51 protein-coding genes (1 of these 51 running past the window's edge) are annotated in these 56,768 nt (G+C 68.6%); 29 read left to right on the top strand and 22 right to left on the bottom strand.

Annotation, left to right across the window (positions count from 1 at the left end; all coding sequences use genetic code 11):
* The 9 genes in view from AZOLI_RS33605 to AZOLI_RS10600 are tightly spaced (at most 53 nt apart) and all read left to right on the top strand, a layout consistent with a single transcriptional unit that may run on beyond the window.
* Positions 1-160, top strand: partial view of a methyl-accepting chemotaxis protein gene (locus AZOLI_RS33605; protein ID WP_014248620.1) — the 3' portion only. Its footprint begins 2,450 nt before the window's first position; only the last 160 of its 2,610 coding nucleotides appear in the window; its start codon lies off the left edge, out of view; the stop codon is at positions 158-160.
* A 19-nt stretch (positions 161-179) separates the two neighbouring features.
* The gene (locus tag AZOLI_RS10565; RefSeq protein ID WP_014248621.1) at positions 180-1,091 is read left to right on the top strand and encodes a CheR family methyltransferase; all 912 of its coding nucleotides are present in this window, start codon (positions 180-182) and stop codon (positions 1,089-1,091) included.
* A 3-nt stretch (positions 1,092-1,094) separates the two neighbouring features.
* Positions 1,095-1,757: a chemotaxis protein gene (locus AZOLI_RS10570; protein ID WP_014248622.1), complete on the top strand. Its 663-nt coding sequence runs from the start codon at positions 1,095-1,097 to the stop codon at positions 1,755-1,757.
* A gap of 3 nt (positions 1,758-1,760) precedes the next feature.
* Positions 1,761-2,822, top strand: a complete 1,062-nt coding sequence (locus AZOLI_RS10575) for a protein-glutamate methylesterase/protein-glutamine glutaminase (RefSeq protein ID WP_014248623.1) — start codon at positions 1,761-1,763, stop codon at positions 2,820-2,822.
* Between the two features lie 41 nt (positions 2,823-2,863).
* Positions 2,864-4,027: a methyl-accepting chemotaxis protein gene (locus AZOLI_RS10580; RefSeq protein ID WP_014248624.1), complete on the top strand. Its 1,164-nt coding sequence runs from the start codon at positions 2,864-2,866 to the stop codon at positions 4,025-4,027.
* A gap of 53 nt (positions 4,028-4,080) precedes the next feature.
* Complete coding sequence (locus AZOLI_RS10585; RefSeq protein WP_014248625.1) at positions 4,081-4,386, top strand: STAS domain-containing protein; 306 nt, start codon at positions 4,081-4,083, stop codon at positions 4,384-4,386.
* A gap of 5 nt (positions 4,387-4,391) precedes the next feature.
* Positions 4,392-5,171, top strand: a complete 780-nt coding sequence (locus tag AZOLI_RS10590) for an ATP-binding protein (RefSeq protein WP_014248626.1) — start codon at positions 4,392-4,394, stop codon at positions 5,169-5,171.
* 2 nt (positions 5,172-5,173) lie between these two features.
* On the top strand, positions 5,174-6,427 hold the full coding sequence (locus tag AZOLI_RS33610; RefSeq protein WP_014248627.1) for a fused response regulator/phosphatase: 1,254 nt from the start codon (positions 5,174-5,176) through the stop codon (positions 6,425-6,427).
* Positions 6,424-7,656: a PP2C family protein-serine/threonine phosphatase gene (locus AZOLI_RS10600; RefSeq protein WP_244442470.1), complete on the top strand. Its 1,233-nt coding sequence runs from the start codon at positions 6,424-6,426 to the stop codon at positions 7,654-7,656. Before AZOLI_RS33610 ends, AZOLI_RS10600 begins: the two co-directional genes overlap by 4 nt.
* Positions 7,657-7,760: 104 nt before the next feature.
* Here the strand turns inward: AZOLI_RS10600 and rpsD are convergent, their stop codons facing one another.
* On the bottom strand, positions 7,761-8,375 hold the full coding sequence (gene rpsD / locus AZOLI_RS10605) for a 30S ribosomal protein S4 (protein WP_014248629.1): 615 nt from the start codon (positions 8,373-8,375) through the stop codon (positions 7,761-7,763).
* 236 nt (positions 8,376-8,611) lie between these two features.
* Between rpsD and AZOLI_RS10610 the strand changes: the two genes are divergently transcribed.
* The 4 genes from AZOLI_RS10610 (at position 8,612) to AZOLI_RS10625 (ending at position 12,011) form a co-directional block, all read left to right on the top strand.
* Entirely contained in the window at positions 8,612-9,772 is a 1,161-nt protein-coding gene (locus AZOLI_RS10610; protein ID WP_014248630.1) for an NAD(P)/FAD-dependent oxidoreductase, read from the top strand.
* 125 nt (positions 9,773-9,897) lie between these two features.
* The gene (locus AZOLI_RS10615; RefSeq protein ID WP_014248631.1) at positions 9,898-10,374 is read left to right on the top strand and encodes an Hsp20 family protein; all 477 of its coding nucleotides are present in this window, start codon (positions 9,898-9,900) and stop codon (positions 10,372-10,374) included.
* 89 nt (positions 10,375-10,463) lie between these two features.
* The gene (locus tag AZOLI_RS10620; RefSeq protein WP_014248632.1) at positions 10,464-10,685 is read left to right on the top strand and encodes a DUF1150 family protein; all 222 of its coding nucleotides are present in this window, start codon (positions 10,464-10,466) and stop codon (positions 10,683-10,685) included.
* A 276-nt stretch (positions 10,686-10,961) separates the two neighbouring features.
* A complete protein-coding gene (locus AZOLI_RS10625) occupies positions 10,962-12,011 on the top strand; it encodes a hypothetical protein (RefSeq protein ID WP_044550034.1) in 1,050 nt (349 codons plus the stop codon).
* Positions 12,012-12,038: 27 nt separating this feature from the next.
* Here AZOLI_RS10625 and AZOLI_RS10630 read toward each other — a convergent pair whose 3' ends face one another.
* The 4 genes from AZOLI_RS10630 to rmuC form a co-directional block, all read right to left on the bottom strand.
* Positions 12,039-12,290 (bottom strand): hypothetical protein, encoded by a 252-nt coding sequence (locus AZOLI_RS10630; protein ID WP_014248634.1) that lies wholly within the window; start codon positions 12,288-12,290, stop codon positions 12,039-12,041.
* 80 nt (positions 12,291-12,370) lie between these two features.
* Entirely contained in the window at positions 12,371-14,395 is a 2,025-nt protein-coding gene (locus AZOLI_RS10635) for a methyl-accepting chemotaxis protein (protein WP_244442471.1), read from the bottom strand.
* 173 nt (positions 14,396-14,568) lie between these two features.
* Positions 14,569-14,757, bottom strand: a complete 189-nt coding sequence (locus AZOLI_RS10640) for a hypothetical protein (protein WP_014248636.1) — start codon at positions 14,755-14,757, stop codon at positions 14,569-14,571.
* A 135-nt stretch (positions 14,758-14,892) separates the two neighbouring features.
* The gene (gene rmuC, locus AZOLI_RS10645) at positions 14,893-16,347 is read right to left on the bottom strand and encodes a DNA recombination protein RmuC (RefSeq protein ID WP_014248637.1); all 1,455 of its coding nucleotides are present in this window, start codon (positions 16,345-16,347) and stop codon (positions 14,893-14,895) included.
* 170 nt (positions 16,348-16,517) lie between these two features.
* On the opposite strand from rmuC, the gene AZOLI_RS10650 reads away from it, so the two are divergent.
* Complete coding sequence (locus tag AZOLI_RS10650) at positions 16,518-17,126, top strand: NUDIX hydrolase (RefSeq protein WP_014248638.1); 609 nt, start codon at positions 16,518-16,520, stop codon at positions 17,124-17,126.
* Between the two features lie 8 nt (positions 17,127-17,134).
* Here AZOLI_RS10650 and AZOLI_RS10655 read toward each other — a convergent pair whose 3' ends face one another.
* A complete protein-coding gene (locus tag AZOLI_RS10655) occupies positions 17,135-18,328 on the bottom strand; it encodes a ChaN family lipoprotein (protein WP_014248639.1) in 1,194 nt (397 codons plus the stop codon).
* Between the two features lie 266 nt (positions 18,329-18,594).
* On the opposite strand from AZOLI_RS10655, the gene AZOLI_RS10660 reads away from it, so the two are divergent.
* On the top strand, positions 18,595-19,332 hold the full coding sequence (locus AZOLI_RS10660; protein ID WP_044550037.1) for an SDR family NAD(P)-dependent oxidoreductase: 738 nt from the start codon (positions 18,595-18,597) through the stop codon (positions 19,330-19,332).
* A gap of 195 nt (positions 19,333-19,527) precedes the next feature.
* On the opposite strand, the gene AZOLI_RS10665 is transcribed toward AZOLI_RS10660, so the two are convergent.
* Both AZOLI_RS10665 and AZOLI_RS10670 read right to left on the bottom strand, forming a co-directional pair.
* Positions 19,528-20,691, bottom strand: coding sequence for a pyridoxal phosphate-dependent aminotransferase (locus AZOLI_RS10665; RefSeq protein ID WP_014248642.1), 1,164 nt, complete (start codon positions 20,689-20,691; stop codon positions 19,528-19,530).
* Between the two features lie 48 nt (positions 20,692-20,739).
* The gene (locus tag AZOLI_RS10670) at positions 20,740-22,059 is read right to left on the bottom strand and encodes a gamma-glutamyltransferase (RefSeq protein WP_244442472.1); all 1,320 of its coding nucleotides are present in this window, start codon (positions 22,057-22,059) and stop codon (positions 20,740-20,742) included.
* Between the two features lie 73 nt (positions 22,060-22,132).
* Here AZOLI_RS10670 and AZOLI_RS10675 point away from each other — a divergent pair, with 73 nt between their 5' ends.
* From AZOLI_RS10675 to AZOLI_RS10690, 4 genes are all read left to right on the top strand, one after another.
* Entirely contained in the window at positions 22,133-23,503 is a 1,371-nt protein-coding gene (locus tag AZOLI_RS10675; protein ID WP_014248644.1) for a M48 family metalloprotease, read from the top strand.
* Between the two features lie 159 nt (positions 23,504-23,662).
* Complete coding sequence (locus AZOLI_RS10680; protein ID WP_014248645.1) at positions 23,663-25,081, top strand: esterase-like activity of phytase family protein; 1,419 nt, start codon at positions 23,663-23,665, stop codon at positions 25,079-25,081.
* A gap of 124 nt (positions 25,082-25,205) precedes the next feature.
* Complete coding sequence (locus tag AZOLI_RS10685; protein WP_014248646.1) at positions 25,206-25,973, top strand: DsbA family protein; 768 nt, start codon at positions 25,206-25,208, stop codon at positions 25,971-25,973.
* Positions 25,974-25,986: 13 nt separating this feature from the next.
* Positions 25,987-26,616, top strand: coding sequence for an HAD family hydrolase (locus AZOLI_RS10690; protein ID WP_014248647.1), 630 nt, complete (start codon positions 25,987-25,989; stop codon positions 26,614-26,616).
* Between the two features lie 138 nt (positions 26,617-26,754).
* Here AZOLI_RS10690 and AZOLI_RS10695 read toward each other — a convergent pair whose 3' ends face one another.
* The 5 genes from AZOLI_RS10695 to AZOLI_RS10715 all read right to left on the bottom strand — a co-directional run bounded on the left by AZOLI_RS10695 (position 26,755) and on the right by AZOLI_RS10715 (position 31,224).
* Positions 26,755-27,423: an MT-A70 family methyltransferase gene (locus AZOLI_RS10695; RefSeq protein WP_014248648.1), complete on the bottom strand. Its 669-nt coding sequence runs from the start codon at positions 27,421-27,423 to the stop codon at positions 26,755-26,757.
* Between the two features lie 127 nt (positions 27,424-27,550).
* Positions 27,551-28,258, bottom strand: a complete 708-nt coding sequence (locus AZOLI_RS10700) for a Crp/Fnr family transcriptional regulator (RefSeq protein WP_044550040.1) — start codon at positions 28,256-28,258, stop codon at positions 27,551-27,553.
* Complete coding sequence (locus tag AZOLI_RS30340; RefSeq protein WP_014248650.1) at positions 28,255-28,908, bottom strand: YgjV family protein; 654 nt, start codon at positions 28,906-28,908, stop codon at positions 28,255-28,257. Before AZOLI_RS30340 ends, AZOLI_RS10700 begins: the two co-directional genes overlap by 4 nt.
* A gap of 390 nt (positions 28,909-29,298) precedes the next feature.
* Complete coding sequence (locus AZOLI_RS33615) at positions 29,299-29,862, bottom strand: cold-shock protein (protein WP_014248651.1); 564 nt, start codon at positions 29,860-29,862, stop codon at positions 29,299-29,301.
* Between the two features lie 255 nt (positions 29,863-30,117).
* Positions 30,118-31,224, bottom strand: a complete 1,107-nt coding sequence (locus tag AZOLI_RS10715; protein ID WP_014248652.1) for an alkene reductase — start codon at positions 31,222-31,224, stop codon at positions 30,118-30,120.
* 191 nt (positions 31,225-31,415) lie between these two features.
* On the opposite strand from AZOLI_RS10715, the gene AZOLI_RS10720 reads away from it, so the two are divergent.
* Complete coding sequence (locus AZOLI_RS10720) at positions 31,416-32,180, top strand: histidine phosphatase family protein (RefSeq protein WP_014248653.1); 765 nt, start codon at positions 31,416-31,418, stop codon at positions 32,178-32,180.
* A 5-nt stretch (positions 32,181-32,185) separates the two neighbouring features.
* The gene (locus AZOLI_RS10725) at positions 32,186-33,148 is read left to right on the top strand and encodes an NAD(P)H-hydrate dehydratase (RefSeq protein WP_014248654.1); all 963 of its coding nucleotides are present in this window, start codon (positions 32,186-32,188) and stop codon (positions 33,146-33,148) included.
* 5 nt (positions 33,149-33,153) lie between these two features.
* Here AZOLI_RS10725 and AZOLI_RS10730 read toward each other — a convergent pair whose 3' ends face one another.
* Positions 33,154-33,900, bottom strand: coding sequence for a ribonuclease T2 family protein (locus AZOLI_RS10730; protein ID WP_014248655.1), 747 nt, complete (start codon positions 33,898-33,900; stop codon positions 33,154-33,156).
* 167 nt (positions 33,901-34,067) lie between these two features.
* Between AZOLI_RS10730 and aat the strand changes: the two genes are divergently transcribed.
* On the top strand, positions 34,068-34,712 hold the full coding sequence (aat, locus tag AZOLI_RS10735) for a leucyl/phenylalanyl-tRNA--protein transferase (protein ID WP_014248656.1): 645 nt from the start codon (positions 34,068-34,070) through the stop codon (positions 34,710-34,712).
* On the opposite strand, the gene AZOLI_RS10740 is transcribed toward aat, so the two are convergent.
* From AZOLI_RS10740 to AZOLI_RS10755, 4 genes are all read right to left on the bottom strand, one after another.
* Positions 34,709-35,830, bottom strand: coding sequence for an anhydro-N-acetylmuramic acid kinase (locus AZOLI_RS10740; RefSeq protein ID WP_014248657.1), 1,122 nt, complete (start codon positions 35,828-35,830; stop codon positions 34,709-34,711). The two genes, aat and AZOLI_RS10740, sit on opposite strands and share 4 nt — an antisense overlap.
* A gap of 41 nt (positions 35,831-35,871) precedes the next feature.
* Complete coding sequence (locus AZOLI_RS10745) at positions 35,872-36,735, bottom strand: hypothetical protein (protein WP_014248658.1); 864 nt, start codon at positions 36,733-36,735, stop codon at positions 35,872-35,874.
* A gap of 216 nt (positions 36,736-36,951) precedes the next feature.
* Positions 36,952-37,416, bottom strand: a complete 465-nt coding sequence (bcp, locus tag AZOLI_RS10750) for a thioredoxin-dependent thiol peroxidase (protein ID WP_014248660.1) — start codon at positions 37,414-37,416, stop codon at positions 36,952-36,954.
* A gap of 44 nt (positions 37,417-37,460) precedes the next feature.
* Positions 37,461-40,469, bottom strand: a complete 3,009-nt coding sequence (locus AZOLI_RS10755; RefSeq protein WP_014248661.1) for a bifunctional [glutamine synthetase] adenylyltransferase/[glutamine synthetase]-adenylyl-L-tyrosine phosphorylase — start codon at positions 40,467-40,469, stop codon at positions 37,461-37,463.
* A gap of 120 nt (positions 40,470-40,589) precedes the next feature.
* Here AZOLI_RS10755 and AZOLI_RS10760 point away from each other — a divergent pair, with 120 nt between their 5' ends.
* Positions 40,590-44,324: a DUF3971 domain-containing protein gene (locus AZOLI_RS10760; RefSeq protein WP_014248662.1), complete on the top strand. Its 3,735-nt coding sequence runs from the start codon at positions 40,590-40,592 to the stop codon at positions 44,322-44,324.
* Positions 44,325-44,531: 207 nt separating this feature from the next.
* Here the strand turns inward: AZOLI_RS10760 and tyrS are convergent, their stop codons facing one another.
* Positions 44,532-45,800: a tyrosine--tRNA ligase gene (gene tyrS / locus AZOLI_RS10765; RefSeq protein WP_014248663.1), complete on the bottom strand. Its 1,269-nt coding sequence runs from the start codon at positions 45,798-45,800 to the stop codon at positions 44,532-44,534.
* Between the two features lie 399 nt (positions 45,801-46,199).
* On the opposite strand from tyrS, the gene bfr (AZOLI_RS10770) reads away from it, so the two are divergent.
* Complete coding sequence (gene bfr, locus AZOLI_RS10770) at positions 46,200-46,682, top strand: bacterioferritin (protein ID WP_044550044.1); 483 nt, start codon at positions 46,200-46,202, stop codon at positions 46,680-46,682.
* A gap of 14 nt (positions 46,683-46,696) precedes the next feature.
* Positions 46,697-47,176 (top strand): bacterioferritin, encoded by a 480-nt coding sequence (gene bfr, locus AZOLI_RS10775; protein ID WP_014248665.1) that lies wholly within the window; start codon positions 46,697-46,699, stop codon positions 47,174-47,176.
* A gap of 164 nt (positions 47,177-47,340) precedes the next feature.
* On the opposite strand, the gene parA is transcribed toward bfr (AZOLI_RS10775), so the two are convergent.
* Positions 47,341-47,985, bottom strand: coding sequence for a ParA family partition ATPase (gene parA / locus AZOLI_RS10780; protein ID WP_014248666.1), 645 nt, complete (start codon positions 47,983-47,985; stop codon positions 47,341-47,343).
* Positions 47,986-48,099: 114 nt separating this feature from the next.
* Between parA and AZOLI_RS10785 the strand changes: the two genes are divergently transcribed.
* The 4 genes from AZOLI_RS10785 (at position 48,100) to leuC (ending at position 53,226) form a co-directional block, all read left to right on the top strand.
* A complete protein-coding gene (locus tag AZOLI_RS10785; protein WP_014248667.1) occupies positions 48,100-49,095 on the top strand; it encodes an L-threonylcarbamoyladenylate synthase in 996 nt (331 codons plus the stop codon).
* A 154-nt stretch (positions 49,096-49,249) separates the two neighbouring features.
* The gene (locus AZOLI_RS10790) at positions 49,250-50,197 is read left to right on the top strand and encodes a DMT family transporter (protein ID WP_167331732.1); all 948 of its coding nucleotides are present in this window, start codon (positions 49,250-49,252) and stop codon (positions 50,195-50,197) included.
* Positions 50,198-50,265: 68 nt separating this feature from the next.
* Positions 50,266-51,681: an FAD-binding oxidoreductase gene (locus AZOLI_RS10795; protein WP_014248669.1), complete on the top strand. Its 1,416-nt coding sequence runs from the start codon at positions 50,266-50,268 to the stop codon at positions 51,679-51,681.
* Positions 51,682-51,822: 141 nt separating this feature from the next.
* Complete coding sequence (gene leuC / locus AZOLI_RS10800) at positions 51,823-53,226, top strand: 3-isopropylmalate dehydratase large subunit (RefSeq protein WP_014248670.1); 1,404 nt, start codon at positions 51,823-51,825, stop codon at positions 53,224-53,226.
* Between the two features lie 104 nt (positions 53,227-53,330).
* Here leuC and AZOLI_RS10805 read toward each other — a convergent pair whose 3' ends face one another.
* Both AZOLI_RS10805 and AZOLI_RS10810 read right to left on the bottom strand, forming a co-directional pair.
* Positions 53,331-54,734: a lipase family protein gene (locus tag AZOLI_RS10805; protein WP_014248671.1), complete on the bottom strand. Its 1,404-nt coding sequence runs from the start codon at positions 54,732-54,734 to the stop codon at positions 53,331-53,333.
* Between the two features lie 555 nt (positions 54,735-55,289).
* Positions 55,290-56,600 carry a branched-chain amino acid ABC transporter permease gene (locus tag AZOLI_RS10810; protein ID WP_014248672.1) on the bottom strand — a complete coding sequence of 437 codons (1,311 nt, stop codon included), beginning with the start codon at positions 56,598-56,600 and terminating at the stop codon, positions 55,290-55,292.
* Positions 56,601-56,768 lie beyond the last annotated feature (168 nt).

The raw sequence follows: 56,768 nt of genomic DNA on the forward strand, positions 1-56,768 counted from the left end.
GGTGGAGGAAAGCACCGCCGCCGCCCGCTCTCTGGAGGATCAGGCCGACCAGCTGCGTCAGCAGATGACCTTCTTCACCCTGGACCGCCAGTCCCGCGGCTCCGCCTCCGCAGCCGCCGCTTCCACCGGAGAGATCCGGCGGCAGCAGGTGCCCGCCTGACGATGCTGCCGGTGCCGCGATGACCGACCGCTCCTCCGCCCTGACGATCGAATCCCCGGCGATACGCCGGGTGCCGGACGCGGTGTTCGGCGGCGCGCGCGAGTTCCATTTCGAACGGCATCACTTCGACCTGATCGCCGGACTGCTCTATCAGCTGGCCGGCATCGCGCTGGCTCCGCACAAGGCGGAGATGGTCTATGCCCGGCTGGCGCGCCGCCTGCGCGAACTCCGGCTGGCCGATTTCGACGCCTACTGCGCCCTGCTGCAGGGCGACGGCGGGGTGAACGAAATCGGCTTCCTGGTCAATGCGCTGACCACCAACCTGACCAGCTTCTACCGCGAATCGCATCATTTCGACTTCCTCGCCTCCTCCGTCCTGCCGGAGGTGCGGACACGCAATGCCAGCGCCTCCCGTCCGCGGCTGCGGCTGTGGTCGGCCGGCTGCTCCTCGGGGCCGGAGCCCTACACCATGGCGATGGTGCTGGTCTCGACCATGGGCGCGGACCTGCGCCGCTGGGACGCCCGCATCCTCGCCACCGACATCGACACCCACATGGTCGACACGGCCCGGCGCGGCGTCTATCCGCTGTCGGGCGCCACCGGCATTCCGCCCGCCATCCGCCAGCGCTTCACCCACGACACCCGGATGAACGGCGAGCCGGCGGTGGAGATGGGCGAGGATCTCAAGCGGCTCGTGACGGTCAAGCCTCTGAACCTGCTGGAACATTGGCCGATGTCCGGCCCGTTCGACGCGATCTTTTGCCGCAACGTCCTGATCTACTTCGACCGGCGCGGCCGCACGCAGGTGATAGAAAACTTCGGCCGGATGCTCCGCCCAGGCGGGTATCTGTTCCTCGGCCACTCGGAGAGCCTGTATGGCGTGTCGAACCTGTTCCGACAGGCCGGCCCAACGATCTACCGGAGGGAGTGAGCGATGAACGCCCCCACCCTCTCCCATGCGGGCCCCAGCCCGGCGGCACCGGCGCGGCGGCTGGGCAGCGGACGCTATTTCAACCAGGAATTCAAGGCGGAGACCATCAAGATCGCGCTGGGCCAGCAGGCGGTCAGCGACCGGGGCGACCTGATGATCGCGACCACGCTGGGCTCCTGCGTGGCTGCCTGCATCCACGATCCGGTTCGGGGGATCGGCGGCATGAACCATTTCATGCTGCCCGACCTGCCGGCCAGCGAGTTGGAGGGCGCCGGCGCCGCCGCGCGCTACGGATCGGTCGCGATGGAACGGCTGATCAACGCCCTGCTCGCCGCCGGGGCCGACCGCAGGCGCCTGCAGGTCAAGCTGTTCGGCGGCGCCAGCGTCATCGACTCGAGTTATGACATCGGCGGTCTGAACAGCCGCTTCGCACTGGATTATGTGCGGGCGGAGGGGCTGACGCTGGCCGGGCAGGATCTGGGCGGCTGCTCCGCCCGGCGCCTGCATTATTTCCCGCACAGCGGCCGCGCCCTGCGCCGCCTGCTGCGGCCGGAGGCGGCGGCCGACACCGTCACCCGCGAACGGTCCTTCATCACCCATCTCGCCCGTACCGCCGTGGAGGGCGAGGTGGAGCTGTTCGGACCCGCCGATGCGGGAGGGAACTGACTTATGCCCAGATCGATCCGCGTCGTCATCGTCGACGACAGCGCCCTGATGCGCGAGATGCTGAAGGACATCCTGACCCGCGAACCGGGGATGGAGGTCGCCGGCGTCGCCCGCGACGCCTTCGAGGCGCGCGACGTGATCAAGGCGACCAACCCCGACGTCATCACGCTGGACGTCGAGATGCCGAGGATGGACGGCCTGTCCTTCCTGGAAAAGATCATGACGCTGCGGCCGACGCCGGTGATCATGGTCTCCTCCCTCACGCGCGAGGGATCCGACGCCGCCATCCGCGCGCTGGAGCTGGGGGCCGTCGACTGCGTCGCCAAGCCCGGCGGCTCCGACGGGCTGGGGTTCGAGGCGACCGCGATGGAGCTGGTCTCCAAGATCCGGGTCGCCGCCACCGCCCGGCTGGCCATGCGCCGGCCGCCTGCCGTCCATGGCGTCCTGCCCACGCCGCGCCGCGCCGGATCGGGAAAGCGGCTGATCGCCGTCGGCGCCTCGACCGGTGGGGTGGAGCGCATCCGCGACCTTCTGGCCGCCATGCCGGCCGACTGCCCGCCCATCGTCATCACCCAGCATATGGGCCCCAGCTATGTGCCCAGCTTCGCCGCCCGGCTCGACCGGCTGTCGGCGCCCACGGTGCGGGTGGCCGTCCATGGCGACCGGCCGGCCCAGGGGCTGGTGCTGATCGCGCCCGGCGACCGCCACCTCGCCATCGCCCGCGACACCACCGGTTTCGTCTGCCACATCCAGGACACGCCGCCGGTCAGCGGCCATCGCCCGTCGGTGGACGTGCTGTTCGCCTCAGTCGCCAAGGCGGCCGGCGCCAACGCGGTCGGCGTCATCCTGTCCGGCATGGGCCGCGACGGCGCCATTGGCATGAAGGCCATGCTCGATGCCGGCGCCTTCACCATCGGCGAACAGGAATCGAGCTGCGTCGTCTACGGAATGCCGCGCGCCGCCAAGGAGGCCGGTGCGGTCGCGGTCGAACTTCCGCTCACCCAAATCCCCGCCGAAATGCTGCGCGCCTTCGACGCCGTCGGCGAGCGCCCCCGCACCGCCTGACCCGAGCGGGCATCCGGGCCGAGTTCCCAAGGAGCACCAGTATGTTCAACCCCGCCGCCGCCAGAGATGCCGCCCAGTTCGCCGCCCGAGATGCCGCTCCGGCGATGGCGGACCGCCCGGCACCGCCCCCTGCGGACGGAGAGGCCAAGGTCTCGGTCACGGCAGAGCTTCTGTCGACCTGGCTCGGCTTCGCCGACGTGCAGCGCCGCACGCTCGACATCGTCCAGAGCGAGCTGACGCGCACGTCGAACCATGTGGAGACCTCCACCCTCGACCTGTCGGAGCGCTTCCGCGAACTGGCCCAGAAGGCGCTGGAACAGTCGGAGCGGGTGGAGCAGATCGTCGCCATGGCGGGATCGGTGGACATCGACGGCGAACGGATGCCGCTCGATTCGCTGGTCGTCGGTATGCAGGACATGATCACCGACATGGTGACCAACATCGTCACCCTGTCGCGCCATGCCATGAGCATGGTCTATCTGCTGGACGACGTTCAGAAGGACGTGGCCGAGCTGGAGAAGTCGATCGGCGACATCGACGGCATCAACCGCCAGACCAATTTCCTGGCGCTGAACGCCACCATCGAGGCCAGCCGCGCCGGGGAGGCCGGGCGCACCTTCGCCGTGGTCGCGCAGGAGGTGCGGCACCTCTCGCGCACGACCGGCGAGCTGGCGGACCGCATGCGCAGCAAGGTGGGCGCGGTGGTCAAAGGCGTGCGCAACGGCCACGACATCCTGCGCCAGATCGCCAACACCGACATGTCGCCGCAGATGCTGGCGAAGGAACGCGTCGACAAGACGATGGACAGCCTGGTGGCCCAGACCACCCATTTCCAGGCGGTGCTGGAAACGGCGGCATCGGTGTCGACCGACATGTCGGCCACCATCGCCCATGTCATCACCGGCATGCAGTTCCAGGATCTGACCAAGCAGCGGATCGAGGCGATCAACGACAGCCTCGCCATCATGAGCGCCGGGCTGGGCGAACTGGAAACCCGCATCCGCGCCCAGGTGCCGCCGGGCATCGGCGCGCGGGAGCCGCAGGAATGGCTGAACCAGCTGATGGGCCGTTTCACGCTGAGCGAGATGCGCGAGCGTTTCGTGCGCAAACTGCTGCTGGAGGGCACCGCGCTGGACGAGAACGGCGTGCTCGACCTGGATGTCGGAGGGGACAATAGTTCCGGCGGCGACATTGAACTTTTCTAGCGCGCAACAGACGACGCTTGTACACTGAATCACCAATCCTGAAAGACGACACCATGGATTACGGTATCGAAGTGCGCGACCAGGAGGCGGTGGTCCGCCTGCGCGGCCGCCTGACCTTCAACGACCATGCAAAGCTGCGCACCCTGATCGGTGAGATGGGCCAGAACAAGCCCCGCCGCCAGGTGCTCGACCTGTCCTCGCTGGAATTCGTCGACTCCGCCGGCATCGGCATGCTGCTGATCGCGCGGGAAGAGATGGACCGCGCCGACAAGCAGTTCGTCCTGCGTGCCGCCGCCGGCCAGGTGAAGCGGGTGCTGACCGTGGCGCAGATCGCCAAGATCGTCCCGATCGAGGACTGATCCGCTTGACCGACGGGGCCACCCTTCCCAGCGGCGACGTTTCCGGGCTCCGCACGCGCTTCGCCGCATTCATCGCGCCAGGACTGCCGCCCGACCGCGGCGACCGGTTGGGACAGGCGCTGGGCCTGCATCCGGCAGTTGGGCCGGCCGGTTCCGGACCGCTGGCGCTGCTGGTGATGGACGGGACCACGGCGGACGCAGAATCGTTGTGGCTGCCCCCGGTCGCAGCCTGGGTCGAGCCGGTGGCCGGCGACGAGGATGGCGGCGGACTGGCCGAATTGCTGGCCGAGGCGTCCGGCACCGATCTCTATGTCAACCTGACCACCGCGACCGCACACGACCTGCAGCTGGGCGGTCGCCTGCTGGCCGCCATCGGCGCCCGCCATCCGCTTTCCGGGCACCGCCGCGACGATATCGAACTGGCCCTGCATGAGGCGGTCAGCAACGCGCTGGTGCATGGCAATCTCGGCGTCAGCGGCATGAAGGAGCTGAGCACCCAGGAACTGGAACGCTTCTCCCGCGATCTGGGCGACGGGTTGGCCGACCCGGTACTCGCCGCCCGCCGGATCGCCATCGCCGTGCGCATCGATCCGCCGCAAGACGCGTCGGAGAATGGCCGGGCAGTGGCGACGGTCGAGATCACCGACCAGGGCGCCGGCTTTGTCCCGCGCAGGCCGGAGCGCGCCGGTGCGTCGGGCCGCGGACTCGACCTGATCGCCAGCATCGCCGACGGGCTGGAGATCGAGGATGGCGGCCGGCGCATCCGCCTGAGGTTCCGGCTGTGACCATGACCGGGCAGGACATCTCCGGCTACGGCCGTCCGCAAAGCCTCGAAGGCCGGGATCCGGAACTCCGGAGCCCCGATTCACAGGTCGCCGACTCACTGGTCGCCGACTCGCAAATCCTGGATTGCCCGATCCTGGTGGTGGACGACACCGCCTTCAACCGCACCGTGATCGGCACCTTCCTGGCCGAAGCGGGGTTCCGCAGGATCTCCTTCGCCACCAATGGGATGGAAGCGCTGGCGATGATCGAGGCCGGCGTTCCCGACCTGCTGATCCTCGACATCATGATGCCGGGGATCGACGGATACGAGGTCTGTCGCCGCCTGCGCGCCATGCCGGAGGCGGCGGACCTGCCGATCCTGGTGCAGACTGCGCTGTCGTCGGGCGGGGACCGCAACAAGGCCTTCGCCGCCGGCACCACCGACCTCGTGGCGAAGCCGTTGGAGCGGACGGAGCTGCTGGCCCGCGTCCGCATCCACCTGGAAGACCGCGTGCTGATCCGCCGGCTGCAAAGCTACCGCGCGCGGGTGGAAGCCGAACTGTCCATCGCCCGTTCGATGCAGGAGCATCTGCTGCCGACGCCCGCGCAATGCACCGCGGTGGCCGCGACGGCCGGCTGCACGCTCCGCGCCCACAGCGCGATCTCGCCCCATCTCGGCGGCGATCTCTGGGGGCTCCTGCCGTTGCAGGGCCGGCGTTTCGGCGTCTATCTGCTGAACGTCGCCGGCCAGGGCGTCTCGGCTGCACTGAACGCCTTCCGCCTGCATACCCTTCTTCAGGAACTCGGCCCTGTCCACGGCGAGGATGCCGCCGCCCTGCTGAGCGCCCTGAACGACCGCGCCGCCGGCCTGCTGGCACCGGGAGAGACGGCAACCATGACCTACGGCGTGGTCGATGGCGAGCTCGGGCGCTTCACCCACGCCTCCGCCGAAGGGGCTCCGCCGATGATCCTGCGCGGCGACGGCGGGTCGGAATTCGGCGCCGCCACCGGGATGTCGATCGGCATCGCTCCCGGCACCCGCTATCGCGCCGAGGTGATGGACCTGCCGCCGGGTTCCGTGCTGGCGCTCTACTCCGTCGCGGTGCTGGAGGCGCTGGATGCCGGCGGGACCGGGATCGGGCTCGGCTGGATGATCGCCCGCGCGGTGGCGGAAGGCGACGGCTTCGACGCCGTCGTGCGCTCGCTCGGCTTTGCGCTGGGACAGGTCAGCGGCGACGACCACACGCTGCTGTGGATCGAGCGGAGGGCCAGGTGAATAGCGGAGACATGATGGCGGCCGGCCCGCTTGCCGGAGGAGAGGACTCCGCGGACGGATTGGCCGCCGCCCGCGTGCTGGTCGTCGACGACAACCGGATCAACCGCCATCTCCTGCTGGCCTTGCTGGAGCGCGGCGGGATCTCGCTGATCGAACAGGCGGAGGATGGGCAGGAGGCGCTGGCCCGGATGGAGCGCTTCAAACCCGACCTCGTCCTGCTCGACCTGATGATGCCGCGGATGGACGGGTTCGAGATGTGCCGGATCCTGCGCGCCGACCCGCGCTGGAAATCGCTTCCGGTGCTGGTGCAGTCCAGCTTGAACCGGGTGGAGGACCGCGCCCGCGCCTTCCGCGCCGGGGCGACCGATTACGTCACCAAGCCGATCAACGCGGTGGAGCTGCTGGCCCGCGTGCGCATCCAGCTTCGCAAGCGCGCCATGCTGCGCGACCTGGAGCGGTATCACAGCCGGACGGAGAGCGAGTTGGCGCTTGCCCGCGCCATGCAGGCCCGGCTGATGCCCGGTCCCGACCGGCTGGCGGAACTGGAGGAGGCCACCGGCATCGCCATCGACGCCCATTTCGCCCCCTCATCCGAACTGGGCGGCGATTTCTGGGGAATCGCCCGGCTGCCGGACGGCCGGGTCGCCGTCCATATGGTGGATTTCTCCGGCCATGGCGTGGGGGCGGCGCTGAACACCTTCCGGCTGGACGCCATCTGCCGCCAGATCGGCGGCACCGAGCTGACCCCTGCCGAGTTCCTGGCCGCGATGAACCGCCGGCTGTGCGGCCTGCTTCCCTGCGGCCAGTTCGCCACCATGCTGGCCGGCATGATCGACCCGGCGTCGGGCATGTTCGATTACGCCTCGGCCGGATCGACGGCGCCGATGATGTGGCTGCCCGGCGACGAGGCACCGCGGATGGGCGACGGCAGCGGCCTGCCGCTCGGCCTGCTGCCGTCCGCCACCTACGACAATCGGCAGCTGCCGATGCCGCCGGGCGCAAGGCTGTTCCTCTACTCCGACGCCGCGATCGAAATTCCGCTCTGCTCGGACGGTCATGATGTGCTGGACGAACCGGGCCTCGCCGTTCTGCTCTCCCGCCGCCTTCATGAGCCCGACGGCGCCCGCCTGCTCGACGGCCTGCTGGGCGACCTCCATGCCACGGGGCCCATCGACGACGATCTGACGGCGCTGCTGCTGACGCGCCGGGCGTGCGAAGTGGGAATGTGAAGGTCAGGCGTCGCATCCGAAGGCATCGGCCAGAAGCGTCGGCCAAAAGCAAAAAAGGCCGCTCCCAGGGGAGCGGCCTTTCGCGTTCGGCGGGAGCCGACCGATCAGCGCGAGTAGAACTCGATGACCAGGTTCGGTTCCATCTGGACCGGGTACGGGACGTCGGCCAGCAGCGGAGCGCGGACGAAGCGGCCCTTCAGCGCGCTGCTGTCGACTTCCAGATAGTCGGGGATGTCACGCTCGCCGGAAGCGGAGGCTTCCAGGATCAGCGCCATCTGCTTGGACTTGGCGCGCACCTCGACGGTGTCGTTGTCCTTGATGCGGGCGGACGCGATGTTCAGGCGACGGCCGTTGACCAGGATGTGGCCGTGGTTGATCAGCTGGCGCGCGGCGAACGGGGTCGGCGCGAACTTCATGCGGTAGACCACGGCGTCCAGACGGCGCTCCAGCAGGCCGACCAGGTTCTCGCCGGTGTCGCCCTTGCGGCGGACGGCCTCGGCATAGATGCGGCGGAACTGCTTCTCGCCGATGTTGCCGTAGTAGCCCTTCAGCTTCTGCTTGGCCATCAGCTGCAGACCGTAGTCCGACGGCTTCTTGCGGCGCTGGCCGTGCTGACCCGGGCCATACTCGCGCTTGTTCAGCGGGCTCTTGGCACGGCCCCACAGGTTGACGCCAAGGCGGCGGTCGATCTTGTACTTGGACTCTTGACGCTTGCTCATAACTCTCAGGCCTCGTTGGACACGAGTTGATGTTGTCCCGGTAGTTCCGACCGCCCTTTCAGGCGGCGGACGGGGCGCCAAAGTTTGCGCGCGCCCGCTTTCCCAGGAGGTGAAGGCGCGCACAATACCCATTGGCGTGCTGGAGTCAAGCCTGACGGCGCCGTCCCTCTTCCCCTTGCAATGCTCCGCCCTTTGCGCTCCCCTTCCGGTCACAGCGGCAAGGTGGGGCGAAGGCGATGGAACGGGTGGAGTGCGTGGTCGTCGGGGCCGGGGTGGTCGGTCTGGCGGTGGCGCGCCGGCTGGCACGGGCCGGGCGCGAGGTCATCGTACTGGAAGCGGCGGACGCCATCGGCACCGGCACCAGTTCGCGCAACTCCGAAGTCATCCATGCCGGCATCTATTATCCGACCGGCAGCCTGCGCGCCCGGCTGTGCGTGCCCGGCCGCGACGCTCTCTATGACTACTGCGCCGCCCATGGCGTGGCGCACAGCCGCATCGGCAAGCTGATCGTCGCGACGGAGGAAAGCCAACTGCCGAAGCTGGCGGCGATCCGTGCCCAGGCCGCCGCCAACGGCGTCACCGACCTGACGGAGGTCGACGCCGCCACGGCAATGCGGTGGGAACCGAACCTGCGCACCGTCGGCGCCCTGCTGTCGCCCTCCACCGGCATCATCGACAGCCATGGGTTGATGCTGGCCCTGCTGGGCGACGCCGAGGAGGCCGGAGCGATGCTGGCGATGCTGAGCCCGCTGCTGCGCTCCCACCGCACCGCCGGCGGTTTCGAGCTGGAGGTCGGCGGGGCGGAGCCGATGCGGCTGGCCTGCTCCACTCTGGTCAACGCCGCCGGGCTGGGCGCCTGGGCGGTCGCGCACGGGCTGGAGGGGCTGGATGCCGTGCATGTGCCGCCGCGGGTGCTGGCCAAGGGCAACTACTATGCGCTGGCCGCCGGCCGTTCCCCCTTCTCGCGGCTGGTCTATCCGGTGCCGGTGGAGGGCGGACTGGGCGTCCACCTGACACTGGACCTCGCCGGGCAGGCCCGCTTCGGCCCGGACGTGGAATGGCTGGGCGATATCGCCGATCCTATCGACTACGCCGTCGATCCGGTCCGGGCCGACTCCTTCTACGGTGCGGTGCGCGCCTATTGGCCGGGGCTGCCCGACCATGCGCTGGTGCCGGCCTATTCGGGCGTGCGGCCCAAGCTGAGCGGACCGGGGCAGCCCCAGGCCGATTTCCTGATCCAGGGGCCGGAGACCCATGGGGTGGATGGGCTGGTCAACCTGTTCGGCATCGAATCGCCGGGCCTGACCTCCTGCCTCGCCATCGCCGACGCGGTGGCGGCGGAGCTAGGCGAGGCTCCCGAGATCATGGGCGGCGCTTGGGGCTCACAGGGTTCTTGACCACGACCGCGGCTCTCCCAATCTATAGGCGTGGCGGCGCCGGCATGTGCTGGGCCGCCGATCCGCCGGGCGCCGGAAACGGGCCCAATTCCCGCAACTCGCTCCCGTCGTGAGGAGGATGCGTCGTGACGACTCGCCTTTCGCTCTTCAACAGCCCGCTGCTTCTCGGCTTCGATCAGTTCGAGCGGACGCTCGACCGCATCGCCAAGAATTCGGCCGAAGGCTATCCCCCCTACAACATCGAGCAGATCGGCGACGACGGCCTGCGGATCACCCTTGCCGTGGCCGGCTTCACCTCCGAAGACCTGTCGGTGCAGATCGAGGACAACCAGCTCGTCATCCGCGGCCGCCAGACCGACGACAAGTCGCGCGTCTACCTGCATCGCGGCATCGCCGCCCGGCAGTTCCAGCGCAGCTTCGTCCTGGCCGAAGGCATTGAGGTCGTGGGCTGTTCGCTCGACAACGGGCTGCTCAACATCGACCTGACCCGTCCGATGCCGGAACCGAAGGTCCGCACGATCAAGATCGAGCAGCCGAAGAAATCCGCCGGCGGTGCCATGCCGCACACCATCGACGTGTCCGCCGACGGCAAGGACGACTGACCCGGCCCCTGTTTTCTCCCACCTGTCCTCTTCCCGACACTCTGCACGCGCGGCCGCCCATGACGGGGAGCCGCCGGGAGACCACGATCATGATGAACGATACCCACAGCCAGCTGCGCCAGCTGTCGACCCAGGATTTCGCCAGCTTCGGCCTGGGCGACGTCGCCTATGTCCGCCCGGTGGAGCTTGAGGGCACCGCCGCCTTCGCGATCCACGCCGCCGATGGCACGCCGCTGAGCGTCGTCACCGACCGCGAGCTGGCCTTCGCCGCCATCGTGCAGAACGACATGGAGCCAGTCAGCGTCCACTGACCGCCCATCATCCTGCCGCGGAGCCCCGACAGCCGGGCTTTGCGGCGGAAGGGGTGCGATGGCGCGGGACGGCACCGGGCTCGACATACCCGGTTGCACCGGATCATCCGCAATCCTTGGTTACGTCATGTCGCTTTTCCGTTGCAGCGCGCGGCATCTCGATCCTTGTCAGCCCTAACTCCTGTTGTAAGGTGCGCTCTGCGATAATCACGGACGCAAGACGCGAGAAGGCATCGGGGGGGCGGACGGTTGGACGGCGGAGCAAGCGATACGGCGGTGGATGCGAAGACCGCTGCCGAGACGGCGCAGCGCAAGGCGTGGGACGACGAGGCCCGCGATTCCCTTCACATCCTGCCGCTGTCGTCGATTCCGCTGGAAACCCCTGGCCTGCAGCATGCCCGGCTGATCAAGAATGTCCGGCTGCAGACCGTGGTCGAGATGTTCCGCGACGCGCAGACCGGCAGCGGTCAGGTGACCGCCCGCCATCTGCCCGCCTATTTCGAATCCTACAAGGACGAGATCGAGCGCGATCTGGTGAAGCTGGAGAAGATCGGCGCCGCCTCCAGCTTCGACGTCTACTCCTCGCGCATCGAGCTGCGGCGGCTGAACATCGACGTCAACAACGTCGAATCGCTGACCCTGTCGGACCGCAAGAAGGCGGAGCTGACCAGCTACATGCGGGTCTTCACCCGGCCGCTGATGGAGTATGTCTATGGCACGGAAGAGGTACAGGTCGCCGACGTCACCGACATCATCCAGCTGTTCGCCAATCCCAACCGGGACGAGGCGCTGCGCAACCTGCGCATGATGGCCGACCGGCTGGACATCGGCCTGAACGAGATCCCGCAGTTCCTGGAGGAATACGGCGACATCTTCCTGTCGCTGGCCTATTTCCGCAAATGCCTGGACGAGATCGTGCCGGAGGTGCAGCGCTTCGTCACCTGGATGGGCGAAATCCGCAACTCCGCCGAGGTGAAGCGCGATTCGCGCCAGATCAGGCTGCTGGACGAGATCGCCCGCGATCTCACCGACATCTCCACCTCCATCACCGGCCGCTTCGAGAGCTTCGACAACCGGTCCAAGGACTTCTGGAGCGACATCAACGCCGAGACCTTCCGCACGATCCGCGAACTGATCTCGTCCCACCATGTCACCATCGGCGGGGTGCTGTGCGGTCTGGCGGTGAAGATGAACCTGTGGAAGCACCGCTTCGCCCGCGGCGGCGGCGGTCCGAACCGGCGCATGGAGTTCGTGAAGTCGGAGATCCTGCCCGGCCTGTCCCACATCAAGGCGCTGGAGCAGTCGGCGCGGACGGGGCATCTGTAAGCGGCTGGACCCGCCGGGTGGCTCCCGTCACTCCATCGAGAGAATCGTCGCCACCGCACGGTTGTCCAGCAGGATCGTCACGACCAGCGTCAGGATCGGCACCAGGAACAGCAGCCCGATCGCACAGCGCACGATCAGATCGGTGCGGCGGGCGGAGCGGCAGAGCGGACAGTCGTCGGGACCATGCCCGTAGTCGGAACCGCAATAGGGACAGGCGGTGGTGTTGACCATGGCGAACGGGCTTTCGGAACGGGCCGGCGGCCGTGGAGCTGCCGCCATTCTGGACCGGTCCGTCACCCGAACGTCATGAAATCACTGTCATCTTGCCATCTTCGCCAAGCCTGTGGCGGGCGGGACGCTCAAGCTGCCCTATCCATCGGCACCAGCCCGGCGACGATGCGGCGGAACTGACCGGCGAAGCGCTCACGGTCGACTGCGGCCAAGGTGAAGGTGACATGCAGGCGGCCCGCCGCGCTGTCGAACGCCCGGACCGTGGCGGGCACCGGATCCAGCCCCGGCAACGCGACGTTCAGGACCGTTCCCTGCCCCAGACCGGCCCAGGACTCCCGCGGCAGGCCGCTGATCTGTGCACCGCCTTCGGAGGCGTTGTCGACCGTCACCGATACCTCTCGCCCGCCGATGGTCAGCCGGCCGGGACGGTTCAGCGGATAGCGCGGGGCGGCGCGGCGGTTCACCTCCGGCGTGGCGGTGCGGATCGCCTCGATCAGAACGCGGCGCAGCTGGTCGATGCTGGAGGCGACGCGGGTGGACAGGGCATTGACCTCGGTGGCGCGATCTCCGGTGGCCGTCGCCTCCTGCGAGACGGCGGCGATGCGGGTCGCCACCTCCTGTGCCGCGTTGGAGGTCTGGACGACGTTGCGGGCGATTTCGCCGGTCGCCGCCTCCTGCTCCTCGATGGCGGCGGCGACGGTGGCGGACACCGTCTCCACCCCGCGCACCCGGTCGGCGATGGCGCGGACGGCGCTGACCGCCTCCGCGGTGGTGGCCTGGATGGCGGCGATCTGGCTTTCGATCTCGTCGGTCGCCCGCGCGGTCTGGCCGGCCAGCTGCTTCACCTCGCTGGCGACCACGGCGAAGCCCTTGCCGGCCTCCCCCGCCCGCGCCGCTTCGATGGTGGCGTTCAACGCCAGCAGGTTGGTCTGGCCGGCGACGTCGTTGATCAGGCCGGTCACCTCGCCGATGCGGGTCACCGCCTCGGCAAGGCGCTGGATGGTCTCCTCCGCCCGCAGCGACGCGCCGACCGCCTCGCCGGTCATGGCGGTGGCGGTGCCGATCTGGGTCGCGATCTCGCGGATGGAGGCGCTGAGCTGCTCCGATGCCGCCGCAACGGTCTGGGCGTTCGACAGCGCCTGTGTCGCGGCGGCGGCGACATTCTGGCTGTTGTCGCTGACCGCACGGGCCGATTCGGCCATGCGGGTGGCGTTGCCGGCCATCTGGCTGGTCTGGCTGGCGACCACATCGACGGCATTGGACGCCTCGGTCTCCACCGTCTCGGCCATGCGCAGCAAGGCGGCCTGCTTCTCCCGTTCGGAGCGCTCCCGCTCTTCCTCGCGCAGGCGGCGCAGCCGCTCGGCCTCCTCGGCATTCTCCTTGAAGACACGCAGGGCCCCGGCCATCGCGCCGATCTCGTCGCCGCGGTCGGAACCGGGAATGGCGACGCCGAGGTCGCCCTGGGCCAGACGGCGCATGGCGGCGGTCAGCTCGCCCACCGGCCGCACCACCCGGCGCCGGATGCCCAGCACACCCAGCACCACAACCGCCAGCACCAGTGCCGAGACGCCCCAGACCGCGCTCATGAACAGGCTTTCGCGGCCGGCAGCCTGGACCTCCGTCTCGCTGTTGTAGCGGGTGGTGTCCGCAACGATCCGGTCGACGACAGCGCGATGGGCCGCATAGGCATCGGCGATGACGGCGTAGGAGGCGCGGGCCGCCGCCTCGTCCTTGCGGGCGAGCGCCGGCAGGAACTTCGTTTCGACCTCGGTCCAGAAACGCATCACCGGCGCGTGGGACTTTCCGGTCAGCTGGTCGACCAGCGACGGTTCGAAGCGCTCCTTCAACCAATAGTCATGCCGGTCGTCGTAATCCTTGCGCAGCTGTGCCAGACGCGCCCGCCGCTGCTCCACCGACGCCGGGTCGTTCATCGCCAGCGTGGTTTCCAGATAGGCCTCGATCACATATTCCGGCGGCGGCAGGATGTCGGCGATCAGATCCTTGCCCAGCACGATGCGCTGGTAGATCGGCCCGCCCACCTTCAGCTCGCGGATCGCCAGCGCACCTGTCAGGACGACCGCCAGGAACCCGAGCGTGACCACCACGCCGAACAGGTTGGTGAGCGCGGCAATCCTGAGGTTCTTCAGCATCATGCGACCCCTGCGCAAAAGCGACGGCAGAGGGTTGCTTCTCAGATTGAACTATTCATGACAAGCAAAAAACTTGCTCGATTATCGGCCAGAAGAGAAATGATGTTTCATTGTGCGCTTTGCATGCGGATTGTGCAGTGACTGCGCAATAGCCAACCAAGGTGCCGGCAATGAGCTTAGGTCAGAACCAAAGTACCGATCCATCCGACCAGGGCGAGGATCACCAGCATCACCAGAAGGGTGACGATCACCGCATTGCTGCGCCGAATCGAGCGGCAGCGCGGGCAACTCTCCTCGGCGGCGGAATAGGGATGGTTGCAGCGGTCGCAGCGGACGGTCTGTTCGGTTCCGGTCTGGTCCGTCATCGGCGGGTTCCATGGTGTCGAAGCCTGTGAGGCCGCATGGATAGCACGGCCGGCGCTGCGCCGCAGCGGTGAAGACAGGCGCGGGCACGCCGCTGCGGACAGGACGGAATGTCGCAGTTGCCGGGCGGGAGGCCGTCAGTCGGCGGCGGAGGACTCCACCGGCGGCACGCGCAGTTCCGTCGCCTGCAAACGGCGCGGGCTGTGGTCCAGGGGCTCCAGCAGCGGCATCTCCGCCCCCTCCGGTGCGGCATGCAGGTCGCGGAACCGGCGCGCGCTGACCAGCACCCGCGATTCCAGCGTGCCGACCGCGCTGTTGTAGCAGCCGACGGCCTTGTCCAGCTGCCCGCCCAGCTTCTCCATATGGCCGCCCAGATCGGACAGGCGCTTGTACAACTCCGCCCCCAGCGCGCTGATTTCGCGGGCATTGTCGGCCAGCCGCTCCTGCCGCCAGCCATAGGCGACGGCGCGCAGCAGCGCGATCAGCGTGGTCGGGGTGGCCAGGATGACGCGGTGGTCGATGCCGGCCTCGATCAGCGCCGGGTCCTGTTCCAGCGCCGCGGAGAAGAAGTTCTCGCCGGGCAGGAACAGCACGACGAACTCAGGGCTGTCGTCGAACTGGTCCCAGTAACCCTTGGTGCCGAGTTGCTTCATATGCTCGCGCACATGGCGGGCATGGCGGACCATGCCGTCGCGCCGCGCGCCGTCCTCCGCCGCCTGGACACCGTCGAGATAGCCTTCCAGCGGCGTCTTGGCATCGACCACGATGGTCTTGCCGCCGGGCAGCGTGACGATCAGGTCGGGGCGCAGCCGGCCGCTGTCGACCGACACCTGTTCAACGAAATCGCAATGGTCGAGCATGCCGGCCATCTCGCAGACCCGGCGCAGCTGGATTTCGCCCCAGCGCCCGCGCGCCGCCGGGGTGCGCAGCGCCCGGACGAGGTTGCCGGTCTCCGTCCGCAGCTGGCTCTGGGTTTCCACCAGCGACAGCACCTGCTGCTTCAACCCCTCATAGGCGCCGGCACGCGTGCTTTCCAGCTCGCGAATCTGGCGGTCCATCGCCTCCAGCGACTGGCGCACCGGATCGACGATGGCGGCGATGGCGGTCTGGCGCTTGTCCAGATCGCCCTTCGCCTGCTCCTGAAAGCCGGCCAGCGTCTCCCGCGCCAGATCGAGGAAGCTGCGGTTGTTCTGGTGCAGCGCCTCCGCCGACAGGGCCTTGAAGCTGTCGGCCAGCGCCGCCTGGGCGCGCTCCAGCAGGGCCATCTTCTCCGCCGCCGCGGTCCGTTCGGCCTCCAGCCGGGTCGACAGCTGGGCGTGGCGTTCGCGGGCGTCGGCGACCTCGCCATGCAGGCGGGCGATCTGGTGGTCGCGCGCCTCGATCTCCTCACGCAGGTCGTCCTCGGTCCGCTCGGAGAGGTCGAGGCGGGTGGCGAACTCCGCATGCAGGGCGGCAGCCGCGGCCTCCGCCCGGCCGGCGGCGGCGCGCATCACCGCCCAGGCGATGGCGGTGCCCAGCAGCAGGCCGGCCGCCAGCCCGATCGCCAGCGACAATCCATCGACCACCATCCCGTTCACCAGAAACTGCGTCACACCCGCTCCCCCACCCCTGCCCCACAGCTGCCCAACACTTGAAACGGGCACAGCCTATCGGAACGAAACGCGAATTGGAACGGGTCGCGAACAGACCGAATGACGCGGCATTGCCCAGCCGCCGCTTTCCGCGCTTGCCCTATCACGGCCGCGGCGCCATATCGGAAGCCATGCCGAACGACAAGACTCCCGACACCGATTCTCCCGACAGCAAATCCCTCGACTGCGGCCCCGGCTGCGGCGGCCCCCGCGTCCGCGCCATTCCGCCCGGCGAGGACCGCGAGCGGCTGATGTGCCCGGACTGCGGCTATATCGCCTATCAGAATCCGCTGATCGTCGTCGGGGCGGTGGCGACCTGGGAGGATGGCCGCATCCTGCTGTGCCGCCGCGCCATCGAGCCGCGCAAGGGCTTCTGGACCCTGCCCGCCGGCTTCATGGAGGAGCGCGAGAGCACCCGCGAGGGCGCCGCCCGCGAAGCCTGGGAGGAGGCGCGCGCCCGCATCGACATCGATCATCTGCTGGCGATCTACGACATCCCGCGAATCAGCCAGGTGCAGATGATCTTCCGTGCCCGCCTGCTATCGCCGGACGTGGAGCCCGGCCCCGAAAGCCTGGAGGTCGGGCTGTTCGCCTGGGACGAGATCCCCTGGGGCGAGCTTGCCTTCCCCACGGTGATCTGGGCCCTGCGCGAGCATCGCGACCGGCTCGGCCGCAGCGATTGCGCCCCCGCGGTCAACCCCACCCCGGACGCGCTCGCCCGCTGGGAACGGATGCTGTAGCGGACGGCCTACCGTCGCTCCGCCGGAAACTTCGCCACCAACTCCTGCTCGGCGCCGTCGCGCCGGATGGTCAGCGGCAGCCAGGTGCCGGGCGCCTGACGGCGGATGACGGCGACCAGATCGGCCGGCGCCCGCACCGCGCTTCCGGCGGCGGCGAGGATGCGGTCGCCGCTGCGCAGGCCGGCCGCCGCGGCAACGCTGCCGTCGCTGACCGACCCCACCGTGATGCCGTCCGGACCGGGGTCGAGCTGCACGCCCAGCCGCGGCCGCTGCGGTTCGGCATCCTCGCGGGCCGGTCCAAGGCCGAAGACCGCATCGGCGATGCGCCCGTCCAACTCGTCGCAATCGCGGTCGGCATCCCAGGGCAGCAGCACGGCGGCATCGGCGATGCCGAGGTCGGCCAGCTGGTGCGGAACGCCGTCGCGGTAGAGGGTATGGCCCTGCCCCAGGATCCCGACGACGGCGCGGCCGGTGGTGCGGCGGGTCTCCGCGATCTTCTCCGCCATCGCGCGGTCCCAGACGCTTTGCGCCTCGATGAAGCGCTTGGCGGCATCGGAGGGGGCGGCTGCCTGCGACTCCGAGCGATCATGCGTCGCCAGCGTTTCGGTCAGGCGGCTGCGGTAAGTTTCCGTCGGGGCGGCAGGGGTGCCGACGCCCTCGCGCTCCGCAGCCGGGATGGCGGCCCAGCCGTTGCGGGCGGTGCGGCTGATCAGCGAGCGTTCCACATTCAGCGCCACCACCGGCAGTCGGTGCAGGCGGGCGAATTGCAGGATCGGCAGGTAGAAGGCCGGATCGAATCCCCAGACCGTGCGCCAGTCCGTCTCCTTCAGGAACTCGCTTTCCGTCAGCTCCCCCGCCACCCAGCGGTCGAGCACCAGCTGCAAGCGGCGCGGCAGCATCTCCATCCCGATGGCAAGGTCCGGGTTCAGCGCATGAAGGCCTGCAAGGGTGTGGAGCTGCCAGCGGTGATGGTCGGCCTTGTCATGCTGCTCCCCCAGCAGCACGACCGGCGCATCGGCGAGCCGGCGCAGCAGCGGCACCGGCTCCACCGCCGTCCCGGTGCCGTCGGCCCACACGCCCGGCGGCACGCAGCCGGTGCGCGCCGCATCCTCCGCCCGGACGCCGGATGCGGCAACGAGGGACAGCGCCGCGAAGACCAGCGGAACGAGGCGGGGAAAGCTACGGATGATCTGGCGCGGCAAGGGAGGCTCCGTCGGCGCAGGCATTGCGCCAAGGTTGGACCTGCCGGACCCAAGGTCAATGGCGAACGCCACCGATTGCGTCGTTCGGCCGCGCCGAAGATCCGCGGCGGATGACAGGCGGGGCGTCGGCGGGTAGGATCGGCGCCGGCGGTGGACAGACGGCGGATGGTGGCCTTCCGCGCCGGCATCCGTAAACTCCCGAGGCCGTTCCCAGGGCGTCCGCTTTCCCCGCCCGACCGCAATCATTCGTGAAGCGCACCGCCGCCATGCCGCACCGCAAGACCGTCATTCTCACCGGCGCCAGCCGGGGTATCGGACACGCCACCGTCACCCGGTTCAGCAATGAAGGCTGGCGCGTGATCTCCTGCTCGCGCGAGGATGTGCCGGAGCATTGCCGGCGCGATCCCAACTGGACCCATCACATCCCGGCCGACCTGTCCGATCCCGCCAGCCGCGCCGCCTTCGTGGAGGAGGCGAACAAGGCGCTGGACGGCGGCCCCCTGCATGCCCTGATCAACAACGCCGGCATCTCGCCCAAGACCCCGATCAAGGAGCGGCTGGGCTGCCTGAACGGCTCCATCGAGGGCTGGCACCGGGTGTTCGAGCTGAATTTCTTCGCTGCGCTGGTTCTGGCCCGCGGCTTCGCCGCTCCGCTGTCGAAGGGCAAGGGGGCGATCGTCAACGTCACTTCCATCGCCGGCCATTCGGTGCACCCCTTCGCCGGCTCCGCCTATTCCACCTCCAAGGCGGCTCTGTCGGGCCTGACCCGCGAGATGGCGGTGGAGTTCGCGGAGATCGGCGTCCGCGTCAACGCCGTCGCCCCCGGCGAGATCGAAACGGCGATGACCGGCCCCGAATACGACGTGCTGATCCCGCGCATCCCGCTGAAGCGCATGGGCACGCCGGAGGATGTCGCCGCCGTCATCTTCTATCTCTGCGGCCCGGATTCGGCCTACGTGACGGGAACGGAGACCTTCATCACGGGCGGGCAGCATCTGTTCTGAGGGGGCTTCGGACGCTTGCCCCCTCCCCATCCCTCCCCCGCTCTCGGTCGGCCAAAGGCCGATCCGATCGAGGGAGAGGGGGCAGGACGCTTGCCAGCGTGGCTTGGCTGCCGAAGCCGCGGCAGTCCCCTCTCCCTCGAAGAGGGGGAGGGTTAGGGAGGGGGCATCGTCAGCCACCCCCCTCGCAACCGAACGCTACTTCCCCGCCTTCCAGGCGATCAGCCGCCGCGCCGCCTCGGCGATGGTTTCCTCCGACCCGGCGAAGCTGAAGCGCAGGAAACGCCGGCCGCGGGCGGTGTCGAAATCGATGCCCGGAGTGCAGGCGATGCCCGTCTCCTCCAGGATCTGTTTCGCCAGCGCCTCGCTGTCGTCGGTCATGTCCGACACGTCGGCATAGATGTAGAAGGCGCCGTCCGCCGGCGCCATCCGGGTGAAGCCCGCCTTCGGCAGTTCCTCCAGCAGCAGGGCGCGGTTGCGGGCATAGCGGGCGACGTGGCCGTCCAGTTCCTCCGTGCAGTCGAAGGCGGCGACCGCCGAGACCTGACTGAGGGTCGGCGCCGAAATGAACAGGTTCTGCGCCAGACACTCGACCGAACGCAGCAAATCGTCCGGCACGATCATCCAGCCCAGCCGCCAGCCGGTCATCGAGAAATACTTGGAGAAGCTGTTGACCACCAGTGCCTGATCGTTCACCTCGGCCGCGGTGACGGCGTCGGTGCCATAGGTCAGCCCGTGGTAGATCTCGTCCGACACCATGCGGACGCCGTTGGCGCGGCACCAGTCGGACAGCGCCGTCAGTTCCTCCCGGCTCAGCATCGTGCCGGTCGGGTTGGCCGGGCTGGCGACGATCAGGCCCTGCACCGGCTCGTCCAGCGCCTCCAGCAGTTCGATGGTCGGCTGGAAACGGTGCTCCGGCCCGGTCGGCAGCTCCACCGGGACCACGCCGGCCGCGGTCAGGGTGTGGCGGTAGGCCGGATAGCTGGGCGACGCCATCGCCACCCGGTCGCCCGGATCGAAGGCGGCGAGGAAGCCCAGCTGGAAGGCACCCGACGACCCGGTGGTGACCACCACCCGCCGCTCCGGCACATCGACGCCATACCGGTCCTTGTACCATTTGGCGATGGCCGCACGCAGCGGCGGGATGCCCAGCGCCCCGGTATAGCCAAGCGGATCGCTTCCCACGACGGCGGTGGCCGCCGCCTGCACCACGCCCTTCGGCGCACCGGTGGAGGGCTGCCCCACCTCCATATGCAGAACCTCTAGCCCGGCGGCCTCGCGCTCCGCCGCGGCGCGCATCACTTCCATCACGAAGAAGGGCGGAATGGCGCCCCGCTTGGAAACCTTGGGCTGCTTGCTCATGATCGTCCGTCTCTAGCTCTCTTTTTTGGGCGGGCCGCTATTCGCGGTTCAGTCCCGCTTGCGTTCGCTTTCCACCGTCAACGCCAGGCTGTTGGCGCGCGGATCGGTCGCCGTCTGGCAATAGCGCACTCCGTCCTCAATCGACACCCGGCAACCGACGAAGCTGACCCGCCCGGGAATCGATTGCGGCCGCGCGGCCTGGATCTGCGGCGCGGTGGATTTCTCCTCCAGTCCCGACGGCAACGCCACCGACAGCAGGGCGGCCGGACCGGCGGCGGGGCCGTCATTGCCCCCGGCTGTGCCGACGCCGGCGAACAGGGTGCGGCCGATGATGGAATTGGCGATCAGGGCCGGCGCGCCGAAGCCGCCGCGGTCCACCCCCTGGGCCACCAGCATGCCGGTGCCGGGAATGCCGCGGCCGGTGCCGAAGGGCGCCCCCTGGGTGAAGGCGCAGGCGGCGCCATTCTCGTCCGGATCGATCACCATCACCCCGGCACCGGCGGCGGTGGCGCCGGCACCGGTGGCGCCCAGCAGCTGTGCGGCGCGGGTCGCCCGCTCGGCCGGCGGCAGGGCGGCCACCGCCTTCCAGGCCTGGATAATCGCTGCGCCCGAGTCAGGCTCGGTCGTGTCGGGAACATGCAGGTCGCTGATGTCGAAGGGCACCGTCAGCGTGGCGCCGACACGCGGCTGGTAGGCGCGCAGCTGCGCCGGGTCCAGCCCCATGCCCTGGGCGACCGTCGCGGCGAGCGGCCCGGCATAGAAGGCGCCCACCCCCTGGCGGCGCAGCACCGACAGGGTCGCGGCCAGTTCTGGTTGGGCAGCGACGGTGCCGACCGCCGGCGTACCGGCGCCCAGCAGGCGGCGGCGCGCATCGGAATCGGCGGCCAGACGCCCGCCGAATGCGCTCAGATCCTGAACCAGAGCACGGCTGAGACCGGGGGAGAACTGGGCCAGCTGTTCCGCCGGGGCGACAACCTGCTCCCACCGCAGCACGCCGGCCGAGGCCTGGACGGCATACAGGCCGCGCGCCATCGCCGGCATGCCGACGCCGCCGGCACCGGCAGGTCGCGGCAGGAAGTCGATGGTGCGCGCCTTCTTGGAAGCGGCGTCGAACAGCACGCAGACACCGCCGCCGGTCAGCCCGACGCGCGACGGCAGGCTGGCGGTCATCGCCAGCGCCATCGCCGCCACCGCGTCGCCGGCCTTGCCGCCCTGGGCGAGGATGTCCCGGCCGATCCCGGCGGCATAGGGTTCGTCGGCGACGACGAAGCTCTGGACCGTCGCGTCGGTCTTGAACTTCGTGTTGACGCAGCCGGCCAGCAGTGATGCAGCTATGGCAACCGCGCCCAACCCTCGCCAGATTCGCAAGCGAGTGTATCGCGGTCCGGAGTTCCGCCGGTTCCGCGCGGGGGTCCGCTGTTCAAAGCCGGAGGTCGTCACGGTGCGCAAGCCCAGCAGGCTGGTTTCGGTCGTCGCCATCATGTCCATGTGTCTGATGTCGCTGGTGTGGGGAGCGCCACCGGCGAGCGCGCAGCGCCGCTCGGACATGCAGATCCTGGGCGACGCCGAGACGGACCATATCATCCGCAAGATGGCCCGGCCAATCTTCCAGGCAGCCGGCATCGACCCCGAGTCGGTGCAGATCCTTCTGGTCAACGATCCCTCGGTCAACGCCTTCGTCGCCGGCGGGCAGAACATCTTCCTGCACACCGGGCTGCTGCTGAATGTCGACGACGCCGACCAGCTGCTGGGCGTCATCGCGCATGAGACCGGCCACATCTCCGGCGGACATCTGGTGCGCGGGGCGGAGGCGATGGACAACGCCTTCCTGTCCTCGCTGCTCGGCATGGGTCTGGGCGTCATCGGCGGCCTTGCCTCGGGCAATGCCGGCGCGGGTGCGGCGGGCGTCATGCTGGGTCAGCATCTGGCGGAGCGGAACTTCCTGTCCTTCTCCCGCACGCAGGAGGCGTCGGCCGATCAGGCCGGCCTGTCCTTCCTGGAGCAGTCGGGCATCTCCGCCAGGGGGATGGCGGCCTTCCTGGAAAAGCTGGGCGTCGGCGAGCCGTTGATGAACGACCGCGATGCCGGCTATCGCCTGACCCACCCGCTGACCCGCGAGCGCATCGAGGCGGTGAAGGCCTTCGTCGCCCGGTCCCGCTATGCCGACGCGCGGCTGCCGGCGGCGACGGAGTCCGACCTGCGGCGGCTCCAGGCCAAGCTTTACGGCTATCTCGATCCGCGCGGCGCGCTCCAGCGCTACAAGGCGAACGATCCGTCGCCCGCCGCCCGCTACGGCCGCGCCTATGCCTATTTCCGCCAGGGCGACGTCAGGCAGGCGACCCCGCTGGTCGACGGCCTGATAGCGGACGAGCCGCGGAATCCCTACCTGCACGAGATGAAGGGCGACCTGATGCTGCAGACCGGCCGCGCGCCGGATGCGGTGGCTCCCTACCGCAAGGCCATCGAGCTTGCCGGTTCCGAAGCCGGAACGATCCGCGTCTCCCTTGCCCATGCCCTGCTGGAGCAGCGCGATCCGCGGCTGGCCGACGAGGCGCTGAAGAACCTGCAGATCGCGGCGAAGGGCAAGGCCCAGTCCGCCTTCCTGTGGCGGCTGACCGCCCAGGCCTGGAGCATGAAGAAGAACGACGGCATGGTCGCCTATGCCACCGCCGAGGAAGCGCTGGCGAGAGGCGACATGCCGATGGCCAAGGCGCAAGCCGAGAGGGCGGAAAAGCTGCTGCCCGCCGGCTCGCCGGGCTGGCTGCGCGCCCAGGACATCCGCGGCCAGACCGGCGGCGACAGGCCACGCTGATCGTGGTCGGACGGGTCATATGACGAAAGCGTCCTTCCGGTAACGCAACGGTCACCGAACCGTCCCCGCAACGTCACCGCCGCTTGCTATTCCGCGGACATCGAGCGCGTCATCCACACCCCCGGTCCCGACGCGCGGTTCCGTCCACGGAGTTCCCGCATGCCGTCCATCCGTCCGAAGTCCCGGCGCGGCGCCCTGCTCGCCACCGCCGCCCTGCTGTCCGCCGCCCTGGCTGCCGCGGTGCCGGCCCAGGCCCAGGAGCAGCAGGCCAAGCGCTTCCCCGCCACGCTGGCCGGCCATGCCCTGCTTCCGGCCGACACGTTGGTGCAGGCGCCGGCCGATGCCGGGCCGCTGTTCGCCACCGCCGGCAAGTTCACCAATGCCGACCGCAAGCGGGTGGAGACGGTGGGCAGCATCCGCGCCACCTCCTTCGCCTCCGACCCCAAGGTCCCGCGCCAGACGGAGATCATGCTGCCGGTCGCGGGGCAGGCGGTGCAGGGCTTCTCCGCCATCGTGCCGCAGGGGAACGGCGAGTTCATGGCGCTGACCGACAACGGCTTCGGCAGCAAGGTGAACTCGGTCGATGCGCTGCTGATGGTCCATCGCGTCAAGCCGGACTGGCAGAGCGGCGCCCTGCAGCGGCTGGAGACCATTTTCCTGCGCGATCCCGACCGCAAGGTCCCCTTCGCCATCGTCAACGAGAACAGCACCGCGCGCTACCTGACCGGCGCCGACTTCGATCCCGAATCGCTGGTGGTCCAGGCCGACCGCCTGTTCATCGGCGAGGAGTTCGGTCCCTACATTCTGGAGCTGAGCCGCGACGGCGTGGTCATCGCCGTTCATGAGACGATGGTCGACGGCAAGCCGGCCCGCTCGCCCGACCATTACCGCAACGGCATCCTGCCGCCGGTGCCGGGCGCCGTCGCCTTCGAGGTTCGCCGCTCGCGCGGGTTCGAGCCGATGGGCGTGTCGCCGGACGGCAAGACCCTGTACCCGTCGCTGGAAGGCCCGCTGTGGAACGCCGCCGCCAACGGCTTCGAGAACAAGGACGGCCGCGCGTACACCCGGATCCTGGAGTTCGACGTCGCCAGCCGCACGTACACCGGCAAGTCCTGGAAGTACAAGCTGGAGGACAATGCCAACGTGGTGGCCGATCTGGCGATGATCGACGCCGGCACCGCCCTGGTGATCGAGCGCGACGACAGCAGCGAGGGCGCCAAGACCCAGGCCTGCCAGGGCGAGGCGAAGCCCGACTGCTTCAACGCGCCGGCCGCCTTCAAGCGGGTCTACAAGATCGACATCGCCGGGGCGGATGCCGACGGCTTCGTCCGCAAGGTCGGCTATATCGACCTGACCGACATCGCCGATCCCGACCGCAAGGCCCGCGCCGGACAGGCGCCGGAAGGCCGCTTCGTCATGCCCCATCTGGGGCCGGAGGGGGTGAACATCGTCGATGCCGACCATATCGTGGTCGTCAACGACAACAACCTGCCCTACTCCACCGGCCGGACCATCGGCAAGGCCGACGGCGACGAGATGGCGCTGCTGTCGGTGGGTGAGCTTCTGCGCGCCCGCTGATCGCGCAAATGTGAAACCGGGAGTGTGGTCCGGGCGAGCGCTTTGCACTTGTCCGGACCCGATTGTCGGTCCAGTGTGGGCGGCCTTCGGCCCAATGTCCCCCGTGTTTCGGAGACCGCCCACCATGCGCCCCGTCCTGCCGTTCCTGCGTTCCGCCCTGCTGGCCCTGCCTGTCGCGGCACTGGCGCTGTCCGCCGCCGCTCCGGCCCATGCGCAGTCGGCGAGCTTCGACGGCAACCAGAAGGCCGCCATCGAGAAGATCGTCCGCGATTACCTGATGGAGCATCCCGAGGTCATCCTGCAGGCCGTCGACGCCATGCAGGAGCGCCAGAAGGCGGCGGAGGCCGAGCAGGCCCGCAAGGCCCTGGTCGAGAACAGGCAGGAGCTGACCCGCAACCCGGCCGATCCGGTCGCCGGCAACCCGCAGGGCGACGTGACGGTGGTGGAGTTCTTCGATTACCAGTGCGGCTACTGCAAGGCCGTGCAGGCCGACACCCAGGCGCTGATCAAGGGCGATCCCAAGCTGCGCTTCGTCCTGAAGGAATTCCCGATCCTGGGACCGGCGTCGCTGCTCGCCTCGAAGGCCGCGCTCGCCGCCCGCGGCCAGGGCAAATACATGGAACTGCACAATGCCCTGATGGCTCACCGCGGCCAGCTGGACGAGGCGGTGATCATGCGGCTGGCCAAGTCGGTCGGGCTCGACACCGACCGGCTGAAGAAGGACATGGAGTCGCCGGACGTGCTGAAGGTGATCGCCGCCAATCAGGCGCTGGCCGAGAAGCTGAACATCCGCGGCACCCCGGCCTTCGTCTTCGGCGACGAGCTGGTGCCGGGAGCCATCAAGCTGGACGACATGAAGCGGCTGACCGACGCCGCCCGCGCCAAGGGTTGAGGCGGACCGTTCCATGACCGCAACGACTGAGCCGCAGACGCCGACCGTCGTCGTGTTCGACATCGGGCAGGTGCTGATCGAATGGGACCCGCGGCACCTCTACCGCGAGCTGTTCGACGGCTATGAGGACCTGATGGAGGATTTCCTCGACCGGGTCTGCACCCCCGCCTGGAACCTGGAGCAGGACCGCGGCCGCCCCTGGAGCGAGGCGGTCGCCCAGCTGACCGAGGAGCATCCGGACTGCGCCGAGCTGATCCGCGCCTATGACGACATGTGGGAACGCATGGTGCCGGGCCCGATTCCCGGCACGCCGGAGATCCTGGCGGAGTTGAAGGCGCGCGGCGTCCCCGTTTACGCCATCACCAACTTCTCGGCCGACAAGTTCGAACTGACGCGCAAGCGCTTCGACTTCCTGAACGGCTTCGACGGCATCATCGTTTCGGGTCAGGAACGGCTGGTGAAGCCCGACCCGGCGATCTACCGGCTGCTGATGGATCGTTACGGTCTCGAACCGAAGCACTGCTACTTCATCGACGACAACCCCGACAATGTCGAGGCTGCCAAGTCGGTGGGCATGTCGGCGCACCTGTTCCTCGGCGCCGAAGCGCTGCGGCGCGATCTGGTGGCGTTGGGGGTGTTGTAGGCGCTTGTTTGGCCCCCTCCCCATCCCTCCCCCGCTTCGCGGGAGAGGGGGTAGGAGCTTTGCGGGAGTTCAGCGGCAGTCCCCTCTCCCTCGAAGAGGGGGAGGGTTAGGGAGGGGGCCGCGACGATGTAACTCCCCCTACTCCGCCGCAGCCTCGCGGTCGGTGGCGGAGTTGAAGGCGTAGGTCTTCCAGGTCGGCTCATAGCTGTCGTCGGCCTGGTTGCCCCAGACCGACCAGTTTGGCCGGGCACCGCGGGCGAACATTTCCAGGAAGGGGCCGGGGCTACAGGCCTCGATCAGTTCATACTGCTCGTCGGGCTTACGGCTGTGCTCTCGCTTGCGGCTTTCGATGAGGTTGACCTGGGTCCGGCCGGGGGGCAGCGTGCGGGCCTTCTTGCCGCGGACACCGAACAGGATCAGTTCGGTCACGTTGCGGAAATAGAACCCCACCCCGCGCCCGTCCGACCCGCCATCCTTGCGCACCTTGTGCCAGACGAGGTTGGTCTTGTACTCGAACCCCCAGCTGCGCATGACCTGCAGGCCTTCCGGCAGCAGCGCGTTGGGAACCCACAGATACAGGTGCGCGGTGGAGGCGGCGATGTCGGCGACCGGCAGGGCGCAGATGTCCTCCACCGTCATGGTGCCATAGCGCGACAGGCGGCGATGTTCCGGCGCCATCTTGCCGGTGCGGTTGACGAAGCGCCAGGGCGGGTCCGCCATCACGGTGGCGAAGCGCCGGTCACCGGCGAAGGCCACCAGATCCCGCGCCGGATCCGATGCCGTCGCCACCGTGTTGCTGTCGCCCATCGCTGCCTCGAAATCCTGAACAAACCCGGTACTGGGAGGGGTGCAAACTCGCACGCGGCGGCAATCGCCGTCAATCCAGTCTAACCGCTCCGCCGACGCTGTCACAAGCGACGGCAGGCGGGAGCGGTCACTCCTCCTCGCCCGCCTCGGCCACGGCGCGCAGGGTGGCGCGCTCGGCCACGCTGACGGTCAGCCCCTGGGTTTCCACGCCCGAAGCGCGCAGCTTGGCGAGCGCCCGCGACAGGGTTTCCGGCTGCATGCCCAGGCGCCGCGCGATCAGCGCCTTGTCGAAGGGAAGCTGGAACTGCGCCGGCCCATCGCCCGGCGGGCAGACGCGCATCAGGAAGGCGGCGACCCGCTGTGGCGCCGGCTGGACCTGCAACTGCTCGATCTGGGTCACCAGATGGCGCAGGCGCACGGACAGCGAGCCCAGCATGCCGAAGGCGATCCGGTCATCCTCGCGCAGGCAGCGGGCGAATCCGTCGGCGGTCAGGGTCATGACGCGGGCGTCGGTCACCGCCTCCGCACAAACGGGAAACTTGCCGTCGGCGAACATGGCGGCCTCGGCGAAGCTCTCGGCAGGGCCGATGACATGGACCACCGCCTCCGTCCCGTCGCGGGTCAGGCGGTACAGCTTCACCCAGCCGTCGAGCAGCACGAAGAAGCGGTCGGCGGGCTCGTCCTGCAGGAACAGTGTGGTGCCGCGCGTCACAGGGCGCACGATGGCGACACCGCCCAGCAGGGACACCGCACGGTCGGTCAGCTTGGCGAACAGCGGAATGCCGCGCAGTGCGGCGGCATCTTCCGCCGACAGGTTGCTGCGGTGGGTGGTCATGACAGCTTCGCCTCCCCGGCCGTTGGCGGCATTGGTGTTGGCCCTGTTGGTGTTGGCCCTGTTGGTGTTGGCCCAGTTTGTGTTGGTGGGCGCGGTGCCGTCCGGTCGCTCAGGAGCCTCCAGACATTGACGGCGATCCCGGTCAGATCGGAGACCATGCCCGGAATCGACCCCACCAGACAGTTGTGCACGAACCAACAGGGCAATGCCACCAGCATGGTGCCGCGGAACACCGCAACCCCGGTCTGGTAACGGGCGAGGCTGATCAGCGCCATGCCGGCCGCCGCGAAGACGGACGGCAGGCCGGTCCAGGTCATGGCCATCACCGCGGCGATCACCGGCAGGATCAGCAGATAGACGAGTCGGAAGGCCGGTGAGGTGCCGAGCGCCAGCGCCACCAGAACCTGCAGCGCCGCAAGCGCATTCAATGCCGCCGCGGTCGGGGCGCCCACCATGGCAAAATGCAGGGCGAAGCCCAGACAGGGCACCAGCTGGACCAGAAGCATCGCCCGCCGGCTGCGGAAAAAGGGCCAAAGCATGCCGCCGAGCATGCCGCACAAGCCAACCAGCTGCGCAATGGACCATCCGATGTCCGTTTCCCCTGCCGCACCGAAGAGTGCCGGGAGCCGGACGGTCAGCATCTCGATCATGCCGGAAAGCCCCCCAGCAACGAAAAGGGCGGCGGGAAAGAGGCGGGAAACGGCGCCGGCCGCCCCGAAGGGCGGCGCAAAGAAGGCGCAGAAAGCAAAGTACCGAACGGGAAGAGCGGAAGACACACGCAACGCACAGCCGGGCCGAACCGAGCCACGGCCGGATCACTCACGAGCCAGGACCGCAGAAAACCGAGACGGAAAAGACAAGAACGCACGGCGCGCCCCCGAAGGGAGGCACCGTGCGAAAAGAAGCCGGAGTTTCACCGGGAAGACTGGAACGATGACCGCTCGAGCCTTCGATACGCTTGTCAGATGAGCGGAGCCGACCGAGCCGGCGCGCGTCCGAAAACGGGCGCCGTCCGGTCGAGGTCCGGGATACCCCGGACCTTACAGGTACTCGACCTTGCCCGCTTCCGGACCCTTCTGGCCCTGGCGAACGGTGACGCGCACCTGATCGCCCTCCTGGAGGGTCTGCATGCCCGAGCGGCGCAGCACGTTGACATGGACGAAGACGTCCTTGCCACCGGTGCTCGGCGTGATGAAGCCAAAGCCCTTGTCGGCATTGAACCACTTCACGGTGCCGTCGACTTCTTCCCCGCCGCTGCTGCCGCCGGCATCGTAGCCGCCGCGGTCATAGCCGCCACGGTCGAAGCCGCCGGTCCGCGGACGGGCCGAACGCTGAGCGGTCGACGTATCGACCGTGTGGATGGAGGCCACCTGCGGACCCTTCGGCCCACGGGCCAGGTCACAGGTGATGGTGGTGCCTTCGTCCAGCGCGTCGTAGCCTGCGGCCTGAACCGCAGAGACGTGCAGGAAGGCATCGGGCGAACCGTCCTCAGGCGACACGAAGCCGAACCCCTTGGTGGGGTTGAACCACTTCACGGTGGCGGTGACGTTGGACTTGGTGATCTCGGGAGCGCGGAAGCCCTGGCGGGGCGGGCGGTCGAACATGTGTCTTCAAGCTCATAGAGTGTGCCGAATGTCTTTTGTCACAGGGATCCGGTCCCAGGTCAAGCCTTCCAAAGGAAAGATGGCCGAATCGCCGTTAAATGCCCCACCCCAGGCTGACGCTTGCCGGCACTCCCGCGCTCCGGAACGGGGCGGACGGCACCGAAGTGCCGCTCCGCCTTCCACCACCGGCCCCTTCGCTTCGCCATTTGCGCGGCGACTCGGGGGCGATCTGCACGCCACCCGTGCGGCGGGCGGTCAGGCCGCCGACTGGTTCAATGGGGGATAATCGGTGTAGCCGTGGCGGTCGCCGCCATAGAAGGTCTTCTGGTCCGGCTCGGCCAGCGGAGCGTCGATGCGCAGCCGCTCCACCAGATCGGGATTGGCGATGAAGGGGCGGCCGAAGGCGATCATGTCGGCATGGCCGCTGGCCGTCGCCTGGATCGCCATGGCGCGGTCATAGACGTTGTTTGCCATGTAGCGCCCCTTGTAGAGCCCGCGCAGTTCGGCGAGGTCGCCGCCGAATCCCGGATGCGGCCCGCGGGTCACCCCTTCGATCATATGCAGATAGGCGAGGCCGTAATCGTTCAGCCGGCGGATCACCGGGCTGAAGGTGCCGACCGGGTCGCTTTCCTGCGCATCGTTGGCCGGGCTCAGCGGCGACAGGCGGATGCCGACTCGGTCGGCCCCGGCCTCCGCCACCACGGCGTCCAGCACCTCGAACAGGAAGCGGGCGCGATTCTCGACCGAGCCGCCATAAGCGTCGGTGCGCTTGTTGGTGCCGTCGCGCAGGAACTGGTCGATCAGGTAGCCGTTGGCGGCATGCACCTCGACCATGTCGAATCCGGCCGCCAGCGCGTTGCGGGTGGCATTGCGGTAATCCTCGACGATGCCCGGCAGCTCCGAAATGTCCAGCGCGCGCGGAGCCGGGATGTCCTTGAAGCCGTCGACGGTGAAGGCCTTCATTTCCGGCTTCACGGCGGAGGGCGCCACCGGCAGGGCGCCGCCAGGCTGCAGGTCGGGGTGGGAGATGCGCCCGACATGCCACAGCTGCAGGCAGATGTGCCCGCCCTTGGCATGGACGGCGTCGGTGACCAGCTTCCAGCCCGCCACCTGTTCGGCGCTGTGGATGCCGGGGGTGTAGGCATAGCCCTTGCCCTGCGGCGAGATCTGCGTCGCCTCGGCGATGATCAGGCCGGCACTGGCGCGCTGGGCGTAATATTCGGCGTTCATCGCGGTCGGCACGCCGGTGGCGTTGTCGGTGCGGCTGCGGGTCAGCGGTGCCATGGCGATGCGGTTGGGCAGGCTGTAGCGCCCGATCGTCACCGGCTGGAACAAGGGGGCCGCGTCCTGGCTGCTCGTCATGTCCGATCCATTCAGATGGTGAAACTGGACAGAAGTGTGGCCCGGCCTTCGTCACCGGCAAGGTGCCGATTGGACGCAGCGGGCGACCGGACAGCATGGCTGCCATACCGCCTGCCGCCGGGCCGCGGGACCTTTCGCCCCGCCCGGCGGTTATTCCCGACAGCATTAACCACGAACCAACGGGATCGCCGATGCAGCAGCGCTGGCCCGACCGACTCTGGATCGTCCGCCATGGCGAGAGCGCCGGAAACGTCGCGCGCGATGCGGCGCACGCGGCCGGCCTCGTCCGGATCGACATCGACGAACGCGACGTTGACGTTCCGCTCAGCCCACTTGGCGAGCGGCAGTCCGACGCGCTCGGCCGCTGGTTCGCCACCATGCCGGCGGAGGAACGGCCCGACGTTGTCCTGACCTCGCCCTACCGCCGGGCGCTGAGCACGGCGGAGCGGCTGCACCGGGCCGGCGGCCTGCCGGTCGATCCGACCGATTTCGTCATCGACGAGCGGCTGCGCGAGAAGGAATTCGGCGTGCTCGACCGGCTGACCACCGCCGGCATCCGGCAGGAGTTCCCCGATCAAGCCGGATTCCGCCGCCTTCTGGGCAAGTTCTACCACCGCCCGCCGGGGGGCGAGAGCTGGTGCGACGTGATCCTGCGGCTGCGCAGCGCGCTCGACACCATCAGTCTGCATCACGGCGGCCAACGGGTGCTGATCGTTGGGCATCAGGTGGTGGTGCTGTGCCTGCGCTACCTGCTGGAGACCATGAGGGAGGACGAGATCCTGGCCATCGATGCGGCCGGCGACGTCGCCAACTGCTCCGTCACCGAATACCGGTTCGACGCCAAGGCCGGGCCGCGCGGCGGGCTGTGCCTGCACCGCTACAACGTCGTCGCTCCGCTGGAGGAGGCCGGCGCCCCGGTCACCGCCGAGCCGGACGCCGCCGTCGCGGCCCGATAGGGAACATGCCCGTGGATCGTATCGAGGAAATTGCCGTCACCGCGGAGTTGCTGCGCGGCATGCCCCTGCCCCAGCCGGACGGCGACGGCGACAAGGAAACCCGCGGCCGGGTGCTTGTCATTGCCGGCAGCGTGCCGGTGCCGGGCGGCGCCCTGCTGTCCGCAATCGGCGCCCTGCGGGCGGGCGCCGGCAAGCTGCAGATCGCCACCGCAGCCAGCATCGCCCCGCATCTGGGCCTCGCCCTGCCCGAGGCGCTCGTCGCCGGCCTGCCGGAAACGGCGGAGGGTGGCATCGCCGCCGAGTCGGGCGAGGCGCTGGCCGAGCGGGCTTCGCGCTGCGACACCGTGCTGATCGGTCCCGGCATGATGGATGAGGCGGCGGTGGTGGAGCTGACCGCCGACCTGCTGACCCGCCTGGATCCGGCTCGGGATCCGGCTCAGGATCCGGCGCTGTGTCCGGCCGGCGGAGGGCCGCGCTTCGTGCTGGATGCGGGGGCGCTGGCCGGGCTGCGCCGTGACCCGGCGCCGGTGCAACGACACGCCGGCAATGTTGTGATCACCCCCCATGCCGGCGAGATGGCCGGGCTGCTGGGCTGCGCCCGCGACCGGGTGGAGGCCGATCCGCTCGCCGCGGCCCGACAGGTCGCGGCCCATCTGCAGGTGGTGGTCGCGCTGAAGGGGAGCTGCACCCGCATCGTCACCCCCGACGGCCGGGCCTGGGCCTATCGCGGCGGCACGGTGGGGCTCGCCACCTCCGGTTCCGGCGACACGCTGGCCGGGATCGTCGCCGGCTTGCTGGCCCGCGGCGCCAGCCCGGAGCAGGCGGCCATCTGGGGCGTCTATCTGCATGGCGAGGCGGGCAACCGGCTGAGCCGCCGGATCGGCCCGCTCGGCTTCCTCGCCCGCGAACTGCTGGCGGAAATCCCGGCGGCGATGGCGGCCCTGGCCGAGGGGGTGGAAAGCGATTGACCGCCTCAGCGCGCCGGAGCGCTGGCCGGAGCGGGCGCCACGGCCGGGGACGGCGGCAGGGCCGGGGTGGCGGGGACGGCGTTGAAGGTTTGGGACTGGACCGGCGCCACCTGCGCCGACAGGGCGGCGTCGCGGTCGCGGCAGCGGTCGACCACCTTCTGGCCGCAGTTCATGAAGCCCAGATCCTTGTTCAGGCAGACCCTGACCTCCGACACGTCGCGGCGGGAGCAGATGACCGCCACCCCCTCCGCGGTCAGGCCGGGATTGGCCTCCAGGAACAGGCGCTCCACCTGGACGGCCGGCACGGTCAGGCCGGGAGCCTTCAGCGGATCGGGAATCGCGACCTTGGCGGCGGCGGCGCGCAGCTTGGCGAAATAATCGGTCGCGTTCAGGCCGGAACAGGTCCCGTGCTTGCGCCACTGGTGCATCATCAGCCCGACGCTGGGCATCACTGTCATGGTCTGGTCCACCACCGCTTTGGGCACGTTGCGGTCGCGGGTGCAGGTTGCGGGATAGCTGCCGTCATTGTATTGCGGCCACAGGCCATGGACGACGAAGCCGTGTTTGCGCTCGCCGCACTGGTCGGGGTCGGGACCATTCCGGTCGCGGGCGCAGTAGGTCGGCGACCAGGACAGCGACAGGATGTAGTAATCGAAGGCGCCCGGCTCCGCCTTCCTTTGCGCCCAGGCTGGGCTTGCGGCGAACAGTCCGGCAACCAGAACGGACAGGGCGGCGACGACGGCGCTGCGCATGACGAGTCTTCCCACGGCTGTGCTTCCCAGCGTTGCATACCATGGAAGGAGGTTGCTGTCGCGGGGTCTCGACACCAATATCACTCGGCCGGACGGCTGCCTCCCGCCTTCGGCATCGGTGTTTCGCCACAATGGCCTGCGTCGCTTCATCGGGTATAGTCATCGGCATGTTCACCCTGTCCGCCCCGATGCTTCTGCGCGCCTATGCCGCCGGCATCTTCCCGATGGCCGAAAGCGCGGAGTCGCGGGAACTCCACTGGTTCGATCCGGAGCGCCGCGGCATCCTGCCGCTGGACGCCTTCCATGTGCCGCGCAGCCTGCGCAAGACCCTGCGCCGCGGCCTCTTCGAACTGCGCTTCGACAGCGCCTTCCGCGCGGTGATCGAGGGCTGCGCCGAATCGACGGAGGATCGGCCGAAGACCTGGATCAACGACGACATCATCCGGCTCTACAGCGAGCTGTTCGATGCCGGATTCGCCCACAGCGTCGAATGCTGGCGCGACGGCCTGCTGGTCGGCGGGCTCTATGGAGTGTCGATCGGCGGCGCCTATTTCGGCGAGAGCATGTTCAGCCGCGAGACCGGGGCCAGCAAGGTGGCGCTGGTCCATCTGGTCGCCCGCCTGCGCGCCGCCGGATTCGCCCTGCTCGACACCCAGTTCGTGACCGAGCATCTGTGCCGGTTCGGCGCCATCGAGATCCCCCGCACCGAATACCGCCGCCGCCTTGCCGCCGCGATGGAGCGCAAGACCGACTTCCACGCGGTGGACCAGCAGGCGGCGCTGGCGGATCTGCTGGAGTCGGCGTCGGGTTAGGCTACCGGGTGGAACACGCCCCCGCATTGGGGGGCCGGCACGCCGGTGGTCGCCGGCAGGCTGAGCGGCAGCCCGAGCCGGCTGCGTACCGCGAGATAGCCGAAGGCCTGGGCCTCCAGCGCGTCGCCGTCCCAGCCGACCAGATCGGCCGAGTCGACGGGCACCCCCAGCCGGCCGGCCAGCATCGCCATCAGCGTGGCGTTGTGGCGGCCGCCGCCGCAGACCAGCCAGCGCACCGGCGGGGCCGGCAGATGGGCCACCACGCGGGCGACCGAGTCGGCAGTAAAGGCGGTCAGGGTCGCGGCGCCGTCGGCGGCGGACAGGGCGGCCACCGGCGCCGGGTCGAAGGCGTCGCGGTCCAGCGACTTGGGCGCCGGGCGGCCGAACCAGGGATGGGCCATCAGGGCGGCCAGCGCCGGACCATCCACTTGGCCGGTCGCCGCCAGCGCCCCGCCGGCATCGAAGCGGCCGAGGCCGTGGCGCAGAACCCAATCGTCGATCAGGGCGTTGCCCGGCCCGGTGTCGCAGGCGACGACCTCGGCTTCCCCGTCCGAAGCCTCGGGACCGATCCAGCTGACGTTGGCGACGCCGCCGATGTTGAGGACGGCGAGCGGGCGCGCCAGCCCATGCGCCAGCGCGCGGTGGAACAGCGGGACCAGCGGCGCCCCCTGCCCGCCCGCGGCCACGTCGGCACTGCGGAAGTCGTTGACCACGGCGATGCCGGTCGCCGCGGCCAGCCGGGCGCCGTCGCCGATCTGGCGGGTGAGGCGCCGGTCGGAATCGTGATGGATGGTGTGGCCGTGGAAACCGATCAGCTCGACGTCGGCCGGCGCGACGCCCGCCTGATCCAGCAGACGGCGCACCGCATCGGCATGGGCGTCGGTCAGCTCGCGCTCGACCTCCGCCACCGGCCCGCCATGGTCGGTCCTGCCGAGGCAACCGCGCAGCCGCGCGCGGAAGCCGTCGTCATAGGGAATGGTCAGGAAGGAGAGCGCCTCCACCCGCTCGCGCCCGTCGGTGCGCAGCAGGGCGGCGTCGATGCCGTCCATCGACGTGCCGCTCATCAGGCCGACGACGGCGCGCAGCCCCTCCCCGTCATCCCCGTCCCGGTTCTTCATCGTCTGCTCCGCGCCCGCTTTGGTGACGGACGCACACTAGCCTAGCTGAGCCAAAGCTGCAGCATCAGCCGGTCGCGGTTGGCCGGCGGCACGGCACGATGGTAGCAGGAGGTGTCCTCCAGGAAGCCGGTGCCGGCTGGCCCCTCCACCACCAGGATGCGGTCGCGGGCGAAGCGGGTGAACAGTTCCTCGTCGCGGGCATTGGCGGAGCCCAGCAGCATGCGCAGCGACTTGCCGTGATGGCTGCCGCGGACCAGCTCATGCTCCCCCGCACCGGGGCTGACGTCGGTCAGGTAGAATTGGGCCGAGCAGAAATGGAAATCGTGAACGTCGTAATGCCAGTCGATGGTCTGGCCCAACTGCCGGCGCTCGTCGTCGCTGGCGTCGGTGACGAAGCTCCAGAACAGGCGCGGGATGATCTTGGTCGCGGGGAATCCCAGGAAGGCCCCGGCGCATTCCATCAGCAGCGGATCGCGGCAGACCCGCCGCACCGCCGGGCAGTCCAGCGGATCGGGAACGATGCCCATCACCGCGGGCGAGCCGTCGGCAAGCCGGCCGTTGCGGACGTCGTGGCGGTAGAACATCCGCTCGTCGCGCAGCCGCCGCTGCAGGGGAGAGTGGGTGGCGAACTCCACCAGCTCCTCCACCATCGCCCAGGGCAGGTCGAAGCCGGTGGCGATCGAGTCGCGGCGCAGCTCGGCCAGCGCCCGGTCCGCGGTCTGGCCGGCGAACAGGCTGACCGGAAGGGTGGGCAGGGCGACGGGCGGCCCGGCCGGGGCACGCTGCCGTGATCGGGGGGACAGTCGGCGCAAGGCACTGTAACCGCGCCGCACCGTTTCGAAGCGGCCGAGCGCATAGTGGAACTCTCCGGCGACGAGGCGCCGGGCAATATTCGCAACGTTCATTGGTCGTGCATCCCTGGGGCAGCCGAAGGACCAAAACCGCGGTGGGTTGCGCGGCCTCTGGTGCGGGAATGCACGGAGTGTAGGCAGGTTTGGGGCGATTCTAAAAATACCCTTGTGGCGTACGCCCTCGCGCCTGAGGAATAGCCGGGGCGGCAGGGCGTCCATCCCATACGGCTCATGCCGGGAGAAAACGGCGCCCCGCCTTCACGCGACAGGTTACAGCGCCTGCACGGCCTTCAGCACCGCCGCGACATGGCCGGTCACCTTCACCTTGCGCCAGACGTTGCAGACCACGCCGTCCTTGTCGATCAGGAAGGTGGCGCGGTCGATGCCCATGTATTTGCGGCCGTACATGCTCTTCTCGACCCAGGTGCCATAGGCCTCGCAGACGGCGCCGTCGGTGTCGGAGGCCAGCGTGAAGGTCAGCTCATGCTTGGCCTTGAACTTGTCGTGGCTGGCGACGCTGTCCTTGGACACGCCGATCACCACCGCATCGACGGCGGAGAAGTCGGGCAGCTGGTCGCGGAAGCCGCAGGCCTCCGAGGTGCAGCCCGACGTGTCGTCCTTGGGGTAGAAATACAGAACCACCGGCTTGCCGCGCAGGGCCGACAGGGTGACGCTGCCCCCGCCATCGGTCGGCATGGTGAAATCCGGGGCGGGCGATCCGACGTCTACGGTCATGGCTGCTCGAATGTCCTTCTTCTTGCCGGCGGCGAGGCGATCCCTCAGGCCGGAGGCGTGGTCGTGTTGGGTGGGGCCAGACGGCCCGCCGGTTCCTCGACCAGGGCCTTGAAGTGGCCATGGGCGCGGGCGGCGACGGCACGGATTCTGTGGTCCAGTTCGGGGAAGTCAACAGCGCCAGGCTCACGCTCGTCCGGAAAGGCAGCGCGGACCAGCCCGGCCAGCAGGCTGGGCGACACCTGGTTGGGGTCCAGCACACCCGCGGTGGTCAGCCGCAGGAAGCCCTGCACCCGCCGCCAGACCCGCAGCGTCGCTTCCAGATCGGCCGCCACCTCCGCATCCAGGGCACCGGTGCGGGCGGCGCATTGCAGCGCCTTGGCGGTGCCGATGTGCAGGATGTCCGGCCGCTCATGACCGAAACGCAGCTGCAGGTACTGGGCGATGAACTCGATGTCGATCAGGCCGCCGCGGGCGTATTTGACGTTCCAGACGTTGGTCGTCCCGAACTCCTTCTCGATTCGCCGCCGCATGTCGGCGACGTCCCAGAGCAGCCGGTCGGCATCGCGCGGCGCCGTCAGCACCGAGCGGATCGCCGCCGACACCCGGTCGGCCAGAGCGGGATCGCCGCCGATCACCCGGGCGCGGGTCAACGCCATGTGTTCCCAGGTCCAGGCGTCGGTCGTCTGGTATTTCAGGAAGGCGTCCAGCGAGGTGGCGAGCGGCCCGGCATTGCCGGACGGGCGCAGCCGCATGTCCACCTCGTAGAGCCGGCCGTCGCCCATCGGGGCGGTGATGGCGTTGGTCAGCCGCTGGGTCAGCTTGATGTAATACTCGTTGGGCGACAGCGGCTTTGCTCCATCGGACAGGCGTGGGCTGTCGCCGGGCGCCACGTCGTAAATCACGATCAGGTCGATGTCCGAGGTGATGGTCAGCTGCCGGCTGCCCAGCTTGCCCATCGCCACCACCACCCAGGCACCGCCGGGAATGCGGCCATGTCGCTGGGCGAACTCCTCCTCCACCCGGCGGGCGAGGTCGGGAACGACGATGTCGGCCAAATCGGCCAGGAAGGCGCCGCAGCGGTCGCCGTCGGTGATGCCGCGCAGGATGTGGACCCCGGCGCGGAAGCGCTGGTCGTTGGTCCAGCGCCGCGACAGGGTCAGCGCATCCTCGAAATCGCGGGCCGGCGCCATCACGCGGGCATGGTCGTCGGCAAGGCCGTTTTCCCTGCCCGGCAGCGGATCGAAGAAGTCCGGCGACAGCACGGCGTCCAGCAGCGACGGGTTGCGCGACAGGGTCTGCGCCATCTGCGGCGCGATGCCCATGATCTCCGCCACCAGCTCCAGCAGCCAGGGATTGGCGACGAACAGGGAGAACAGCCCGACGCCGGCCGGCAGCTTGCCGAGGAAATCGTCGAAGTTCATCAGCGCCGAATCGGGGGCCGGCGTCTTGGCCAGCGCGCTCAGCAGGGCCGGCGTCAATTCCGTCAGCAGTTCCCGCGCCCGGCCCGACCGGGTGGCGCGGTAGCGGCCGCGGTGCCAGGCCGACACCACGTTGATGACGCGGGCAGCGTCGGCAAAGCCCATGCCGCTCAGCGTCTCCACCGTGCCGGGATCGGGATCGGTGCCGGTGAAGACGAGGTTGCCGGGGCCGGAGAGCGACGGCGCCTCCTCGAACAGTTCGGCATAGCGGTCCTCGACCTGACCCAGCGTCGCCAGCAGCTCCGCCCGGAAGGCGTCCGGGTCGGCGTAGCCGAGGAATGTCGCGAGATGCGCCACCCCGGCATCGTCTGCGGGAATACGGTGGGTCTGCTGGTCGTCGATCATCTGGATGCGATGTTCGACACGGCGCAGGAAATGATAGGCCCCCGCAAGATCCTCCACCGTCTGGGCCGGCACGCGCCCGACGTCGCGCAGCGCCTCGTTCGCCATCAGCGTCGGGGCGATGCGCACGCGCGGGTCGCGGCCGCCGAAGATCAGCTGCTGGGTCTGGGCGAAGAACTCGATCTCGCGGATGCCGCCGCGGCCGACCTTGATGTCGTGGCCGTTGACCGTCACCTCGCGGTGGCCCTTGTGGGCGTTGATCTGGCGCTTGATCGAATGGATGTCCTGGATGGCAGCGAAATCCAGGTTGCGGCGCCAGACGAAGGGCTCCAGGAAGCGGATGAAGGACGCCCCGGCCTCCGGATCGCCGGCAATCGGGCGGGCCTTGATCATCGCCGCGCGTTCCCAGTTCTGGCCGACGCTGCCGTAATAAATTTCGGCCGCCGAAACGGAAACCGCCAGCGGCGTGGCGCCGGGGTCCGGCCTAAGCCGAAGGTCGGTGCGGAAGACGTAGCCGTCCTTGGTGCGTTCATCCATAATGCGGACAAGATCGCGTGCGAGCCTGATGAAGGTTCGCGCGAGGTTGTCCGGCTGGGGCGTCTGCACAACAGCGTCGTCGTACAGGACGATCAGGTCGATGTCGCTGGAATAGTTGAGTTCGCGCCCGCCAAGCTTGCCCATGCCCAACACGATCAGACCTGAGCCGATCCACGGTCGCTGCGGATCCGGCAGCGTCAGCGTCCCCGCCTCCGCGGCGCGGCGCAGCAGGAAATTCGCGGCCAGCTGCACCCCCGTCTCCGCCAGCTCCGACAGGGCGCCGGTGACGCGGAACAGCGGCCACGACCCAGCGATGTCGGCCAGCGCGATCAGCAGGGCGGCCCGCCGCTTCGCCACCCGCAGGCCGGCCATCAGCCGGTCCATCGATTTCTCATCGCCATGCTCGGCATGGAGTGCGGCGATCAGCCCGGCGAAGCTGGCGTCGAACCCGTCCTCCATCACCCGCCGGACGAAGGGCAGCTCCCGCGTCAGGATATGGCCCAGATACGGGCTGTTGCCGCACACCGCATCGACCAGCGCACGGCCGGGCTCCGAATCGGCGAAGGCGTCGGCCCAGGCCCGCGTCTCCGGCTCCGCCGCGGCGGCCTGCTGGCGCCAGCGCTCCATCCCCAGCGCCGCCTGCGCGGCGTCGAAGGGCTTCGGCAAGGGGGCGGAAAACGGGACGGGGCTGGACATGGCGACGGTCTTTCCTGCTCAAAACATGTGCAGAAAGCTGCACGCGTCGGGAGAGAACGTCAATCGGGCCGATTCGCGCGCCCTCTCCCCCCTCCCCCTCTCCTCCCGACATGGTGCCCGATGATCCGGCGCACCGCGAAGATTCTCGGCCTTACGCTGACCGGGATCGGGGCAATCGCGCTGGCGGCGGGCGGGCTGTTCGCCTGGCGGCTGTCGCAGGGGCCGATCGCGCTCGACCCGCTGATCCCCTATGTCGAAGAGGCGCTGGGCGACCGCGACGGCCGGTTCCGCATCGATGTCGGCGAGCTGGTGCTGTCGCTGGAGGATGAGGACACGCTGGAAAGCGGCGGCGGACGGCGTCTCGACCTGCGTGCCCGGCGGGTGCAGGCGCTGAATGCCGACGGGGCGGAGCTGGCTGCGGTGCCGGAGATGGGCATCGGCTTCTCCGTCGCGGCGCTGCTGCGCGGCACGCTGTCGCCGACGCGCCTCGATCTGGTCCGGCCGCGCCTCAGCGTGCTGCGGCGGGCGGACGGCAGCATCGCCTTCGATGTGCGGTCCGACACGGACTCGGTGCAGAAGCGCGAAAGCGACGGCCCCGACCTGCTGGACGAGGCGCTGGACAGCCTGCGCCGGCCGCCCGACATCGACCGGCCGCTCGGGCTGCTGCGCCGGCTTTCGGTGGTGGGTGCCGATTTGCGGATCGAGAACCGCATGCTGGATCTCTCCTGGCACGCGACCCGCGCCGACATGATCCTGACCCGCGACGCCGAGGGCGCCCAGGGCCGCGCCCGCCTGACCCTCGATCTCGGTGCCCAGAACCAGGGCGGTACGCAAAACCAGGGGGATGCGAACCGGCATCCGGTGACCGTCGCCGCCTCCGGCCATTTCAACATCGCCGATTCCACCACCGACCTGACCCTGTCCGTCGACGGCCTGGAACCGGCGGCTCTGGCGGCGGTCGGGCCGGCCCTGGCCCCGCTGGCCGCGGTGAGGCTGCCGCTGTCGGGCACGGTCACGGCGAAGCTCGATCCCCGGTTCGAGCCGTCGACGCTCGATCTGAACCTGCGCGGCGGTGCCGGCACCGTCGCCCTGCCCGCCTTGCGGCCGGAACCGCTCGCGGTGCAGAACATGGCCCTTCGCGGCAGCCTGGACGTGCCGGGCCGGCGGCTGCGCGTGGAGGATCTGTCGCTGAAGGCGGCGTCTGCGGACGGCGGCGAACCGCTGGCGCTGAACGGCCGGGGCGAGTTGACGGAGACCGGCGGGGGACGCGACCTCCAGGCGTCGCTGTCGCTGACCGCCGGCGGCCGGACCGCCGGGCTCGAGCTGTCGGGGCAGCAGGGACCCGGCAGGGACGGGCGCGCCGCGCTGCGCCTGACCGGCGTCACCCCCGCGGCGCTGGCCGGCATCGCCCCGATGTTGGCGCCGCTGAAGGACGCCGCCCTGCCGCTGTCCGGCACGCTGGAGGTCGCCTTCGACCCGTCCCTTCAGCCGACCGCGGGCAAGGCCGACCTCACCGCCGGCGCCGGCCATCTGCACCGTCCGGATCTGTTCGAAGGGCCGCTGCCCGTCGAGTCGGCCCGGCTACGCCTGCATGGCGACCGCGACCGCATCGCGCTGGACGGCCTGACGGCGGTGCTGGGCGAGGCCGGCGGGCCGCAGCCGCGGGTCGAGGCCAGCGGCACCGCCCTGCGCCAGGGCGACCGCATGGCGGTGGAGGCGCAGGCGAGCGTGCGCGGCATGGCGCTGGACGAGCTGCGCCGCTACTGGCCGAAGGTTGCCAGCCCGAACGCGCGGGACTGGGTGACTGCCAACCTGTCCCGCGGCACGGTGACGGAGGCGCGGGCCGAGGTGGCGCTGTCGCTGCCGCTCGACCGCCCGGCGGAACCGGAGATGACGCGCTTCCTGGCGACCATGGCCGGGGAGAATGTCAGCGTCCGCTATTTCCACGACCTGACGCCGGTGACCGGCGCCGGGGTGGAGGCGACCACCGACGGCAAGACCTTCTCGATCCAGACCAGGGGCGGCCGCATCGCCGATCCGAAATCGGGCGACATCGAGGTCGGCGACGGCAAGGCGGTGATCGGCGGGCTGGACACCGGCAAGGAGACGATGGACATCCGCATTCCGGTCCAGGGGCCGGTGCGGTCGATCCTGACCCTGCTCGACATGCCACCGCTGGGCTATCCGACCAAGCTGGAGATGGACCCGAAGCGGACCCAGGGCACGGCGGAGGCGCAGCTTCACTTCGCCTTCCCGCTGCTGGCCGACCTGAAGGTGGAGCAGCTGGAGCTGGACGTGACCGGCAAGCTGCACAAGGTGGCGGTGGAGAAGGTGGCGGCGGGGCTGAACGCCACCGACGGAGAGCTGTCGCTGGCGCTCGACCTCAAGGCCATGCAGATCAAGGGCACCACCAAGCTGGACGGCATCCCAGTCACCGTGGACTGGAACGAATCCTTCGACAGCGCGGCCAAGGGTCCGCGCACCCGCATCGCGGTGAAGGGCGACGCCACCGCCGACGATCTGCGCGCCCACGGCATCGACCTGGAAGACCGGGTGCAGGGCCCGTTCGGCGCCGACGTGCTGTTCACGGTGGACCGCCGCCGCAAGCTGGCGCTGACGGCGAACCTGAACCTGGAGAAGACCCGGCTGTCCATTGAGGAGCTGGCCTGGGCCAAGCCGCCCGGCAAGCCCGGCACCGGCAAGCTGACGCTGGAGTTCGACAAGGACCGCCCGACCCGCATCAGCAACCTGACCGTCGATGCCGGCGGACTGAAGGCCGTCACCAACCTGGAGCTGGCCGACGGTGGCAAGCGGGTGGCGCGGATCCAGACCCCCAGCTTCAAGCTGGGCCGGACCGACCTGCGCGCCGACCTGACCGTTCTGCCCCCCGCCAAGCCCGGCGGCCCGGCCGGCGGCTATGCCGGCACCATCACCGGCAGCAGCCTGGATGCCCGCGGCCTGACCGGCAAGACGCCGTCCGGCGAGGGTGCCGTCACTCCCGACCCGCAAAAGGCCCGGAGCGGCGACAGCCGCAAGACGCCGCTGGACGTCGCCATCAAGTTCGATTCGGTGGTGTTCGGCGAGGGGCGGCGGCTGCGGCAGGTCGCCGGATCGATGCAGCGCGACACCGCCGCCTGGACCCTGCTGGACCTCACCGGCCGCAGCGAGGGCGGCGGCGTGTCGATGAAATGGCGGCCGGGGGCGCAGGGCGTCTACGATCTCGCCATCACCGCCGACGATCTCGGCTCCGCCCTGCAGGCGATGGACCTGAACGACCGCATGCGCGGTGGCCGCCTGATCCTGTCGGGCCGGTCGGTGGAGCCGCGGGCCGATGCCGCCATCGTCGGCAAGGCGGAGATCCTCGACTACACGCTGATCGATGTCCCCGCCCTGGCGCGCATCCTCAACGCCATCTCGCCGTCGGGGTTCGCCGAACTGCTGGGCGGCGGCAAGGGCATCAATTTCGGCCGGATGTCGGCGGATTTCCGCAAGGAGGGCCGGCTGCTGACCCTGAAGGACCTGCGCACCTCGGGCTCGGCACTGGGCCTGACGCTGGAGGGGCAGGTCGACCTGGAGACGGAGACCGCCAATCTGCAGGGCACCATCGTTCCGGTCTATGGCCTGAACCGTCTGATCGGCCAAATCCCGCTGCTGGGCGACGTGCTGAGCGGCGGCGAGGGCCAGGGCATCTTCTCCGCCACCTGGCATGTCCAGGGGCCGCTGTCCGACCCCGAGGTGACGGTCAACCCGCTGGCGGTGCTGGCCCCCGGCTTCCTGCGCAACCTGTTCTTCCTGGGCGGCGACGGCACGCCGATGCCCGACACCAAGCCGCCGCCGGAGGCGCATACGCGGTGAGGGGGAAGTGGTCGGTGCGGTGTGCACCCTCCCCATCCCTCCCCCGCTCTCGGCCGGCCAAAGGCCGGTCCGATCGCGGTGGAGGGGGTAGGACACTTGGCTGCACCAATTTATGGTTAAGTGCAGCGGAGTTCCCTCTCCCGCGCCAGCGGGGGAGGGTTAGGGAGGGGGCCGCCGCACCTCGACCAGCAGCAGCCCCCCGGACACTCACCCCACCTTCACCAGCGCATGCCGCTTCTTGCCGGCGCTGAGCTTCACCACGCCGTCCGCGTTCAGATCGGCCGTCGTCGCCTTCGCCGCCTCGTCCGCGATCGGCCCGTCATTCAGCTTGGCGCCGCCGCCCTTGATCAGCCGGCGGGCCTCGCCCTTCGACGCGGCCAGACCGGCGGACACCAGCAGGTCGACCACCGGCATCCCGGCTTCCAGCTCGGCGCGGGCGACCTCGATGCTGGGCAGGCCCTCGGCCGCGGCCCCTTCCTCGAAGGCCCGGCGGGCGGTCTCGGCGGCCTCCAGCGCGGCTTCCTCGCCATGGGCGAGCTTGGTCACCTCGTTGGCGAGGATCTTCTTGGCCTCGTTGATCTCGGCGCCCTGCAGGCTTTCCAGCCGGGCGACCTCGTCCAGCGGCAGTTCGGTGTAGAGGCGCAGGAAGCGGCCGACGTCGGCATCCTCGGTGTTGCGCCAGTACTGCCAGAAATCGTAGCTGCTGAGCTTGTCGGCGGTCAGCCACACCGCACCGGCGGCGGTCTTGCCCATCTTGGCGCCGGAGGACGTGGTCAGCAGCGGCGTGGTCAGGCCGAACAGCTCCGCCCCATCGGTGCGGCGGCCGAGCTCGACGCCGTTGACGATGTTGCCCCACTGGTCCGACCCGCCCATCTGCAGGCTGCAGCCGTAGCGCCGCTTCAGCTCCACGAAGTCGTAGGCCTGGAGAATCATATAATTGAATTCGAGGAAGGTCAGCGGCTGCTCGCGGTCCAGCCGCAGCTTGACCGATTCGAAGGACAGCATGCGGTTGATGGTGAAATGCCGGCCGATGTCGCGCAGCAGCGGGATGTATTTCAGCTCGTCCAGCCAGTCGGCGTTGTTCGCCATCACCGCATCGGTCGGCCCGTCCCCGAAGGTCAGGTAGCGGCCGAAGATGCGCTTGATGCCCGCCATGTTGCCGGCGATGACCTCGTCGGTCAGCAGCTGGCGCGCCTCGTCCTTGCCGGACGGATCGCCGATCTTGGTGGTGCCGCCGCCCATCAGGACGATCGGCTTGTGGCCGGTCTTCTGCAGCCAGCGCAGCATCATGATCGGCAGCAGGCTGCCGACATGCAAGGAGTCGGCGGTGCAGTCGAAGCCGATATAGGCGACGATCGGCCCCTTCTGCGCCCGCTCGTCCAGCGTGGCGAGGTCGGTGCACTGGTGGATGAATCCGCGCTCCTGCAGGGTGCGCAGAAACTCCGAGGCAGGGGCCGAGGAGGAGGTCGTCGTCATGGCCGCAATCCGGCTGTCGTTGGAAAGAAGGGCGAAGCAGGGGTTGGAGAAATCCCGCGGTCTGTTAGCACGGAACGGCCCCTGCCTCAATGCGGCGGCCCAATGGCAACGGGGGAACCGGCAAGCGGGCCGGCCTGTTCCCCCGCTCAAGCATCGCCGCACCGGCGCAAGTCAAAAACCGTATTCCGAGGCGGGGAATTCACCGCGATCCTTTCCAATCGCAATTGACATTGATTCGCAAAACAGGGAAGCGGCCCTGGCTGTATTTTGGGCATCCGGATTCCGTCCCAATTGATAGTGACTATCAACTACATCTCTGTTTCAAATGGATATTTTTATTGTGCGAGTCCTTCCGTTGTGCCAAGGTGCGACAAATCGTCTATTCTGGAGAATTCTACTATGCAAGGCGATCAAGGGGTCCTGGACCGTTTGAACAAGCTGCTCACCGGCGAGTTGAGCGCGGCCGACCAGTATCTGTCCCATGCGCGCACCATGGAGGACATGGGCCTCAAGGCGCTGAGCGAGCGCATCTCGCATGAGCGGATGGAAGAGCTGGAGCATGCGGACAAGCTGATCCGCCGCATCCTGTTCCTGGAAGGCACGCCCGACGTCGCCAGCCGCGATCCGCTGCACATCGGCAAGACCGTGCCGGAGATGATGCGGAACGACCTGAACCTGGAATATGAGGTGGTGGCCGCCCTGAAGGAAGCCATCGCCTATTGCGAGCAGGTGAAGGATTACGACACCCGCCGCATTCTGCTGGAACTGCTGGTCGACACGGAAGAAGACCACGCCCACTGGCTGGAACAGCAGCTCGGCCTGATCGACATGCTCGGCCTGCAGAACTATCTGCAGTCGGCCATGGGCGGCTTCCCGAGCTGAACGGAGGACGGAACATGAAAGGCAACAGCGACGTCATCGCCCAGCTGCAGATCGTCCTCAAGGACCAGCTGACCCAGATCAACCAGTATTTCCTGCACGCCCGCATGCTGAAGAACTGGGGCGTCAAGGCCCTGGGCAAGTGGGAGTATCACGCCTCCATCGAAGTGATGAAGAGCGCGGACGAGATCATCGAACGCATCCTGTTCATCGAGGCGATTCCCAACCTGCAGGATCTGGGCAAGCTGCACATCGGCGAGAATGTGCAGGAAATCCTGTCCAGCGACCTCGCCGCCGAGCAGGAAGCCCGCGACCGCATCGCCCACGCCATCGCCGTGTGCGAGGAGAAGGCCGACTACGTGTCGCGCGACGAGCTGTCCGAACTGCTGGAAGAGTCGGAAGAGCGCATCGACTATCTGGAAACCCAGCTGAGCCTGATCGACGACATCGGCCTGGCCAACTACATCCAGTCGGCGATGGGCGAGATCAAGGACTGAGGTTGGGGGCGTCCGCGCCGGATGCCCCCTCCCCATCCCTCCCCCGCTTCGCGGGAGAGGGGGCGGGACGCTTGTAGAGTTTCAGCAAAGGACGGCGGCAGTCCCCTCTCCCACCGAAGGTGGGGGAGGGTTAGGGAGGGGGCAATCACTGCAACCCCGCCCCCTCAAACCCGCCCCAAAATCTCCTCCGCCAGCGCCTGCATCTCCGCCGCCGCCTGGGTCTTGCGCGCGGCCTCCGTCACCGACAGGCCGGTCATCAGCGTGCCGGCATAGGCGGTGCGGTTGCCCACCTGCGCCGCCGCCAGTTCCACCGCCGGCGGATTGGCCAGTTCATGCACCTTGGCGATCAGTTCGTCGGCGATGCGGGCGCGCGGCGGCACGCGGTTCAGCACCAGCAGCAGCCGGCGTTTCTCCTGCGCCGCCAGATCGATGGTCGGGTGCACCGCCCACAAATCCATCGGGCTCGGCTGCACCGGGGCGATCACCAGCGAGGCGGCGCGGACGGCGATGCGCGCCTCCGTCTGGGCATGGGGCGGGCTGTCGATCACCACGATGTCATGGGCGCGCGCCAGCTTCTCCACCTCCGCCTGGGTGCGCCAGCCGGTGATCTGAACATGGGTGAAGCCGGGCTGCCCACCGGTCGCCTCGGCGCGGACGGCATGCCAGCGGGTCAGGCTGCCCTGCGGGTCGATGTCGACGGTGGCGACCCTGTAGCCGAGTTGCGCCCAGGCGATGGCGAGATGGGCTGCCAGCGTGGTCTTGCCGGCGCCGCCCTTCTGCTGCGCCACGGTGAAGACCTTGCCCGTCATGCCCGCACCCATCATGTTGTCGTTGGCGATTTGCGCCTCCCCTCATAACCTTGGGCATGGCACCGGTGCAACCGCGCGAATTGACACTTGTTCCGCAGGCTCTAGAAAGACGCCGTGATCGACCATTCCGCACCCGATACCGGTGAGAAGCGCCCGGCGCTGATCCCGGCCACCCCCGCCGGCCTCAATCGCGCGGCCGAACTGCTGCGCGCCGGCCGTCTGGTCGCCTTCCCGACCGAGACGGTCTATGGCCTGGGCGCCGACGCCACCGACGACCGCGCCGTGGCGGCCATCTTCGCCGCCAAGGGCCGGCCGCAGTTCAACCCGCTGATCGTCCATGTCCCCGATCTGGCCGCTGCCCACTCCTGGGGCCTGTTCGACGACCGCGCCCACGATCTGGCGACGCAGTTCTGGCCCGGTCCGCTGACCATGGTCGTGCCGCGCCCGGCCAACTCCGCCCTGTCGCTGCTGGTCAGCGCCGGGCTGGACAGCATCGCCATCCGCGTGCCCAACCACCCGGTGGCCCAGGCCATCCTGCGCGCCGCCGGCAAGCCGATCGCCGCCCCCAGCGCCAACTGCTCCGGCGCGGTCAGCCCGACCACGCCGCAGCATGTGCTGGAAAGCCTGGGCGACCGGGTCGACGCCATCGTCACCGGCGGCAAATGCATGGTCGGGCTGGAATCCACCGTCATCGACCTGACCGGCCCGGAAGCCGTGCTTCTGCGCCCCGGCGCCGTGCTGCCCGACGAGATGGAACGGCTGATCGGCCCGGTCCGCCTGTCGGCCGGCGACCCGACCGCGCCGAAATCGCCCGGCCAGCTGGAAAGCCACTACGCCCCCAACGCCGCGGTGCGCCTCAACGCCTCCTCGGCGGAAGAGGACGAAGCGTTCCTGACCTTCGGCCCCGACCGCTTCGTCTTCGGCGGCACCACCCGCCTGAACCTGAGCCTGGAAGGCGACCTGAACGAGGCGGCGGCCAACCTGTTCTCCCACCTGCGCAGCCTCGACCAGAGCGGAGCCAGGCGCATCGCCGTGATGCCGATCCCGGAGGTCGGTCTGGGCATGGCGATCAACGACCGCCTGCGCCGGGCGGCGGCTCCGCGGAGCTGATTGCCTCCCGGCTTCTGCCCAACCGGGATTTGGACCCACCGACAGGAAATTCCAGAGCAAGAAACGGATAGCGGGCGGCGGCGACGCCGTTCAGGATGGCGACGCTTCGGACACACTCTTGCGCGCAGGGCCTGCGCGCATAAGGAGCCAAAGGATGATCGCGCCATCCCCCCCCAGGCCGATGGGCCTGACCGACTGGAGCCTGCTGGCCTTTCTTTCGATCCTGTGGGGTGGTTCGTTCTTCTTCGTCGGCATCGCGGTGCGGGAGTTGCCGCCGCTCACCATCGTCGCCATGCGGGTCGCGCTGGCCGCGCTGGCGCTCGGTGCGCTGCTACGGCTGCTGGGATCGCCGATGCCGAGCGACCGGCAGACATGGGCGGCGTTCTTCGGCATGGGAACGTTGAACAACCTGATTCCCTTCTGCCTGATCGTCTGGGGGCAGACGCAGATCGCCAGTGGCCTTGCCTCGGTCCTCAACGCCACCACACCGCTTTTCGGCGTCGTGGTGGCGCATGTCCTGACCCAGGACGAGAGGATGACGGGCAACCGGCTGGCAGGCGTGTTGATCGGCTTTGCCGGCGTGGCGGCGATGATCGGGCCGGCGGCCCTTGGCGGGCTGGGCGACAGGCTGCTGCCGCAGGTCGCTGTGCTTGGCGCTGCCCTGTCCTATGCCTTCGCCGGCATCTTCGGCCGGCGTTTCAAGGGGATGGGCATATCGCCGATGGTGACGGCGACGGGGCAGGTCGCCGCATCCGCCCTGATGCTGGTGCCGGTGGCCCTGCTGGTCGACCGCCCCTGGAGCCTGCCGCTGCCCACCCCCGCCGCCTGGAGCGCCGTCGCCGGCCTGGCCTTGCTGTCCACCGCCCTGGCCTACGTCATCTTCTTCCGCGTCCTGGCTTCCGCCGGGGCGACCAACCTGATGCTCGTCACCTTCCTGATCCCGGTCAGCGCCATCCTGCTGGGCAGCCTGTTTCTCAACGAGCGGCTTGCGGTGAGGCATGGCATCGGCATGGCGCTGATTGCCGCCGGCCTCGCCGCCATCGATGGACGGCTGTCCGCACGGCTGAGGCAACACAGATCCGCATCCGCCGCCAAAGGATAGAAAATGGTCGCCGAAGACGTTAGAAGGGATCGATTGTGAGCCCCCCAACCTGCTTCGGACGCCTTGCCATGACCGTTGCCGCCGCCCTCGACCAGATCCGCGCCATCGTCGGCCCGTCCGGCATCCTCACCGACGCCGCCGACATGGCGCCCTACCTGTCGGAGTGGCGCGGGCGCTTCAAGGGCAACAGCCCGGCGGTGGTCCGCCCGGCCAGCACCGAGGAAGTCGCGGCGGTCGTCAAGATCTGCGCCGAGGCCGGCATCCCCATCGTTCCGCAAGGCGGCAACACCAGCCTCGTCGGCGGCTCCATCCCCTACGAGGAGGGGCGCGAGATCGTTCTCAGCCTGTCGCGCATGAACCGAATCCGCGACATCGACACGCTGAACTACACCATGACGGTGGAGGCCGGCGTGGTGCTGACCAGCATCCAGGAGGCCGCGGCCGACGCCGACCGCCTGTTCCCCTTGAGCCTGGGCGCGGAAGGCACCGCGCAGATCGGCGGCCTGATCTCCACCAACGCCGGCGGCATCAACGTCCTGCGCTACGGCAACACCCGCGACCTCGTGCTGGGGCTGGAGGTGGTTCTTGCCGACGGGCGCGTCTGGGACGGCATGCGCCGGCTGCGCAAGAACAACACCGGCTACGACCTGAAGAACCTGTTCATCGGCGCCGAAGGCACGCTGGGCATCGTCACCGCCGCCGTGCTGAAGCTGTTCCCGCGCCCGCGCCAGTCGATCACCGCCTTCGTCGCCGTGCCCAGCCCCGACGCCGCCATCGAGCTGCTGGCCCGCCTGCGCGCCGCCTCGGGCGACGCCGTCTCGGCCTTCGAGCTGATGTCGCGCCGCTGCCTGGATTTCGCCCTGAAGCATGTCGCCGGCACCATCGATCCGCTGTCGGAGCCGTCGCCCTGGTACGTCCTGACCGAGCTGACCGCCGGCACCCAGTCCGACGCCTTCCAGGAGACGGTGGAGACCGCGCTGGGCGAGGCGTTCGAGGCCGAACTGGCGACCGACGCCACGCTTGCCCAGTCGGACGCCCAGGCCAAGCAGCTGTGGTTCATCCGCGAGGCCATCGTCGAGGCGCAGAAGTTCGAGGGCGGGTCGATCAAGAACGACGTGTCGATCCCGGTCTCCCGCGTCGCCGAGTTCCTCGAACTGGCCGAGGCGGCGGTGGAGCGGGCCTGCCCCGGCATCCGTCCGACCCCCTTCGGCCATGTCGGCGACGGCAACATCCACTTCAACCTCAGCCAGCCCGAGGGGGCCGACACCAAGGCCTATCTCGACCGTTGGGACGAGATCTGCCACGTGGTGAACGAGGTGATCTTCAAGCTGGACGGCTCGATCTCCGCCGAACATGGCGTCGGCCGCTTCAAGAAGGACGAGATGCCGGTCATCAAGGGGCCGGTGGAGTTCGACATGTTGCGCGCCATCAAGGCGACGCTCGATCCCAACGGCCTGCTGAATCCGGGGAAGATGCTGCCGTAAGGGCTTAGCGCGATAGAATGTTGCGGGGGACAGGCTTGCGGCGAAAGACGTATGGCCGCGCTTGTCCCCGGCGCGACACAAGGCTATGGTGCGGCCTCCGATTGTTCTGCGCCTGTCGTACCGCGAGAGAGAGTTTTTCCGATGTCCAAGCCGCGCACTCTGTTCGACAAGATTTGGGACAGCCACGTCGTGCATCGCCAGGACGACGGCACCTGCATCCTCTACATTGACCGCCATCTGGTCCATGAAGTGACCAGCCCGCAGGCGTTCGAAGGACTGCGCGTCGCCGGCCGCAAGGTGCGGCGTCCGGAAGCCACTCTCGCCGTCCCCGACCACAACGTCCCCACCACCGACCGCTCCAAGGGCATCACCGAGGAGGAAAGCCGGATCCAGGTGGAGACGCTGGACAAGAACGCCCGCGACTTCGGCGTCCGCTATTTCCCGATGGACGACGTCCGCCAGGGCATCGTCCACATCGTCGGTCCGGAACAGGGTTTCACCCTGCCCGGCGCCACCATCGTCTGCGGCGACAGCCACACCGCCACGCATGGTGCGTTCGGCGCGCTGGCCTTCGGCATCGGCACGTCGGAGGTGGAGCATGTGCTGGCCACCCAGACCCTGCTGCAGAAGCCGGCCAAGAACATGCTGATCCGCGTGGACGGCAAGGTGAACCCGGGCGTCACCGCCAAGGACATCGTGCTGGCCATCATCGGCAAGATCGGCACCGCCGGCGGCACCGGCTACGTCATCGAGTTCGCGGGCGAAGCCATCCGCGACCTGTCGATGGAAGGCCGCATGACCGTCTGCAACATGGCGATCGAAGGCGGCGCCCGCGCCGGCCTGATCGCGCCGGACGAGAAGACCTTCGAATACGTCAAGGGCCGCGCCCTGGCGCCGAAGGCCGGTGCCTTCGAGCAGGCCGTCCAGTACTGGAAGACGCTGCCGTCGGACGAGGGCGCGGTCTATGACGCCACCGTCGTGCTGAACGCCGCCGACATCGTCCCGCAGGTCACCTGGGGCACCAGCCCGGAAGACGTGCTGCCGATCACCGCGACCGTGCCGAACCCGGCCGAGATCGCCGATGCCGGCAAGCGCGCCGCCGTCGAGCGCTCGCTCGCCTATATGGGCCTGACCCCCGGCCAGCCGCTGACCGAGGTGAAGGTGGACACCGTCTTCATCGGCTCCTGCACCAACGGCCGCATCGAAGACCTGCGCGCCGCCGCCGAAGTCGCCAAGGGCCGCAAGGTCGCCGAGGGCGTGCGCGCCCTGGTGGTCCCCGGTTCGGGTCTGGTCAAGGAGCAGGCCGAGGATGAGGGTCTGGACAAGATCTTCACCGAGGCCGGCTTCGAGTGGCGCGAGCCGGGCTGCTCCATGTGCCTGGCGATGAACGCCGACCGTCTGGCTCCCGGCGAGCGCAGCGCGTCCACCTCCAACCGCAACTTCGAAGGCCGTCAGGGCCGTGGCGGCCGCACCCACCTCGTCAGCCCGGCAATGGCCGTGGCGGCGGCGGTGACGGGGCATCTGGCGGACGTGCGGGCGCTGTAAGGGTGCGCGCGCTCGCCTGAGCCGATTGCGGATCGTCGATCGAGAACGGACAAGGGCCTGCCGTGGGACACCGCGGCAGGCCCTTTCCATATCGATGCCGGGACTCAGGAGGCTGCCGCTTCACCCGCAAGCAGCTGATAGGCTGGAGACAGCACAATGAGCTGTTCATAAGTCCAGGGCATATGCTGCCAGAGAACCGACGCCGTGGAGTTCATCGTGATGGCCGATTGGGTGACACCATTCGTCCACTGCCCGATGGGAACGAAGCCGTTGCCGCTCCCTTGATTGACCAGATAGGCCGGATAGCCGACCGTCTCGGCGCCGTTCATCGGGAAGGTATAGATGTCCGCCGCAGTTTCCGGCGAAGCCGTCGTCACCGGAGTGCCGTTCAGAATGATCGGCGTCCCGGCATGCATGTAGTTCAGGTTATAGGGCAGGTTCAGACTGGCGATGACGTCGAAGACCTTGCCGATGATGGCCTGTGCCGTTGGCGAACTCTGCTCTGCCGCGGTTGCGATCGCTTCGATGCCCTGCCAGTAATTCAGGTCGCCGGAGGTCTGGATGGTCAGCGGAACCTGCGGAACGGTGTCCAGGCTGTTCAGCAGCGTGTAGAAGCCGAAATTCTTCTGCTGGAACAGAATGTTGGTGGCGTAGGAGAAATAGTCGTTGCCGGGCTTCGGCTGCGCGAAGGAGTAGCACTTCACATTGATCGTATAACCGGGGAACGGCTGCGTCGCCAGCCAGGCCGCCGCCAAGGCCGCCATGCCGGCACCCAGGCTATGGCCGGTGACATAGAGATTGATCTCGGTCTTGCCGCCGCCCAGGTTGAGCAGGATCGATCTGATCCGCCCCGAGAGGGAATTGCGATCGATCGGGACGATAAGTTTGCCGAACGTCGTGTCTTCGATCGGCAACTCGGCGAGGAGGTAGTCCATCGCCTCCAGAGCCAGCCGGAAGCCCAGATGCACCTTGGCGTTCTGGGCAAGGACGGTGTTGGCCGGATCGACGTAGCTCTTGGGCAGGGTGATCGTGTTCAGGAGGGCTTGAACGTCCGCTGACAGCAGGTTCCAGATCGCCGCCGGAATCACGGTTTGAAGCCCATCCAGGATGGGCAGCGCCGTGACGGGCAGCGCAGCAAAATCCTCGATGGCGTTGAGGAAATCCATCGTCCCGCGAAAGGCGAGGCAATAGGTCGGGATCTCAGTCTGCGACGCCAGTCCCGCAAGCAGCGCCTGGTTGCCGAGCCGTGTATCGACGATCCAGTTCCCCCACTGCCCCCCACCGGCCGCCTGCCAGTCCCCCGGCCAGCGCTGATAGAAGATCGACGGAATGTCCTGCTCGGTCGACTGATCGAAGGGGGCGCCACTTGCCGACAGGGTCGGGTCCAACAGCGAGCTTTGTCCCGTCGGAGTGTTCAGCGGAACGAAGGTGTCGGCAGCTGCGGCGATCTGTAGAATCTCCAGAGCCTCGACGGCGTTATAGCTCGGGCCGAAAACGGGAAGGGTCATCTCAACACTCCGTTCGAATTGCTTTTGTTCTGTCAGGAAATGCGCGGACTCGATGACTTTTCGAGAAAGTCTATATTGTCATACACGCATAGCGGTATTTTGCTCTTTTAACTCTCTTGCGCAATTGATTTAGTGAATCTAAATGTAATTTTTTGCGAGCATTCGTGACGAGAATTTACGAACGGAAACCCACATCCTAAAGCAGCACTCAGAAGTAACCAAAGGTTTTAATTTATAATTATATGGCAGGTTATTATCGTTTAGATTTTGCACATGAATCAATATTTACATCGATATATTTCGAGTTTCTTGTTTTCATAAATATTGTTCATTAATTTATATTTTGATTCCTTACCCCCCATAAAATGGACGCGACGGCGGATTGATGTGGAATCACCTGATAATATTTGAAAGTTCAGTTGGTATTCGGAGATTCCATGGCCAGAGGAGGCATTTTCTGACGCGCTCGTGTAAAATCGCTGACGATTTGAAAAAGCACCGATGACCGCTGAGCGCCAACCCACGCAACGAAAGCCGCAAGGCGCCCTTCGTTGTTCAGTCCCCTCTGCCCCGCGCCTGCCCCAGCAACCCTTGCGGTCGGAAGATCAGAAACAGCGTCAGCAGCCCGAATGCCACGATGTCCTTGTAGGCGAGGGCGAAATAGGCCGACCAGAAGGTTTCCACCAGCCCCAGCAGGGCGCCGCCCAGCATTGCCCCCGGCACCGAGCCGATGCCGCCGACCACCGCCGCCGCCAGCGCCTTGAAGCCGATCAGGTAGCCGGTGAAGAAGTTCACCCCGCCGTAATAGAGCGCGATCACCGCCCCCGCCGTCGCGGCCAGCCCGCCGCCGATGGCGAAGGTCGCCGCCACCGTGCGGTTGACGTCCACCCCGACCAGCTCCGCCGCCGCGATGTCGTCGGTGCAGGCGCGATGCGCCCGGCCGAAGGCGGTGCGCTGCATGATCCCCCACAGGGCCGCATAGAGCCCGCCGGTCAGCACCAGGATCGCCAACTGCATCATCAGCGCTGTGACGGTGAAGGCGCCGTCGCTCAACAGGGTGAAGCGCTCCGTCAGCACCGGCGCCGGCCACCAGTCGCGGGCGCCATGCAGCAGCCGCACCCCCTCCTGATAGGCGATGGACAGCCCGACCGCGACGATCAGCGGCGTGTGGCTGCGCACCCCACGCAGACGGCGGAAGACCAGCCGGTCCATGGTCCAGCCCTGCACCGCGGTGAAGCCCATCGCCAGCACCAGCACGCCCAGCAGAGCCGGCGGCCATGTCGCCCAGCCGGCCATGCCCAGCCCGGCCGCCGCCATCGCCGTCAGCATGGCGCCGAGCATCGTCAGCTCCCCCATCGCCAGATTGATCTGGCCAAGAATGGCGTAGACCAGGGTATAGCCCAGCGCCAGCAGCCCATAGACGCAGGCGACGGTGGCGGCATTCACGATCTGCTGGACCAGGAACAGGACAGGCGTCCAGCGCGTCGGTGGCGCACGCCCGGCTGCGGGGGCCGCTCCGCCGGCATCGCGCGGCGGCTTGATGCGCAACCATTGCTGCAGCATGGCGAAGCGCATGTCGGTCAGCCAGCCGGTGCGGTCGGTCGCCACCGACACCAGGGTATGCCGCCCCTCCTCCATTCCGGTTCCGGCGAAGCGGCAGGCGATCCAGTGGCGCTGGTCGCCGCTGCGGTAATCGATGCGCAGAACCCGCCGGTCCTCGGCGTAGCTGCGAGTGGACAGCTCTGTGACGGGACCGGATTCGAAGGCCGGGATCAGCTTCCGGCACAGCACATCCTGGTCGGCATCGATGCCGCACCCGGTGAGCACCAGCAGGACGAGGCACAACAGCGGCAGAATGCGGAGCACGGAACCGCCCGGTCAGGTGGGGTGGTTCAGCCTAACGGCAATTCGGGAGGGTGGGAAGGTGGGAGAGTGGTTGCATTGCGCCCCCTCCCCATCCCTCCCCCGCTTCGCGGGAGAGGGGGTAGGATGTTCGTGAACGTAGTTTAATTGCGAAAGCAGCGGGGTTCCCTC

It is taken from the genome of Azospirillum lipoferum 4B, assembly GCF_000283655.1.
GTDB lineage: Bacteria > Pseudomonadota > Alphaproteobacteria > Azospirillales > Azospirillaceae > Azospirillum > Azospirillum lipoferum_C.

What these genes read in the sequence shown, in the direction of transcription:
- AZOLI_RS10755 (WP_014248661.1), bottom strand. Translation starts at nt 40,469, where the DNA reads ATGTCCAGCCCCGTCCCGTTTTCCGCCCCCTTGCCGAAGCCCTTCGAC.
- rpsD (WP_014248629.1), bottom strand. Translation starts at nt 8,375, where the DNA reads ATGAGCAAGCGTCAAGAGTCCAAGTACAAGATCGACCGCCGCCTTGGC.
- AZOLI_RS10700 (WP_044550040.1), bottom strand. Translation starts at nt 28,258, where the DNA reads ATGACCACCCACCGCAGCAACCTGTCGGCGGAAGATGCCGCCGCACTG.
- AZOLI_RS10715 (WP_014248652.1), bottom strand. Translation starts at nt 31,224, where the DNA reads ATGACGAGCAGCCAGGACGCGGCCCCCTTGTTCCAGCCGGTGACGATC.
- AZOLI_RS10745 (WP_014248658.1), bottom strand. Translation starts at nt 36,735, where the DNA reads ATGAACGTTGCGAATATTGCCCGGCGCCTCGTCGCCGGAGAGTTCCAC.
- AZOLI_RS10795 (WP_014248669.1), top strand. Translation starts at nt 50,266, where the DNA reads ATGACCGTTGCCGCCGCCCTCGACCAGATCCGCGCCATCGTCGGCCCG.
- AZOLI_RS10585 (WP_014248625.1), top strand. Translation starts at nt 4,081, where the DNA reads ATGGATTACGGTATCGAAGTGCGCGACCAGGAGGCGGTGGTCCGCCTG.
- AZOLI_RS10635 (WP_244442471.1), bottom strand. Translation starts at nt 14,395, where the DNA reads ATGATGCTGAAGAACCTCAGGATTGCCGCGCTCACCAACCTGTTCGGC.
- AZOLI_RS10665 (WP_014248642.1), bottom strand. Translation starts at nt 20,691, where the DNA reads ATGAGCAAGCAGCCCAAGGTTTCCAAGCGGGGCGCCATTCCGCCCTTC.
- bcp (WP_014248660.1), bottom strand. Translation starts at nt 37,416, where the DNA reads ATGACCGTAGACGTCGGATCGCCCGCCCCGGATTTCACCATGCCGACC.
- AZOLI_RS10610 (WP_014248630.1), top strand. Translation starts at nt 8,612, where the DNA reads ATGGAACGGGTGGAGTGCGTGGTCGTCGGGGCCGGGGTGGTCGGTCTG.
- AZOLI_RS33615 (WP_014248651.1), bottom strand. Translation starts at nt 29,862, where the DNA reads ATGTTCGACCGCCCGCCCCGCCAGGGCTTCCGCGCTCCCGAGATCACC.
- AZOLI_RS10565 (WP_014248621.1), top strand. Translation starts at nt 180, where the DNA reads ATGACCGACCGCTCCTCCGCCCTGACGATCGAATCCCCGGCGATACGC.
- AZOLI_RS10580 (WP_014248624.1), top strand. Translation starts at nt 2,864, where the DNA reads ATGTTCAACCCCGCCGCCGCCAGAGATGCCGCCCAGTTCGCCGCCCGA.
- AZOLI_RS10720 (WP_014248653.1), top strand. Translation starts at nt 31,416, where the DNA reads ATGCAGCAGCGCTGGCCCGACCGACTCTGGATCGTCCGCCATGGCGAG.
- bfr (WP_044550044.1), top strand. Translation starts at nt 46,200, where the DNA reads ATGCAAGGCGATCAAGGGGTCCTGGACCGTTTGAACAAGCTGCTCACC.
- AZOLI_RS10695 (WP_014248648.1), bottom strand. Translation starts at nt 27,423, where the DNA reads ATGGGCGACAGCAACACGGTGGCGACGGCATCGGATCCGGCGCGGGAT.
- AZOLI_RS10630 (WP_014248634.1), bottom strand. Translation starts at nt 12,290, where the DNA reads ATGGCGGCAGCTCCACGGCCGCCGGCCCGTTCCGAAAGCCCGTTCGCC.
- AZOLI_RS10650 (WP_014248638.1), top strand. Translation starts at nt 16,518, where the DNA reads ATGCCGAACGACAAGACTCCCGACACCGATTCTCCCGACAGCAAATCC.
- AZOLI_RS10690 (WP_014248647.1), top strand. Translation starts at nt 25,987, where the DNA reads ATGACCGCAACGACTGAGCCGCAGACGCCGACCGTCGTCGTGTTCGAC.
- parA (WP_014248666.1), bottom strand. Translation starts at nt 47,985, where the DNA reads ATGACGGGCAAGGTCTTCACCGTGGCGCAGCAGAAGGGCGGCGCCGGC.
- AZOLI_RS10660 (WP_044550037.1), top strand. Translation starts at nt 18,595, where the DNA reads ATGCCGCACCGCAAGACCGTCATTCTCACCGGCGCCAGCCGGGGTATC.
- AZOLI_RS10790 (WP_167331732.1), top strand. Translation starts at nt 49,250, where the DNA reads ATGATCGCGCCATCCCCCCCCAGGCCGATGGGCCTGACCGACTGGAGC.
- AZOLI_RS33610 (WP_014248627.1), top strand. Translation starts at nt 5,174, where the DNA reads ATGACCGGGCAGGACATCTCCGGCTACGGCCGTCCGCAAAGCCTCGAA.
- AZOLI_RS10570 (WP_014248622.1), top strand. Translation starts at nt 1,095, where the DNA reads ATGAACGCCCCCACCCTCTCCCATGCGGGCCCCAGCCCGGCGGCACCG.
- AZOLI_RS10805 (WP_014248671.1), bottom strand. Translation starts at nt 54,734, where the DNA reads ATGACCCTTCCCGTTTTCGGCCCGAGCTATAACGCCGTCGAGGCTCTG.
- AZOLI_RS10740 (WP_014248657.1), bottom strand. Translation starts at nt 35,830, where the DNA reads ATGAAGAACCGGGACGGGGATGACGGGGAGGGGCTGCGCGCCGTCGTC.
- leuC (WP_014248670.1), top strand. Translation starts at nt 51,823, where the DNA reads ATGTCCAAGCCGCGCACTCTGTTCGACAAGATTTGGGACAGCCACGTC.
- bfr (WP_014248665.1), top strand. Translation starts at nt 46,697, where the DNA reads ATGAAAGGCAACAGCGACGTCATCGCCCAGCTGCAGATCGTCCTCAAG.
- tyrS (WP_014248663.1), bottom strand. Translation starts at nt 45,800, where the DNA reads ATGACGACGACCTCCTCCTCGGCCCCTGCCTCGGAGTTTCTGCGCACC.
- AZOLI_RS30340 (WP_014248650.1), bottom strand. Translation starts at nt 28,908, where the DNA reads ATGATCGAGATGCTGACCGTCCGGCTCCCGGCACTCTTCGGTGCGGCA.
- AZOLI_RS10640 (WP_014248636.1), bottom strand. Translation starts at nt 14,757, where the DNA reads ATGACGGACCAGACCGGAACCGAACAGACCGTCCGCTGCGACCGCTGC.
- AZOLI_RS10575 (WP_014248623.1), top strand. Translation starts at nt 1,761, where the DNA reads ATGCCCAGATCGATCCGCGTCGTCATCGTCGACGACAGCGCCCTGATG.
- AZOLI_RS10725 (WP_014248654.1), top strand. Translation starts at nt 32,186, where the DNA reads ATGCCCGTGGATCGTATCGAGGAAATTGCCGTCACCGCGGAGTTGCTG.
- AZOLI_RS10760 (WP_014248662.1), top strand. Translation starts at nt 40,590, where the DNA reads ATGATCCGGCGCACCGCGAAGATTCTCGGCCTTACGCTGACCGGGATC.
- aat (WP_014248656.1), top strand. Translation starts at nt 34,068, where the DNA reads ATGTTCACCCTGTCCGCCCCGATGCTTCTGCGCGCCTATGCCGCCGGC.
- AZOLI_RS10680 (WP_014248645.1), top strand. Translation starts at nt 23,663, where the DNA reads ATGCCGTCCATCCGTCCGAAGTCCCGGCGCGGCGCCCTGCTCGCCACC.
- AZOLI_RS10730 (WP_014248655.1), bottom strand. Translation starts at nt 33,900, where the DNA reads ATGCGCAGCGCCGTCGTCGCCGCCCTGTCCGTTCTGGTTGCCGGACTG.
- AZOLI_RS10685 (WP_014248646.1), top strand. Translation starts at nt 25,206, where the DNA reads ATGCGCCCCGTCCTGCCGTTCCTGCGTTCCGCCCTGCTGGCCCTGCCT.
- AZOLI_RS10620 (WP_014248632.1), top strand. Translation starts at nt 10,464, where the DNA reads ATGATGAACGATACCCACAGCCAGCTGCGCCAGCTGTCGACCCAGGAT.